The sequence below is a fragment of the Kineococcus endophyticus genome, from assembly GCF_040796495.1.
GTDB classification, from domain to species: domain Bacteria; phylum Actinomycetota; class Actinomycetes; order Actinomycetales; family Kineococcaceae; genus Kineococcus; species Kineococcus endophyticus.
Window position 1 is genome coordinate 115343 of record NZ_JBFNQN010000001.1, and the last position, 56946, is coordinate 172288.

A 56946-nucleotide genomic window follows, 5' to 3' on the forward strand; every position below is an offset into this window, starting at 1 on the left:
GGTCATGAACCCGCGGACCCACTGCCCGCCCGTGACGTCCGGGTCGGGGTCGGGGGTGTCGTGGCCCTGACCCCGGGTGTCGACGACGAGGTGCGCGAAACCGGCCGCCGCCCACGTCGTCCGGTCGACGGGCAGACCCCGGCCACCGGAGTAGCCGATGAACTCCACGACGACGGGCAACGGCCCGGGCAGGTGGGCGGGGCGCAGCAGCCACGCGGCGATGCGGTCGCCGTTCCAGCCGGCGAAGCGCACGTCGTGGACGTGCAGGGCGGGCAGGCCGGGGCCGGTGTACGGCGTCAGCTCGACCGCGAGGTCGTGGCGGCGGGCCTGGGCCAGGCTCCCCGCCCAGAAGGCGTCGAGGCCGGCGGGTTCGGCGAGGTCGGAGTCGTCCCCGCGGTAGGTGCGGAGCGCGTCCAGCGGCAGGTCGGTCAGCGGCACGTGCCGACGCTACTGCCCTGCCCGGCGCCCGGCCCGGTGCGCCTCACGCGGTGGCGTGGACGCCGCCCGGCAGGCCGTTCACGCGGAACTGCTCGATGGTGTCGCGCAGCGCGGCGAGGATGTAGTCCGGCACGCGCATCCCCTGGTCGCGCGCCCACAGCAGCTCGCGCTCGACGAGGCCGATCTGCGCGCCGAAGTCCTCGACCTTGTCGGCCAGGCCCAGCGTCGTCAGGACACCGCCGAACTGCGCGCGGTGCTGCGGCGTGTGGGCGCCGACGGGGCTGAAGGAGGCGCGGCGCAGCACCTTGGCCAGCCGCAGCTGCCACGGCGTCAGGACGTTCTGCTGGAACATCTCGGTCGCCGAGAGCCGGTAGAAGGCGAAGTGCCCCGGCTCCTGGCGGCGGATCGGCTGGACGATGGTGCGGGAGACGGCCTCCTCGCCCATGTCGTCGAGCCCGTCGACGAGCAGGTTGTAGGCCACGACCGCGGCCTTCTCCGTCGCGGCGCCCGTCAGGTAGTACAGGAGGCGCGCGACCTCCTGCACCGGCTTGAAGTGGGCCAGCGACCCGAGGATGCGGATCTTGGGGCTGACGTGGTCGGTGTTCGGGTCCGCCGGCGACAGGTCGATGTCCTGCTGGAGCCGGTCGAGGATCAGCCCGTGCTGGATCTCCTGCGGCTGCCAGACGTCGGCGTAGAAGAGGCGGTCCGTCTCGGAGACGTCCGGCAGCAGCGTCAGCAGCTCCAGGACGTTGCGGTCCACCTCGAGCTCGACGCGGGCGAGGTAGTCGATGACGTGCCCGAAGCGCTCCCGCACGCCGCGCGGGTCGTTGACCGTGCGGTCGACGGAGTCCAGCGGGATGGGCGGGTACTTCTCGCCCAGGCGGAGGACGTGGTCGCGGATGTCCTCGGGGGTGATGATCTTTCGCGACACGTGCACTCCTGCTTCGAGGTCGAACCGGACGAGAGCCCTGGGACAGTGTGCACCGAGGTGCACGTCGGTGTGAGGGCAACCTCAGTTCGCAACCGATCGGTGATCGGATGGGTTCCCGGAGTCCGTGTGGCGCGGATCACCTTCCCACGCCGGTCCTCGCCGGGTCTCCGCCGGTCGCGCGGCGTCAGGCCCGACGGCGCCGCGGGGCGGTGAGGAGCTGGAAGAGGCCGTAGGCGGCGACGCCGAGGGCCACGAGGAGCAGCAGGACCGTGCCGAAGGGCTGGGCCGCGATCTCGTGGAACGCGGCGTCCAGGCCCCGGGACTTGCCCGTGTCTCCCGTGGAGGAGATCGCCACCAGCACGCCGATGACGGCGAACGCGACCCCGCGCGCGACCGCGCCGGCCACCCCGAGGCGGCGCAGCCCCGGGGAGAGGGACCCCTCGACCTTGTCCTCGAAGTCGTGCTTGATCCCCTTGACCGCCGTCACCACCCCCACGGCCACGACGGCCAACCCCGCCACCACCAGCAGCACCGGTCCACCCGGCGCCTCCAGGACGCGCTGCGTGAGCGTCTGCTGCTGGTTGCCCGACGACGACCCGCCGCCCGTGGCGAACCGCAGGCACGACACGGCCAGCGCCGCCGCCGCGACGGCCTTGACCGCCGCGCTCACCCGGTGCGACGTCTTCTCGCCCGTCCCGACGACGACGGCCTGCCACAGCAGCAGCAGGACGAAGCCGACCGCCAGCACGACGAGCAGGACCTTGCCGAAGGGCTTGGACGCGATCTGTCCGAGGGCCCCGCTGGAGTCCGCCGACCCCGACGACCCGCCGAGCGCGACCTGCGCCGCGAGCCACGCGATGAGCAGGTAGACGAGGCCCTCGGCGGCGACCCCCGCGCGCCCCAGCGTCTTCAGACCGTGCTCGTGCTGCTGCGCGAACGCCTCACCGCGCCGCGCGTGCTCCTTGACCTGGGACTGCGCTGAACCGGACATGGGAGCAGGGAAGCGCTGACGCCCCCACCCCGCAACCGCAGCCGCCCCACCCACCCCCTCCCGCGTGGAAAACACACTTTCCGCCCCTGGAAGGCGCGTTCCGAGGGCGGAAAGTGTGTTTTCCACGCGGGACGCCAGGTGGTGGGGGGCGCGGGTGGGGGTGGGGCGCGTCGTAGCATCGGCGGACCTGACCGCAGCCGGAGCAGAGCAGGAGGCGTGGGCATGGCCCGCCACCCCGTGCGCGCGGCCGGGGACCGGACCCCGACCGTCTACGACGTGGCCGACCGCGCGAGCGTGTCGATCGCGACCGTCTCGCGGGTCCTGCGCACCCCCGACGCCGTCCGCGAAGCCACCCGCGAACGCGTCCTCGACGCCGTGCGCGACCTCGGCTACGTGCCGTCGGGCAACGCGCGGGCGCTCGCGGGCCGCAAGACGGGCGTCATCGGGCTGTGCTTCCCCGGCCACGACGCGCTCGAGGAGGAGGACCGCCCCGCACCCGAGCTCACCGACGGGGTCCGGGTCGTCGACGACCGCCGCCGGGGGGCCGCCCCGCAGAGCCCCAACCTCTACTTCGACGAGGTGCTGCGCGGCGCCGAGGTGGAGGCCTGGCGGCGGGGGTTCGCGCTCATGGTCGCGGCCGGCCGGGGACCTGCCCGCGACGTCATCGTCAACGACATCGCCGGACGCGTCGACGGTCTGGCCGTGCTGGCGCGCACCGTCTCCGACGACCTGCTGGTCCACGTCGCCCGCCGCCTGCCCGTCGTCCTGCTCGCCGACGCGGCCCGGACCGGCGCCGAACCGCCTGACGGCCTCGACCACGTGAGCGTCGACAACGCCGCCGGCATGCAGGCCCTCGTCACCCACGTCGTGGAGCGGCTCGGCGTGCGGGACCTCGTCTACGTCGCCGGACCGGCGGACTCGCCGGACGACGCCGAGCGCCAGCGCGGGCTGTTCGCCGCGCTCGACGCGGCCGGCCTGGACCGCGCGGTCGTCGAGCACGTCCGGGGCGACTTCCGCCGCGACACCGGGGACGCGGCCGTCGCGGACCTGCTGGGCCGGCGGGTCCCGCGGGCGCTCGTCTGCGCCAACGACCAGTCCGCGCTCGGTGCGCTGGACGCCCTGCGGCGCAGGGGTCTGCGGGTCCCGGACGACGTCTACGTGACGGGCTTCGACGGTCTGGACGTGGGGCGGTTCACCGAGCCGCCGCTGACCACGGTCGCCCAGCCCATGGCCGAGCTCGGCCGCGCCGCCGTCCGGGCCGTCGTCGACCGCCTGGCCGACCCCGGCGCCCCGTTGCTGTCGTCCCGGCTGCCGGTGCAGGTGCTGCTCCGGGAGAGCTGCCCTCCGGTTGACACCTCGATGTAAGCGCATACGCTGGCCTCCACGACGAACGTGGAGGTCGAGCGATGACGCTTCGGCAGGGACCGGCGCTGGGCCGCCGGGGGGTGCTCGCGGGGCTCGGCGCAGGAGCCGCCCTCGTGGGGACCGGACTGAGCGGTTGCAGCGTGCAGGTGCGCAGCCAACCCGATCCGACGATCGGGAAGGACACGATGCTCATCAACGCGGACAAGGGGAACCCCCTCTTCAACCGCGTCTTCAACCCGTTCCTGGTGAACAACCGGACGGCGTCGAAGTGGATCTACGAACCGCTGATCCTGGTCAACCCCCTGGACGGTGAGCAGATCCCGTGGCTCGCGCAGTCGTGGGAGCTGCCCGACGCGAAGACCATCGTCTTCACGTTGCGCGAGGCGGACTGGAGCGACGGGGAACCCTTCACCGCCGACGACGTCGTCTTCACCCTGGAGCTGTTGAAGAAGGTGCCGGCCCTGGACGCCAAGGGGGTCTGGCAGCACGTGGAGTCCGTGGAGGCCGACGGCGACCGCGTCGTGTGCCGTCTGCAGAGCGAGGACGTCCCGGCCCTGCAGATCATCGGGGTCACGTACGTGGTCCCGCGGCACACGTGGTCGACGGTCGCCGACCCGGGGACGTTCCAGGACGAGCACCCCGTCGGCACGGGCCCCTTCGTGCTCGGGAACTACAGCTCCCTGCAGTACTCGATGGACAAGAACCCCCGGTACTGGCAGGCCGACAGCGTCGAGATCCAGCACCTCGTGCTGCCCGCGACGAACAGCCAGCTCGACACCGTCACCCGCGGGTACGACTGGAGCTACTCCTTCATCTCCGACGTCGAGGGCACGTGGGGGGCGGCCAGTCCGCACAACCGCTGGTGGTTCCCGCCGGGCGGCATCATCGCCCTGCTGCCCAACCACACCGTCGCCCCGTTCGGCGACGTCGACGTGCGCCGCGGGTTGTCGCTCGCCCTGGACCGCACGCGGATCGCGGAGGTGGCCAGCGAGGGCTACATGCAGCCCGCCGGGCAGACGGGTCTCATGCTGCCGAACCAGCAGGACTGGCTGAACCCCGACATCCCCGACCAGGGCATGGTCGTGCAGGACACGGCCGCGGCGCTGGAGTCGTTCTCCCGCGCGGGGTACACCCAGCGCGACGGCAAGCTCGTGGACGGCGACGGGAAGCAGTTCGCGTTCGCCCTCACCTCCGCCAACGGGTACACCGACTGGACGCGGGCCGCTCAGGAGGTCGTCGAGCAGCTCGGCGCCCTCGGCATCGACGTGAAGCTGCAGCTGCCGCAGCCGGCCGGCTACCAGTCGGCCATCGCGGGCGGGGAGTTCCAGGTCGCCCTCGGCGGCATGGGCGGCGGGGACGTGTTCCGCGCCTTCAACGACCTGATGTCGAGCGAGTTCGTCGTCGAGGCCGGGAAGTCGACCCAGGCGAACTACGAGCGGTTCTCCGACCCCGAGGTGGACGCGCTCCTGACGGAGTTCAAGTCCAGCACCGACCCGGCCCGCCAGCTCGCCGCGGCCCGGGCGCTGCAGCAGCAGGTCTACGACAAGCTCCCCGTCATCGGCATGTACTACGGCGGGCTCTGGGGCCTGTACAACGACGCCAAGTTCGTCGGCTGGCCCACCGCGGAGGACCCCTACATGGCTCCGCAGAACTACGACTCGGCGCCGCTGGGGATCTTCACGCGGCTCAAGCTCGCCGGAGGTGCCTCGTGACCGTCGTCAACAGTGCGGCAGACCCCACCGTGGCGGGCCCGCCCGCCGTGCGGACCGGCCGGGGATCGTTCCCCGGCCGCTACCTGCTCGGCCGTCTCGGGTTGTTCGTCCTGACCCTCTGGGCCGCCGTCACCGTCAACTTCGTCCTGCCGCGCCTCATGCCGGGCACGCCCGCCGACGCGGCCATCGCCAAGCTGTCCCAGAACGGCCCCGTGAGCGACGCGACGCGCGCCGCCATCGAGGCCCAGCTCGGGGTCCCGGGCGGGAACCTGCTCTCGCAGTACGGGTCCTACCTCGAGCAGGTCGTCACCCTCGACTTCGGCGTCTCGTACACGTTCTACCCGCAGACCGTCTCCTCGATGGTGTCGCAGGCGCTGCCGTACACGCTGCTCCTGGTGGGGCTCGTGACGGTCCTCGCGTTCGTCCTCGGAACCCTCGTCGGCGTCCTGTCGGCGTGGAAGCGCGGCACCTGGCTGGACGCGCTGCCGACCCTGTCGGGCAGCTTCCTGTCGACGTTCCCGTACTTCTGGACGGCGCTGCTGCTGCTGTTCTTCCTCGGGTACGTCCTGCACTGGTTCCCGACGACGGGCGCCTACTCGGCGACCACGACACCGGGGTTCAGCCTGGAGTTCCTCGGTGACGCCCTCGCCCACGCCGCGCTGCCGGCCATCACGATCCTGCTGACGTCGCTCGGCGGGTGGATCCTCGGCATGCGCAACGCGATGATCAACACCCTCGGCGACGACTACGTGACCTTCGCCGAGGCCAACGGCCTGCGCGGGCGCACGGTCGCCCTGCGCTACGCGGCCCGCAACGCGATCCTGCCGAACCTCACCGGGTTCGGGCTGTCCCTCGGCGGGGTCGTCGGCGGGTCCGTCCTCGTCGAGCAGGTGTTCGGGTACCCCGGCATCGGCTACCTGCTCTTCAACGCCGTCATCGGCCAGGACTACCCGCTGATGCAGGCGCTCTTCCTCATGATCACGGTCAGCGTGCTCGTCGCGAACTTCCTCGTCGACGTGCTCTACGGCCTCCTCGACCCGCGGACCCGGAGGTGAGCGGCACCATGAGCACCAGAACCTCGTCCGAGCTCGACGTCCAGCACGCCCCCAGCGCCCTGCGCAGCGCCGGCCGCGTCCTCGCGACGCTGTGGGACAACGGCAAGGCCCGCGTCGGCCTCGTCCTGCTCGCGTTCTTCCTCCTGCTCGCCCTCGTCGGGCCGCTGCTTTCCCCGTACGACGCGAAGGAGAACACCTTCCCCCGCAGTCAGGACGTCAGCGGCGCGCACTGGCTGGGGACCACCGCGGCCGGGGAGGACGTGCTCTCCCAGCTCGTCCACGGCGCCCGCATCAGCGTGCTCGTCGGGTTCACCGCCGGGCTGCTCGCCACGGTCGTCGCCGTCCTCATCGGGTTGTCCTGGGGGTACACCCGCGGCTGGGTCGCCGAGGTCATCGGGTTCGTCGTGAACCTCTTCCTCGTCATCCCCGGTCTGCCGTTCATGATCGTCATCGCGGCGTACCTGCAGAACGGCGGCATCGCCGTCATCATCGCGGTCATCGTCATCACCGGCTGGGCCTGGGGCGCCCGCGTCCTGCGCTCCCAGACGCAGTCGCTGCGCTCGCGCGACTTCGTCGAGGCGGCCCGGTTCTCCGGCGACAGCGCCCCGCGCATCGTGTTCCGGGAGATCCTGCCGAACATGACCTCGCTCATCGTCGGCAGCTTCTTCGGCGCGGCGACGGCGGCGATCCTCGCCGAGGCGGGCCTGGAGTTCCTCGGCCTCGGCGACACGTCCATCGTCAGCTGGGGCACGATGATCTACTGGGCGCAGAACTCCAGCGCCCTGCTCACGGGGCAGTGGGCGCTGCTGTTCGCGCCCGGTCTGTGCATCGCGCTGCTGGCCCTGTCCCTCACCCTCGTCAACTTCGGCGTCGACGCCGTGAGCAACCCGCGACTGCGCGAGGGGTCGCGCACCCGGAAGGCGGACCGATGAGCACCCAGGCCACGAGCACCGGGACCCCGAGCGTCGTGGGGGAGGACCTGCTGCAGGTCCGCGACCTGTCCGTCGTCTACGAGTCGCACGGCCAGCGCGCCGTGCAGGCCGTCGACCACGTCTCCTTCGGCCTGCGCCGCGGGGAGTTCGTCGGCCTGGTGGGGGAGTCGGGGTCCGGCAAGTCCACCCTCGGCTACGCGATCACGCGGCTGCAGAAGCCCCCGGCCCGCACCAACGGGGGTCGGATCCTCTTCGGCGGCCACGACATCCGCGACCTCGACGACGAGGGGTTGCGCCGGCAGCGCCAGGGCGGGTTCGCCATGGTCCTGCAGTCGGGCATGAACGCCCTGAACCCCGTTCGCCGGATCCGCGACCACTTCGCCGACATCTACCGCGCCCACGGCCACGTGCCGAAGCAGCGCTGGGCGGAGCGGTCGGCCGAGCTGCTGGCCAAGGTGGAGCTCGAACCGAAGGTCCTCGCGCGCTACCCCGGGGAGCTGTCCGGCGGGATGCGCCAGCGCGTGTCCATCGCGCTGGCCCTGTCCTTGGACCCGCAGCTCGTGGTCTTCGACGAACCCACGACGGCCCTCGACGTCCTCGTCCAGCACGCCGTCATGGACACCATCGTCGACCTGCAGCGCACCGAGGGGTTCACGGCCGTCCTCATCAGCCACGACCTCGGCATCGTCCTGGAGGCGACGCAGCGCGTGCTCGTGATGCACGAGGGCCGCATCGTCGAGGACGCCCCGTCGCAGCAGGTCCTGCGCTCCCCGCAGGACGAGTACACGCGGATGCTGCTGAGCCACTACGCCGACCCGCGGGGCGAGACGGTCTCGCTGCCCGGGTTCCCCGACCGCTCGCTGCGCCCCCGCCCCACCCCGCCCGCGGGGGGTGCGGCCGTCGTGGTCGAGGGCGTCTCCAAGACGTACCCGGCGCCGCGGCGCGGGGAACCGGAGGTGCACGCCGTCTCCGACGTCTCCTTCACCCTCGAACCCGGTGCCTCCCTGGCCCTCGTGGGCGCCAGCGGTTCGGGGAAGTCGACCATCGCCAAGATGGTGACCGGGGTGGAGCCACCGACCGCCGGGTCCGTGCGGTTCGGCGACCTCGACGTCGGCCGGCTGAAGCGGCGGCAGGTGGTGACGTTGCACCGCAGCGTGCAGATGGTGTTCCAGGACCCCTACGCGGCCCTGAACCCCTTGCACACCGTCGAGTACGCCCTCACCCGGCCCGTCCTGAACCACACGGGCCGCACGGGTGCGGACGCGCGCCGCCGCGTCCACGAACTGCTCGAGACGGTCGGTCTCACCCCGACGGGGCAGTTCGCCCAGAAGCTGCCGCACCAGCTGTCCGGGGGCCAGCGCCAGCGCGTGGTCATCGCCCGCGCCCTGGCCTGCGAACCCCAGGTGATCGTCGCCGACGAACCCGTCTCCATGCTCGACGTGACGTTGCGCGCGGGTGTCCTGGCGCTGCTGGAGGACCTGCGCGAACGCCTCGGGGTGTCGCTGCTCTACATCACCCACGACCTGCTGAGCGCCCGGCTCATCACCGACGACCTGCTCGTCCTGCACTCCGGTCGCGTCGTGGAACGCGGTCCGACGGCGCAGGTGCTGCAGCACCCCACCCACCCCTACACGGTGTCCCTGCTGGACGCCGTCCCGAACCCGGCCCGAGCCCGCCTGGAGTCCTGAGATGCGCACCTTCCCCGACGGTTTCCTCTGGGGCGCGGCCACCGCCGCGCACCAGGTCGAGGGCGGCAACGTCGCCAGCAACTGGTGGGTCCACGAGCACGACCCGGCCCTGGCCGCGGCCTGGGGCATCGTGGAACCCTCCGGCGACGCCGCCGACAGCTACCACCGCTACCGCGAGGACATCAGGGTCCTCGCCGACCTCGGGCTGACCTCCTACCGGTTCAGCCTCGAGTGGGCCCGCGTCGAACCCGAGCGGGGGTTCGTCTCGCGGGCCGCGGTCGACCACTACCGGCGCATGGTCGACACCTGCCGTGAGTTCGGCGTCGAACCGGTGGTCACGCTGATGCACTTCACGGTGCCGCGCTGGTTCGAGCGCGACGGGTTCTGGCGGGCCGACGACGCCCCCGACCTGTTCGGCCGGTACGTCGAGGCGGCGCTGCCCGTCGTCCGCGACGTCGAGTGGATCTGCACGGTCAACGAACCGAACATCGCCGCCATGCTCGCCGGCGGCGAGGACGCCTCGAACCTCGTCGCGCACGGCCTGCCGAACCCGGACCTGCACGTCGCCGACCAGCTGCTCGCCTCCCACGAACGGGCGCGCGACGTGCTGTCGCAGCTGCCGCAGGCGAAGACGGGGTGGACGGTCGCGACCCAGGCGTTCAAGAGCACGGGGGAACCCGGCGCGGACGACACGACCGCGGAGTACGGCCACCCGCGCGACGACTGGTACCTCGAGGCCGCCAAGGGCAACGACTTCGTCGGTGTCCAGGCCTACACCCGCACCTTCGTGGGTCCCGACGGCCCCCTGCCGGTGCGCGAGGACGTCGAGACCACGCTCACGGGCTGGGAGTTCTACCCGCAGGCCGCGGCCGACGGGTTGCGCGCGGCGTGGGAGTTGACCGGCGGCGTCCCGTTGGTGGTGACCGAGAACGGCATCGCCACGGCGGACGACACCCGGCGGATCGCCTACACGCAGGCGTCCCTGGAGGGGATCCACGACTGCCTCGTCGAGGGGATCGACGTGCGCGGGTACCTGCACTGGAGCCTGCTCGACAACTACGAGTGGGCCTCGGGGTACCGCCCGACGTTCGGCCTCGTCGCGTGGGACCGGGAGACGTTCGAGCGGACCCCGAAGCCCAGCGCCCACTGGTACGGCGGCGTCGCACGGGCCAACGCGCTGCCCTGACGCCTACACCCGCACGGGAACGCCGTGGCCGAACCGGAACAGCGGGTCCTGCGTGCTGAAGGGTGCGTCCGACGGTGAGTCGACGACGGCGGCCATCGACCGCGGCAGGTCGAACGCCAGCCGGCCCTGCGCCGGAACGGCCCCGGTGAGCGCGTCGAGCAGCGCCTCGGTGGACGCGCCGAAGTCCACGACGAGGGTGAGCCCGGCCTCGGCCAGGGGCGTCAGCACCGCCGGTCGGTCGAGGTGGACGACGGCGACCGTCGGCACGCGGGCTGCGAGGTCCCGCACCGCGTCGAGGACGGGGGTCGGGAACTCCAGCGAACCGGCGTGGAAGAACGACTCGAACCCGGGACCGCGCCGCTCGTAGGGCGCCTCGAGGCGCAGCAGGGCGACGTCGGCGCGGCCCGGGTCGTCCACGACCTCGACCCCCGCGCGGGGCTCCGGCGGGACCGGGAGGGGGCGCAGCAGGGGTCCTGCGTCGTCCTCGGTGACCACCGCGGCGGCGAACAGGCGCAGGGGGGTCGACGTCCCGGGACGCAGGGGGAGCGGGAAGGCGTCCGCGGTGAGCACCGTGACCGACCGGGACTGCGTGCGGCGCCCCGCAGCCACCAGGTCGGCGGCGCCGACGACGGCCTCGGCGGCGTCCTCGTCCACGTGACGGGCGTCGTCGAAGAGCCCGAGCACGAACTTCTCCCGCAGCAGCCGGGCCACGGAGACGTCGACGCGGTCCTCGCCGACGCGACCGCTGCGGACGAGGTCCACCACCAGTTCCGGGCAGGCCTCGCCGCCCAGCTGGTCGGCGCCGGCGGCCAGGATCCGTTCCACGCGCTCGCTGCGCGTCAGGTGCTCCACGCCCCAGGCGCGCGCCGGGAAGGGCTGCCCGAACACCTCGGCGTCGGTGACCAGACCCCAGTCGGTGCAGACGATCCCGTCGAAGCCGAGTTCCTCTCGCAGCAGGCCGGTGACGACCTGGCGGTTGAACCCGAAACCGACTTCCTCGACGGGCTCGCCGTCGCGGACGAGGCCGACGGGCATCCCGTAGTAGGGCATCACCTGGCGGGTCCCGGCGGCGAGCAGGTCGTGGAAGGGGCGCACGTGGGTCTCGAAGTGCCCACCCGGGTAGACCTGTTCCCGGCCGTGGGGGAAGTGGGGGTCCTCGCCGTCCCGTTGCGGTCCGCCGCCGGGGAAGTGCTTGGTCATCGTCGAGACCGAGTCCCGGCCGAAGGTGCCGTCGAGGCCCTGCTCCCGCGCGACGTCGCCGGTGCCCTGCAACCCGCGCACGTACGCCGCGCCGAGCCGGCCGACGAGGTCGGCGTCCTCCCCGAAGGTCGCGCCGCCGCGGGCCCAGCGGGCCTCGGTGAGCACGTCGACCTGCGGGTGCAGGGCGGTGCGGATGCCCACGGCGAGGTACTCGCGGCGGACGGCGTCGGCGTGCTCCTCGACCAGCCGTTCGTCGCGCAGGGCCGCGAGCCCGAGCGTCTCGGGCCACTGGGAGAACGGCCCGGACAGCAGGGCGGTGCCGGGGTTGTCGGTGAAGGAGTGCCGCGGGTCGCTGGACACCGTCACGGGGATGCCGAGGCGCGTGCCGGCCGCGAGGTCCTGCAGGCGGTTGTGCCACCGGGCGAACTCGCGCGCCGTCCGGGGCGCGGCCAGCACGTTGACGTGGGTCAGGTGCCGGCGCGTCACCAGGTCGCGGGCGGTGGCGGCCCCCATGCGCGACGGCTCCTCGGCCAGCGTTCCCTCGGGTCCCACCTCGACCATCGTGTGGAAGAGCTGACCTGCCTTCTCCTCCAGCGTCATGCGGCCCAGCAGGTCCGCGACGCGTTCGGCGACCGGCAGCCGGGGGTCGCGGTAGGGCGCTGCGCGCCCCTCGTCCTGCACGTCGTCGGTGCTCACCGGGACTCCTTCGTCCGGGACCGCCGCACCGGGTGGTGCAGACTCCCCGGTTCTACCAGGCGGCCTACCGGAACCGGCGCAGCCGCAGCGAGTTCGTGACGACGAACACGGACGAGAACGCCATGGCCGCCGACGCGACGACGGGGTTCAGCAGCCCGGCGGCGGCCAGGGGGAGCGCGGCGACGTTGTAGGCGAACGCCCAGAAGAGGTTGCCGCGGATCGTGGACAGCGTCCGTCGGGACAGCCGCACGGCGTCCACGGCCGCCAGCAGGTCGGCGCGGACGAGGGTCAGGTCACCGGCCTCGACGGCCACGTCCGTCCCGGTGCCCAGGGCGATGCCGAGGTCGGCCACGGCCAGCGCGGCGGCGTCGTTGACACCGTCCCCGACGACCGCGACGACCCTGCCCTGCGCCTGCAGGGCGCGGACGTGGGCGAGCTTGTCCTCCGGACGCGCCCCGGCCACGACGTCGTCGATCCCCACGGCGTCCGCGACGGTGCGCGCGGTGCGCTCGTGGTCGCCCGTGAGCAGGACCGGGTGCAGACCGAGGGAACGGAACCCGGCGACCGCCTCCCGGCTCGTGGGGCGCACGGCGTCGGCCACGGCGAGCACGCCCGCCGGCTCCCCGTCCTCGACGACCACGAGGACCGTCCGGCCCGCGGACTCGTGCTCCTCGAGCGCGTCCCGCAGGGCAGGCGGCAGGTCGGCGTGGGCCCAGTCCGGCCGTCCCACGCGCAGCGCGACGCCCCCGACGGTCCCGGCGATGCCGGCGCCAGCGGTCGCCACGACGTCGGTCGCGGTAGCCAGCGGACCGGCCTCGCGGGCGGCGACGGCGACGGCCCGGCCCACGGGGTGCTCGGAGGCGTCCTCCAGGGACCCGGTGCGCCGCAGCAGGTCCGCGGCGTCCAGACCCTGGGTGGGGACGACGGCGGCGAGGGTCATCCGCCCCGTCGTCACCGTGCCGGTCTTGTCGAGGACGACGGTGTCGACGCGGCGGGTGGCCTCCAGCGCCTCCGGTCCCTTGACGAGGATGCCGACCTGCGCGCCGCGGCCCGTGCCGACGAGCAGCGCGGTCGGGGTCGCCAGGCCCAGGGCGCACGGGCAGGCGATGACGAGGACGGCGACCGCGGTGGTCAGCGCGTGCCCCGCACTCGCGCCGGACAGCCACCAGCCGAGGAAGGTGGCGAGGGCCACGACGAGCACGACGGGGACGAAGACGCCCGAGACGCGGTCGGCGAGGCGTTGCGCCGCAGCCTTCCCCGACTGCGCCTCCTCGACAGCGCGGCCGATGCGGGCCAGGGCCGTGTCGGCCCCCACCCGGGTGGCGCGCACGACGAGCCGCCCACCGGCGTTGACCGTGCCGCCGACGACGTCGTCGCCCGCGGTGACCTCGACGGGGACGGACTCGCCCGTGACGACGGACGCGTCGACCGCGGAACGGCCGTCGACGACCGTGCCGTCGGTGGCGACGGTCTCGCCGGGGCGGACGACGAACTCGTCCCCGGGACGCAGGTCGCCGACGGCGACGCGGTGCTCGACGCCGTCCCGCAGGACGCCGACGTCCTTCGCGCCCACGGCGAGCAGTGCCCGCAGTGCGGCACCGGACCGCCGCCGGGCCCGGGCCTCCAGGTAGCGGCCGGCCAGGACGAACACGGTGACGACGGCCGCGACCTCGAGGTAGAGCTCGTCGCCGGCCGATCCCCAGAGCCGGAACTCCATGTGCATGCCGGGCATCCCGGCGTCGCCGAGGAACAGCGAAGCGCACGACGTCAGCCAGGCCGCCGCGACGCCGATGCTCACGAGCGTGTCCATCGTGGCGGCGCCGTGCCGGGCGTTGACCACCGCGGCCCGGTGGAACGGCCACGCGCCCCACACCGCGACGGGGGAGGCGAGGGCGAAAGCCAGCCACTGCCAGTTCGTGAACTGCAGCGCGGGAACCATCGACAGCGCCAGGACCGGAAGGCCCAGGGCGGCCGTGACCGCGAGTCGGCGTCCGAGTTCCGCGGTGACCGGATCAGTTTCGGCTGCAACGGGTTCGGGATCGGGGAGCGCGGCGGTGTAGCCGGTCTTCTCCACGACGGCGATGGCGTCCGCGACGTCGGTGCCGGACGGCAGCCGGACGGTGGCCTTCTCGGTCGCGTAGTTCACGCTGGCCTCGACGCCCGGCATGCGGTTGAGCTTCTTCTCGATGCGGTGCGCGCAGGACGCGCACGTCATCCCGCCGATCGTGAGTTCGACGGGGGTGAACGCTTCCAACGGGACGGCCATCAGCGCACCAGCTCGTACCCCGCCTCGTCGACGGCGGCCGCGACGGCCGACTCCTCGAGGGGGGAGGTGGCGGTGACCGTGACGGTGGAGGTGCCGTCCGGGACGAGGTCGACGTGGACGGACTCGACGCCGGGCAGCGCCGACACCTCCTCCGTCACCGCGCCGACGCAGTGCGCGCACGTCATCCCGGACACACCGAACCGGTTCTCGCTCATCAGGACCTCACCAACCGCGCGATCGCCGCGCTCGCTTCCTTGATCTTCTCGTCGGCCACCGCGCCGCCCTCGGCCGCCGCGTGCGCGACGCAGTGCCCGAGGTGGTCGTCCAGCAGCGACAGGGCCACGGCCTGCAGGGCCTTGGTCGCGGCGGAGACCTGGGTGAGGACGTCGATGCAGTACGCGTCCTCCTCGACCATGCGCTGCAGTCCGCGCACCTGTCCCTCGACGCGGCGCAGCCGCTTGAGGACCTCGTCCTTCTCCCTGGCGTAGCCCGGCCCGTGCTCCATGCCTCCTTGGTACCCCCTCGGGGTACCGGATGCAACCCCTACCCCCTACGGGTACCCGGGCAGTCCCCGTCAGGGGTGACACTGGAGCCGTGCCGAGCACCCTGCCCGACGGCGAGACCGTCCCGACCGACGGCGCCCTGCCGCCGCAGGCCCTCGCCGGGGCCGCCGACCGCACGTTCGGCGTCTACCTGCACGTCCCGTTCTGCGCCGTCCGCTGCGGCTACTGCGACTTCAACACCTACACGGCCACCGAGCTCGGCGGCGGGGCCTCCCAGGCCGCCTACGCGCAGACCGCGACCGCCGAGGTGCGCCTCGCCGCGCGGGTGCTGGGGGACGCCGTCCGCCCGGCCGAGACGGTCTTCTTCGGCGGCGGCACCCCGACGCTGCTGCCGGCCGACGACCTCGCGACGATGCTCGCCGCCGTCCGCGACGAGTTCGGCCTCGCGCCCGGCGCGGAGGTCACGACGGAGGCGAACCCCGACTCGGTGACCCCCGAGGGGCTCGCGACGCTGCGCGAGGCCGGGTTCACCCGCGTCTCCTTCGGCATGCAGTCCGCGGTGCCGCACGTCCTGGCCGTCCTGGAACGCACCCACGACCCCGCCCGGGTCCCGCTCGCGGTGCGGTGGGCGCGCGAGGCCGGGCTCGACGTCAGCCTCGACCTCATCTACGGCACCCCGGGGGAATCGGTCGACGACCTGCGTCGCAGCCTCGACGCCGCCCTGGCCTGTTCGCCGGACCACGTCTCTGCCTACGCGCTCATCGTCGAACAGGGCACGAAGCTGGCCGCGCAGATGCGCCGCGGTGAGGTGCCCGAACCCTCCGACGACGACGAGGCCGACAAGTACGAGGTCGTCGACGACACGCTCGCCGCGGCCGGGTACGGCTGGTACGAGGTGAGCAACTGGGCCCGCGGGCCGGAGTTCGCGTGCCGGCACAACCTCGCCTACTGGCGCGGCGGCGACTGGTGGGGGATCGGACCGGGTGCGCACAGCCACGTCGGCGGCGTGCGGTGGTGGAACGTCAAGCACCCCAGCGCCTACGCCGGACGGCTGGACGCCGGGACGTCACCCGCGCACGCCCGCGAACGCCTCTCGGACGACGACCGCCGCGTCGAGGACGTGCTCCTGCGCTCCCGGCTCGCGGAGGGTTTCGACCCCGCGTGGTGGGGGGTGCGGCCGCAGACCGCGCAACTGCTGCTCGACGGGCTCCTCGAACCCGCCGCCGGGGGGCGGGTCGCGCTGACCCGCCGTGGGCGTCTGCTCGCCGACGCGGTGGTGCGGCGGTTGCTGGACTGACCGCGGCCCGGCTCCGGGTGGCCCGGGTCACCCGCCCACGGGAGGGACCCCCGCTGGGAGACCGTGGTCCCGCAGTTCCAACAGGACGGGGTCGATCCGCGCCCCCTGCATCCCCACTGACCTGACGCTGAGTGACGTGACGAGGCCGGCGCCCTGGTCGATCTCGACGACCGCCTCGACGGTGCCGGCGGAGGAACCGCTGGACAGGCCGCGGTGCAACCGGTCCAGCGTCAGTCGCACCCGCTCGCGCCGGTGCGGGGGAGCGTCGTCCACGAGCGTCGACAGGTCGAGGTCCACCCGGTACCGGCCGGGGGCGTCGTCCGGTTCCGCGCCCGTCGCCGCCGCGAGCCAGTGGAAGGTGGCGGCGACGCTGCCCAGGAGGGCGTCGACCTCCATCGGCAGGCCGGGGGTGTCGGCGCGTGAGCCGGCCCAGCGCCCCTGGTCGTCCTGGGAGGGGGGCCCGTCGAGGAGGACCATCGTCAGCGTGCCGTCCTCCGGGACGAGGAGGGCGTGCGCCGTCATCTCCTCCGGGGGAGCGTCCTGGCCGGGCAGCGCGATGAGACCGTCGAGCACGAGGACGCCGTCGTCGGCGGGAGGTGGGGGTGCTGCCGTGGTGACCGTGGTCATCGTGGCGGCGCCCGTCGTCAGGTCCGTGTGCCCGTGGGCCGTCGTGTGGACGGGGCCCTGCACGGGGGTGCGCCAGGAGTAGCGCGCGGTCGCGGTCGCAAGGGTGCGGGCGTGCGCGTCCAGGACGACGCGCAACGGGTCGGCGGGCTCGGGGGGCGTCGTGTCGAGGGGCACCCGTCGACGCTAACCGCCGGGTGGCCGGAGTCCTGTGGGGGAGCTGTGCAGGTTGCCCCCGACCGGAGGCTCAGCCCACGCCGGTAGCGTGCGGTCATGGACCTCGGGCTCAGCGTCGGCTACCTCACCGGTCCCGTCGGACCCGCCGCCGCGCGAGCGCTGGAGCTCACGCACGCGGCCGAGGACGCGGGGTTCGCCTCCGTCTGGGTCGCCGAGGCGTACGGCACGGACGCGGTCAGCGTGCTGGGCTGGCTGGCGGGGCAGACGACCCGCATCGGCCTCGGCTCCGCCGTCCTGCAGGTCCCCGCGCGCGCCGCGGCGTCGACGGCGATGACGGCCGCCACGCTGGACGGCTTGTCGGGCGGGCGCTTCCGCCTAGGCCTCGGGGTGTCCGGACCGCAGGTGGCCGAGGGCTGGTACGGCCAGCCGTTCGCGAAACCCCTGGCGCGCACGCGCGACTACGTCGCCCTCGTCCGGCGGTTGCTGGCCCGGGAGGACTCCACGTTCGCGGGGGAGCACCTCACGCTGCCGCTGCCGGGGGGTCCGGGGATCCCGCTCAAGCTCATGCAGCCGCCGCCGCGAGCGGACCTGCCGATCCACCTCGCCGCCGTGGGCCCGCGCAACGTGGAACTCGCCGGGGAGATCGCCGACGGCTGGCTGCCCTCGTTCCTCGTCCCGGAGAACGCGGCGGAGTCCACCGAGCGGCTCGCCGCGGGTTTCGCCCGCCGCGCGACGCCGCCGGAACGGTTCGAGGTGACGGCGTCGGTGCCGTTCGTCCTGACCGACGCGACGGGGGAGGACCGCGCCCGCGCGGAACTCCCGGCGCGCAAGCTCATCGCGCTCTACGTCGGGGGGATGGGGTCGAAGGAGTCGAACTTCTACGCCGACCTCGGCCGTCGCCTGGGGTTCGGCGAGGCCGTCGACGCCGTGCAGGACCTGTACCTCGCGGGTCGCAAGGACGAAGCGGTGCAACGGGTCCCGTCGGGACTCCTCGAGGCGACGAGCCTCGTGGGTTCCGTCGAGGCCGTGCGCCGGCGGCTGGACGACTACGAACGCGCCGGCGTCACGACCGTCGCGCTGGTCCCGCTCGGCGCGGACGCCGAGGGGGACCTGCGCGCGGTGGCGTGAACCTCAGCGCACCAGCCGGAAGACCAGCGGGTAGCGGTACACGCGGCCCTGGTTGGCGGCCACGGCCGCGAGGATCGTGAACACGAGGAAGACGACGGCCGGGATCCACGCCACGGCGAAGAAGAGGGCGCCGATGCCGAAGGTCACGAGGGCGAAGACGCCCAGGACGAGTCCGAGGACGAGTTCGTAGACGATGAGCGAGATCGTCATGTTCAGCGCCTCGGCGCTGTGCCCGCGCACGAACCCGCTGCGGTCCTTCAGGACCAGGAAGATGACGAGCGGGCCGAGGAACGGCAGGCCGATGAAGCTGGCCGCGATCGCGGACAGGTGCCCGAACATCCCCCACATCCGCTCGTCGGACGGCGACAGGGGCGCGGGCGAGTAGGGCGGCTGCTGGGGGTACGGCGGCTGGCTCACGGTTCCGATCCTCCCGGTTCGCTCAGCGGTCCGCCAGGTCTGCGGTGACGAAGTCCACGAGTTCCTCCACCCGGCCCAGCAGCGCGGGCTCGAGGTCGGCGTAGCTGCGGACGGTCCCGAGGATGCGCTTCCACCCGTGCGCGACGTCGGCCTGCGACGCGTGCGGCCAGCCGAGCTCGGCGAGGACGCCGTGCTTCCAGTCCTGCCCCTTCGGGATCGTCGGCCACCGCGTCCAGCCCAGCCGCTGCGGCCGGACCGACTGCCACACGTCGATGAAGGGGTGCCCCAGGACGAGGACGTGCGGGCTGGTGGCGACCTTGGCGACGATGCGCGACTCCTTCGACCCCGGGACGAGGTGGTCGACGAGGACGCCGATGCGGCGGCCGGGGCGGGGGCCGAACGCGCGGATCGCGGCGTCGAGATCGTCCACGCCGTCGAGCATCTCCACGACGACGCCCTCGACGCGCAGGTCGTCGCCCCAGACCTTCTCGACGAGCTCGGCGTCGTGCCGCCCCTCGACGAGGATGCGCGAGGCGCGGGCGGTGCGTGCCGTGGCACCGGTCACGGCGACCGAGCCGCTGGCCGTCCGGGTGGGGCGGGCCGGGCCGGCGCTCACGGGGGCGACGAGGCGGACCGGCTGCCCGTCGACCCAGAACCCCGGGCCGAGCGGGAAGGTGCGGGTGCGGCCCCTGGCGTCCTCCAGGACGACGACGTGGACGCCGCCGCTCTTCTCCACCCGCACGACGGCGCCGACCCAGCCCGTGTCGACGTCCTCGACGACGAGCCCGCGGACGGCCGGCTCGTCGCGGTGGACGGGCTTGGGGCGGGTGCGGGCGTGCGGGTCGGCGGACAGCACGTCGGCGCCGTACCGGTCGGGGGGCAGCTGGCTCACCCGCGGCACGCTAACGAGCGACCCGCACCGGACGGTGGAGGCGCGGCCGGGGCACACGTCCTAGACTTGGCACTCGCGCGCGAAGAGTGCCAACAGGGTGGATGCCGACACCGGACCGGGAGGGGTGGATGAGCGACGACCGCAGGCTCGCGGTGCTGCGGGCCATCGTGGAGGACTACGTCTCCACCCACGAGCCCGTCGGGTCGAAGGCCCTGGTGGAGCGGCACCAGCTCGGCGTGTCCCCGGCGACCATCCGCAACGACATGGCCGTGCTCGAGGACGAGGGCTACATCACCCAGCCGCACACCAGCGCGGGCCGCATCCCGACGGACAAGGGGTACCGCCTCTTCGTCGACCGCCTCGCCAACGTCAAGCCCATGACGCCGGCGGAGAAGCGCGCCATCGAGACCTTCCTGCACGGCGCGGACGACCTCGACGACGTCGTGGACCGGACCGTGCGCCTGCTGGCACAGCTGACGCGGCAGGCCGCCGTCGTGCAGTACCCGTCGCTCTCGCGCGCCAGCGTGCGGCACGTCGAGCTCGTGGGGGTGGGCGGGCGCAGCGCCCTGCTCGTCCTCATCACCGACTCCGGCCGCGTCGAGCAGCGCGTCCTGGACGTCCGCTCGGCCGTCGACGTCGAGACGCTCGGGGTGTCGCTGGCGGCGCTGCGCACGCGGGTCAACGCCTCCGTCGCCGGCAAGCGGTTGCGTGAGGCGCGCGAGGCGCTCACCGACCTCGTCCAGCAGACGCCGCAGGCCGACATCGCCATCGCGGCGGAGGTCGCGGCCTCCCTGGGGGACTGCCTCACCGCCTCCCTGGAGGAGCGCGTCGTCATCGCCGGGACGTCGAACCTCGTCAAGTCCGGGGCCGACCTGTCGATGCCGCTGGGCAGCGTCCTGGAGGCCCTGGAGGAGCACGTCGTGCTGCTGCGCCTGGTGCAGGAGCTGGCCGAGGAGCACCCGTCCGAACGCGGCGGCCTGAGCGTCCGGATCGGCGCCGAGAACCTGCACCTCGGTCTCGACGGGACGTCCGTCGTGACCACCGGCTACGGCGGCGAGGCGGTCCTGGCCCGCCTCGGCGTCCTCGGCCCCACCCGCATGGACTACCCGACGACGATGGCCGCGGTCCGAGCGGTGTCACGCTACGTCTCGCGGATCCTCGCGTCGTGACCCGGTAGTGAGACGACTCGTGACCAGCACCCGGAAGAGAACCGACAGGAGAACCCCGACCTCGTGAGCGACTACTACGACGTCCTGGGCGTCTCCCGCGACGCCTCCACGGAGGACATCAAGCGCGCGTACCGCAAGCTCGCGCGCAAGCTGCACCCCGACGTCAACCCCGACGCGGGGGAGCAGTTCAAGGAGGTCTCGCAGGCCTACGAGACGCTGTCGAACCCCGACAAGCGCTCGGCCTACGACCGGGGCGGTGCCATGCCCGGCGGTGCGGGCGGCGGCTTCGGGGCCGGGTTCGGCTTCTCGGACATCATGGACGCGTTCTTCGGCCAGGGCGGCGGGGGCGGCCGGGGCCCCGGTCCGGCCAGCCGGACCCAGCGCGGTCAGGACGCCCTGATCCGCGTCGACGTCGACCTGGCCGAGGCCGCCTTCGGCGGCGAACGCTCGATCCAGGTCGACACCGCGATCCTCTGCCCGACCTGCAAGGGCTCCTGCTGCCAGCCGGGCACCAGCCCGGCCACGTGCGACATCTGCCACGGGCAGGGGTCGGTCCAGCGCGTCGTCCGCTCGCTGCTCGGGCAGGTCATGACCCAGCAGCCGTGCCCGACGTGCCGCGGCTTCGGCACCGTGCTGCCCTCGCCGTGCCTGGAGTGCTCGGGGGAGGGCCGCATCCGCGCCCGCCGCCCTCTGACGATCCGCATCCCCGCGGGCGTGGACACCGGGACCCGCATCCAGCTCGCCTCCCAGGGCGAGGTGGGGACGGCCGGCGGCCCGCCCGGGGACCTCTACGTCGAGATCCACGAGCGTCCGCACCCGGTGTACTCCCGGTCCGGGGACGACCTGCTCTGCACCCTCGAGGTGCCGATGACGGCCGCCGCGCTCGGCGCGAGCATCCCGCTGGAGACGCTCGACGGCACCGAGGAGATCGACGTGCGCCCCGGCGCGCAGGCCGGCGACGTCGTGACCCTGAAGCAGAAGGGTGCCGAGCACCTGCGCGCGCAGGGCCGCGGTGACCTGCTCGTGAAGCTCGAGGTCCTGACGCCCCGCGACCTCGACGAGGAGCAGGAGGAGCTCCTGCGCCGCCTCGCCGAGCTGCGCGGGGAGGTCCGGCCGGCCGGGAAGCTGTCCGAGAGCCACCAGGGCGTCTTCTCGAAGCTGCGCGACCGGTTCTCCGGCCGCTGAGCGCCCGCCCCGCCTGACGGCACGGGGTCACCCCGTGCCTCCCGACGTCCGCCCGCCCCACGGCGAGTGGGGGAGCGCCCTTCAGGAGACGGTGACCGTCTTGGTGTCCCCGGCGGTCGGGCCCGCCTCGCCACCGGACTCGTCCGGCGCGAAGACCGTGACGGTGTAGGTGCCCGCCGGCACCTGCGCGGTGAAGGAGAACGGGGCGAAGGTCCCGTTCGCCCCCGCCTGCACGGCGTCGCGGGCGACCTCGGTGCCGGCGCTGTTGGTGATCGTGTACATCAGGGTGCCCTCGAAGGCCGACCCGACGCCCTTGACCGCGACGGAGCCCGACGCACCGGTCACCGACGTGATCCAGGCCGGCGCCTGGACGTCGGCCTGCGGGGCGCGGGACAGCGTCTCGGCGACGGCGGTGCCGAACAGCGACGGGCGGGCCTTGCCGTCGACGCGGACCTCGACCGGGTCGTCCGAGCCCGCGGCGGCCGTCACGGTGTAGACGAGCTGCTGCACGGCGAGCTGCGCGCCCCCCGCCCCGGCGCTGCCGCTCGCGGCCGACGCGGACAGGTCGACGACGAGGCGTCCGCCGCTGGAGGTCACGGTCGCGCTCGGGTCCGCCGACCACGGGCTGGAGTAGTCCGGGTCGGACGGCTTCCCGGCGAGCATGGCGCGCAGCGCGTTCGTGGGGTCGTCCTTCGCGGTCCCGGCCTCGACGTACTCGCGGAACAGCTTCGACGGCTGGCCGCCCACCCAGTACACGGGAACCGTCCCGGCGCCCGAGGGCAGCGTGCCCGTGGCGGCCGTGCCCGTCGCGGTGCCCGTGCCCGTCCCGCTCGCCGTCGCCGGCGCGCTGGAGCCCGCCGCCGTGGAGGGGGCCGCGCTCGTCGGCGAGGACGCGGTCGACGGCGCCGCCGAGGAGCCGGACGGCGTCGCCGAGGTGCTCGCAGCGACCGTGCTGACGTTCCCGCTGCTGCGCTGCGTGACGGCGTAGGCGCCACCGCCCACGACGACGACGGCGGCGACCCCGGCGACCGCGGCCCAGGCGCGGGAACGGCGGCGGGCGGCTCGGCTGGTCATGCGGATCTCCTCGAGTCGATCGGTCGGTCGTGCGTCGGCCGCGCGGGCGGCCAGGACGTCGCGCAGCTGCCGCGCGGTGGGGCTGAGGTCGTCGTCGCCGTCGGGGTCCGGCAGCGGACCCGACGGGGTCACGTCGTCCACCGCGGCTCCTTCCGATCAGTGGTCATCGCTGGTCCTCCCGGCTCATGGCCTCGCGCAACGCGGCCAGCCCGCGGTGCGCGTGCGTCTTGACGGCCCCCCGGCTGATGCCGAGGACGTCGGCGATGTCCTGCTCGGACATCTCGCCCTGGTAGCGCAGCACCAGGACCTCCCGCTGCCGCGTCGGCAGCCCGTCCAGGGCGCTCAGCACCGAGCGGTGCTCCGAGGCCCGCACCGCGTGCTCCTCCGGACCGTCCGGCGCGGGGTCCGGCAGGGGCCGGCGCCGGTCGGCCACGACCCGGTGCTTCAGCACGTCCCGGGCCCCGTTGACGACGCTCGTGCGCAGGTACGCGACGGCGGACCCCTTGTCCGCCAGCCGGTCCCAGCGCCGGTGCAGGGTGACGAAGGCGTCGGCGACGACCTCCTCGGCGCTCGCCGACTCGCCCATGAGCGAGGTCGCGAGCGCGACGAACCGCCGCCAGTGCGCCGCGTACAGCGCCCCGACGGCCTCGTCGGCCGACCACGAGCGCGGGTCGTCAGCGACCACCACGCGCTCCTTCATCACCATCACACCGTGTAGACGAGTCACGCAGGGTCACGGTTGACATCCAACCCGAAGTTCTTCGCCGCACCTCGCAGGCTCGGGGTCCGGATCGTTGGCACCCAACTCCCGATCATCGAAAGCCAGGGGCCGACGATCGGGACCCCGCGGCCGCGCGAGTAGCGTGCGAGGCATGGCCGAGGTCTCCCGCGTGCAGCGCGCCCCCGACGACCTGTTCCTCAAGATCGTGGCGGGGGAGGTCCCCGCGACGATCGTCCACTCCGACGACCTCGTCGTCGCCTTCGAGGACGTCAACCCCCAGGCGCCCGTCCACGTCCTGGTCGTGCCGCGCGAGCGGTACGAGAACGTCGCCGAGCTCGCGGCGGCCTCGCCGCAGGCCCTCGCGCGGCTCGTCGAGGTCGCCCAGCGCATCGCCGACGAGCGGTGCGGCGGGGAGTACCGCCTCGTCTTCAACACGGGCACCGCGGTGGGCCAGTCGGTCTTCCACGTGCACGGCCACGTGCTCGGCGGCCGGGACTTCACCTGGCCCCCCGGCTGATCACACGGTTGGATGGTGCGCCATGTGCGGCTTGTGCGGTGAGGTCAGGTTCGACGGCAAGGCGGCCGACGTCGCGGCGGTGCAGCGGATGTCGCAGACGCTGGCGCCCCGCGGGCCGGACGGCGAGGGCGTCTGGGCCCAGGGCCGCGTCGCCTTCGGGCACCGCCGCCTGTCGATCATCGACCTCTCGGCGTGCGGCGCCCAGCCCATGCAGGACCCCGAGCTCGGCCTGACGGCCGTCTTCAACGGCTGCATCTACAACTACCCGCAGCTGCGCGAGGAGCTGACGGGCCACGGCTACCGGTTCACCTCGACGTCGGACACCGAGGTCATCGTCAAGGGCTACCACCGCTGGGGCACCGACGTCGTCGACCACCTCATCGGGATGTTCGCCGTCGTCGTGCACGAGCGGGACACCGGCCGGGTCGTCCTCATGCGCGACCGCCTCGGCATCAAACCGCTGTACCTGGCCGAGACGCCGGGCCGGCTGCGGTTCGCTTCGAGCCTGCCCGCGCTGCTGGCGGCCGGCGACGTCGACACGACCGTCGACCCCGTCGCGCTGCACCACTACCTGACCTGGCACGCCGTCGTGCCCGCCCCGCACACCGTCCTGCAGGGCGTGCGCAAGCTCCCGCCCGCGACCGTCCGCGTCGTCGAGCCCGACGGCACGTCCCGCGAGCACCGCTACTGGGCACCGGACCACGTGCGCCGCGAGGAGTTCGCCGGGTTCTCCGAGCGGGACTGGGAGGACGCCGTCCTCGCCGCGCTGCGGACGGCCGTGGAACGGCGCACCGTCGCCGACGTCCCCGTCGGCGTGCTGCTGTCGGGGGGCCTGGACTCCAGCCTCATCACCGCCCTGCTCGCCGAGCAGGGGCAGAAGGACCTCGCGACGTACTCCATCGGGTTCGAGTCCGTCGGCGGCCGTGAGGGTGACGAGTTCGCCTACTCCGATGTCATCGCCCAGCGGTTCGGCACCAACCACCACCGCATCCGGGTCAGCGGCGACGAACTCGTCGGCGCGCTCTCGCACGCCGTCGGGGCGATGGCCGAACCCATGGTCAGCCACGACGTCGTGGCGTTCGACCTGCTCTCCCAGCAGGTCTCGCAGACCATCAAGGTCGTGCAGTCGGGCCAGGGTGCCGACGAGGTGTTCGGCGGGTACCACTGGTACCCGCCCCTGTCGGGGCTCACCCCGGAACAGGGCGTCGACGCCTACGCCCGCGCGTTCTTCGACCGCGACCACGCGCAGATGGCGCAGGTGCTGAACCCGCAGTGGATGACGGGGACGGACGTCTCGCGCGAGTTCGTCGCCCGCCACTTCGCCCGCCCGGGGGCCGACACGGCCGTCGACGCGGCGCTGCGCCTGGACACCGAGGTGATGCTCGTCGACGACCCGGTCAAGCGCGTCGACAACACGACGATGGCCTGGGGGCTGGAGGCGCGCGTCCCGTTCCTGGACCACGAGCTCGTCGAACTCGCCGCGGCGGTCCCGCCGGAGCTGCAGCTCGCGAACGGCGGCAAGGGGATCCTCAAGCAGGTCGGGTACCGGGTCATCCCGCGCGAGGTCATCGACCGGCCCAAGGGCTACTTCCCCGTGCCGGCCATCACCCACCTCGAGGGCAAGGTCCTGGGGCTCGTGAAGGACGCGCTGTCCAGCCAGGCCGCCCGCGACCGGGCCCTGTTCCGCCCCGAGTACGTCGAGGGCCTGCTGCGCGACCCCAACGGCGAACTCACCCCGCTGCGCGGCAACAAGCTGTGGCAACTCGGCCTGCTCGAGATGTGGTTGCAGCAGCACGGGATCGGCTGACGCGGGACGGGGGAGACGCACGTGTCGAACACCAAGCGCCGCACCACCGTCGCCGGCCTGCGCCAGCGCGGCCTCGACGTCCCGACCATCTCCAGCCGCACCTGGCAGCGACCCCCGCAGTGGTTCACCGAGGACATGACGCGCGACGTCGTCCTCGACATGGGCTGGGGCCGGCTCGTGTTCGGGCAGACCTTCTCCGACCAGCGCGACGTCGTGGACGCCCTGCGCGCCGAGGAGACCGGCGAGCGGGACATCGCCATGTACGTGCGCGAGCCGCAGGTGCTCGTCGGCCTGGCCCCGCACGAGTTGTTCATGGACCCCTCGATCACGTTCCGGCTGCCCCTGGCCCGGTACCGGGCACCCAAGGACCGCAATCCCGACGTGTTCGTCCGGATGGTCCGCGAGCGCGCCGAGCTCGACGAGGTGAACCGCATCTACGCGGCCTGCGGGATGGTCGTCTCCGACGTGGACGTCATGTGGGCGAACCACCGGACGCGGACGTTCACCTACCTCGTGGCCGAGGACACCCGGACGGGCGCGGTCGTGGGAACCGTCACCGGCGTCGACCACGTCCTCGCCTTCGGCGACCCCGACCAGGGGGCGAGCCTGTGGTGCCTGGCGAGCGACCCGCAGGTCGCCCCGCGGGGCACGGGGGAGGCCCTCGTGCGGGTCCTGGCCGAGCGCTACGTCGCCCGCGGCCGGGCGATCCTCGACCTGTCGGTCATGCACGACAACGCCGGCGCCATCACCCTGTACCGCCGGTTGGGTTTCCGGCCCGCCGCGCCCGTGGTCGTCAAGCGCAAGAACCCCATCAACCGGCCGTTGTTCTCCCCCCAGCCCGAGGGGCTCGGCGACCTCAACCCCTACGCCCGCATCATCGCCGACGAGGCGCTGCGCCGCGGGGTGCGGGTCGAGGTCACCGACGCGCCGAGCGGGGAGATGCGGTTGACGTACGCGGGCAGGTCGCTGCTGACGCGCGAATCCCTCTCCGAACTCACGAGCGCCGTCGCGATGTCCCGCTGCGACGACAAGCGCGTCACCCGCCGCCTGCTCGCGGGCCGCGGTGTCCGCGTCCCGCGGGCTGTCGAGCTGGCCCAGGACCCGTTGCGGGACAGCGCGGGCCTGGCCGCGTGCGAACGGCTGGTCGACGAGACCGGGCCCGTCGTCGTGAAACCCGCGCGCGGGGAGCAGGGCAAGGGCATCACCGTCGGCGTGCGCGGTGGGGACGAACTCCGCGAGGCCGTCGCGGAGGCGGCGGCGCACTGCCCGGACGTCCTCGTCGAGGAACTCGTCGCCGGGCAGGACCTGCGGATCGTCGTCATCGACCACGAGGTCGTCGCCGCGGCCGTGCGCCGGCCCGCCGCCGTCATCGGCACGGGCACCGACGACATCCGCACCCTCGTCGGCGCGCAGAGCCGCCGGCGCCAGGCCGCGACGGGCGGGGAGTCCAGCATCCCGCTCGACGCCACCACGGAGGCCGTGGTCCGGGACGCCGGCTACGCGCTGGACGACGTCCTGCCGCGCGGGCAACGCCTGGAGGTGCGCCGCACGGCGAACCTGCACACCGGCGGCACGATCGACGACGTCACCGACGACCTGCACCCGGACCTCCTCGACGCGGCCGTCGCCGCGAGCCGGGCCATCGGGATCCCCGTCACGGGCCTGGACTTCCTCGTCCCGGACGTCTCCGGACCCGACCACGTCGTCATCGAGGCCAACGAGCGCCCTGGGCTGGCGAACCACTCGCCGCGCCCGACCGCCCAGCGGTTCCTCGACCTGCTGTTCCCCGAGACCCGCCGCCAGCCCGGCACCCCGGACCAGGGGTAGCGCGGTGCCCGAGGCACACGCCCTGCACCGGCACGCCCGCGACCAGCGCGAGGCGCTCGCCGGACAGGTGCTGTCGGTCACGAGCCCGCAGGGGAGGTTCGACGCCGCCCCCTTCGACGGCCACCTCCTGCAGGACGTCCAGGCGTGGGGCAAGCACCTGCTCTACGCCTTCGACGACGCCCCCGACGTGCACGTGCACCTGGGGCTCAAGGGGTTCTTCCTGCGCACCGACGACCTCACACTGCCCGCCCGCGGCGGGACGCGGATGCGGCTGGCGGGGGAGCGGGACGCGTTCTCCCTCATCGCGCCGAGCCGCTGCGAGGGGCTGGACGCCGCCGCCCGCGACGAGCTCATCGCGGGCCTCGGACCGGATCCCCTGAGAGTGGGGGAGGCGGGGCGGGAGGAGGCCGCCGAACGTCTCGCGGCCTCGCGCGCCGCCGTGGGCGCCGCCCTGCTCGACCAGTCGCTGTGGGCCGGGATCGGCAACGCCTGGCGCGCGGAACTGCTCTTCCTCGCCGGCATCGACCCCACGCGTCGCGTCACGGTCGAGGAGGCCGCGCTGCTGTGGGACCTCGCCGTCGTGCACCTGCGCCTCGGGCTCGAGGCCGGGCAGGTCGTCTCCGACGCCTCGGCCCCGGACGAGCGGTGGGTCTACAAGCGCCCGACGTGCCGACGCTGCGGGTCGCCCGTGAAGAGCTGGACGCTCGCCGGCCGGGTCGCCTGGGTGTGTCCCGTCGACCAGCGGTAGAGCAGCGTCACCCCGCAGCCTCAGTCCGGCAGCCGGTCCCGCAGGTCCGCGAGCTCGCGCTCGGCGTGCCCGACGCGCTCGCGGGCCGTGTGGGCCGTCCGCTCGGCCGTCCGCACCGAGTCCCGGGCGCTCTGGAGCTGCTCGGTGACGGCGTCGAGCCGGGCCTGGAGGTCCTCCCGGCGGCGGTCGAGGTCCTCCTGCCGCCGCTGCGCCGACGCGAGGTCCGCGTCGGCCGCCGACGCCTCGTCGCGGGCGTCGTCGAGCGCGTCGCCGGCCTCCTCCACGGCCGCCCGCAGCTCGGCCAGCTCGCGCTCGCGCCGTTCGACCTCGGCCCGTTCCCGCTCGGCCTCGCGCGCCGCCTTCTCCTCCCGACGGGCGCGCAGCTCGTCGCGCGGGGCGGCCTTCCCCGCCGTCGCCTTCTTCGTCGCCGTCTTCGTCGCCCCCTTCGCGGGGCTCCGGGGGGCCGTGGCCGGGACCGACCGCGGGGCCGCGTCGCCGGCCGTCGCGCCCTCCACGTCGACGTCGTCGAACCCCGTCGACTCCAGCGTCCGGACCAGCGTCGCCGTCCTGACGGCGTCCGCCGCCGCGGGATCGCTCATGGCGGCGCGCAGGGTCGCGACGACCTTCTCGCCCACGTCGAGGGACAGCCGGACCCCCGCCTCCTGCGTGAGCCGTCCCGCCTGCACCCGCATCGCGTCCAGGACCTTGTGCTGCTGCACGCTCAGCTCGCGCAGCTCCGGACCGGCGAGCGAGGCCGTCGCCTCCCGCATCGAGGCACCGAGCTGGAGGAGCTGCTCGACGTCCTCGCCGCGCTCGCGGACGAGCAGGTTCACCGCCCACGCCGGCACCGGCGGCTTCTTCAGGCCGGCGATGCGGGCGGCGAGGTCCCGGTCGCCCTCCGCCTTCGCCTGCCGTGCGTAGGCGTCCCGGGTCGCGGTGAACTCCGCCGGTGGCGAGCCGTAGAGGTCGTCGAGCACGTCCGCGAGGTCCACCGGGGCATCTTCTCCCGACTCCTGAGAGCATCGCCCGTGATGAGCAGCCAGACCCGCACCAGCGCCCCCAGTCCGTCGGTCGTCGACGCCCCGATCGACGTCGAGTACCTCACGAGCACCCTCATGGAGATGCTCCGGATCCCCAGCCCCTCGGGCCGCACCGACGCGGTCATGCAGGCCGTCGGGGACCACATCGCCGCCTTGGGGCTGCCGTTCGACCTGACGCGCCGGGGGATCCTGCGCGCGACCCTGCACGGGCGGACCGAGAAGGTCCGGCGGGCCGTCATTGTGCACGCCGACACCATCGGGCTCATGGTCAAGCAGGTGAAGGCGTCCGGTCGGCTCGAGGTCGTGCCCGTCGGCAGCCACAGCGCCCGCTTCTCCGAGGGCGCGCACGTCACGGTCTTCACCGACGACCACGACCGCGTGTACACGGGCACGGTGCTGCCGCTGAAGAGCAGCGGTCACACCTTCGGCGACGAGATCGACACCCAGGGCGTCGGCTGGCCGTACGTCGAGGTCCGCATCGACGAACCGGTGTCCTCCGCCGACGACGTGCGGGCGCTCGGCATCGAGGTCGGCGACTTCGTGGCCCTGGACGCGGCCCCGCAGCTGACCCGCGGCGGCTACGTGAAGTCGCGCCACCTCGACGACAAGGCGGGGCTCGCGGCCTGCCTCGCGGCGCTCAAGGCCCTCAAGGACGCCGACCTGCCCCTGGCCGTGAGCGCGCAGTTCCTCGTGACGATCGGGGAGGAGGTCGGGTTCGGCGCGACCCACGGCCTGGCCCCGGACGTGGCCGAGCTCGTCGCGGTGGACAACGCCGTCGTCGCCGAGGGCCAGAACTCCCGCGAGGAGCTGGCCAGCGTCGCGATGCTCGACATGACCGGCCCCTTCGACTACCACCTGTCCCGTCGCCTGCACGGCCTGGCCCGCGACCACGACATCCCCGCCGTCCGCGACGTCTACCGGCACTACCGCTCCGACGCCGCCCCCGCGCTGGAGGCCGGCATCGAGGCCCGGCACGCGCTCCTGGGGTTCGGGCTGGACTCCAGCCACGGCCACGAACGCGCCCACGTCGACGGTCTCGTCGCCCTCGCGCGGCTGCTCGTCGTCTACCTGCAGAGCGGGCTGACGTTCGACGACTGGGACCAGTCCGAGTCCGGCCCCCTGGCCGACTTCCCCAGCCTCAGCGTGCAGCCCGCCGACCCCGAACCCGTGGACCGGACGGTCGTCAGCGATTGACCCCCCGACCTCGCGCGAGCGATGAGTTCCGCCGCCCGCGCCGGTCACCTCCTCGTCAGCACCCGACCAGGACGAGACGAGGAGGGGGTCCCGTGACCCTGCCCGAGATCACGACCCGCACCGAGTGGCTCCGTGCCCGCACCGAGCTGCTGGCGCGTGAGAAGGAGGCGACCCGCGCCCGGGACGCCCTGAACGCCGACCGTCGCCGGCTGCCGATGGTGGAGGTCACCGAGCCGTACCGGTTCACCGGACCGGACGGCGAGGTGGGCCTGGCGGACCTGTTCGCCGGCCGGGAGCAGCTCGTCGTCCAGCACGTCATGTTCGGCCCCGACTGGGAGGCGCCCTGCCCGTCGTGCTCGGCCGCGCTCGCCGAGCTCAGCGAGGGGCTGCTCGGGCACCTGCACGCGCGGCGCACGAGCTTCGTCGCCGTCTCGCGCGCCCCCTACGAGCGGATCGCCGAGGTCGCCGCCGACCGCGGGTACCGGTTCGACTGGGTGAGTTCCCTCGGCAGCACGTTCAACCACGACTTCCACGTCACGCTCGACACCTCGGTCGCCCCGGTGCTGTGGAACTACCGGGACGCCGGGGAACTGCGCGCAGCGGGGCAGGAGTGGGTGGTCGAGCAGGCCGAGGCCGGGCCGTCGGAGCAGCCCGGCTACAGCTGCTTCCTGGCCGACTCCGGGCGGGTGTTCCACACCTACTCGACGTTCGCCCGCGGCACCGAGCAGCTCGGCGGCGCCTACGCGTTCCTCGACATGACGGCCCTGGGCCGGCAGGAGGAGTGGGAGGAACCGGCGGGGCGCGTCGAGCACGCGCGGGGGGCGGTTCCGGACTTCGCCGCGGAGGGATAGCTTGGGCGCCCCCGGGCGAAGGAGCTCCCATGCACGTCCCCACGAAGCTGCTCGACGACCCCGCCGACGCCGTCACCGACGCGCTGCGCGGGCTGGCGGCGGTCCACCCCGAACTGACCGTCGACCTCGAGCACCACGTCGTCTCCCGCAACCACGACCACTCCGGGGACCACCGGCCCGGCAAGGTCGGGCTCGTCTCCGGCGGCGGGTCGGGGCACGAACCCCTGCACGCGGGTTTCGTGGGACTCGGGATGCTCGACGCCGCGGCGTGCGGGGCCGTCTTCACCTCACCCGTGCCCGACCAGGTGCTGGCCGCGACGACGGCCGCCTCGAGCGGCGGCGGGGTCGTGCACGTCGTGAAGAACTACACGGGCGACGTCCTGAACTTCCAGATGGCGGCCGAGCTCGCCGACGACGAGGACATCGCCGTCGAGACGGTCCTGGTCGACGACGACGTCGCCGTCACCGACAGCCTCTACACCGCCGGCCGTCGGGGCACCGGGGGGACGCTGTTCGTCGAGAAGGTGCTGGGCGCCGCGGCCGAGGAGGGCATGGCGCTGGCCGAGCTCGCGGCCCTGGGCCGGGACGTCGTCAGCCGCAGCCGCAGCTTCGGCGTCGCGCTCAGCCCCTGCACGACACCGGGTTCGGACCGTCCGGGGTTCGACCTGGAGCCGGGGGAGATGGAACTCGGCATCGGGATCCACGGCGAACCGGGCCGGCGCCGGGTACCCGTCCCGGCGACGGGGGTGGCGCGCGAGGTGGCGCGCACGTCGGTCGCCGCGATCGCCGACGACATGCCGCTGGACGGCGAGGAACTGCTGCTCCTGGTCAACGGGATGGGCGGGACCCCGTTGCTGGAGCTGCAGGTGCTCGCGGGCGACGTCGTCACGGAGCTCACCGCACGCGGCGCCCGCATCGGCCGCGCCCTCGTCGGCAACCACGTGACGAGCCTGGAGATGGCCGGGAGCATGGTGAGCGTGTGCCGCGCGACCCCGCAGCTGCTGCAGCTGTGGGACGCCCCCGTCCGTACGCCCGCGCTGCGGTGGGGCGCGTGAGCCCCGCGCTCACCGCCGCCGGGGTCCGGGACTGGTTGCAGCGCTTCGCGACCGCCGTCGACACCCACGCCTCGGACCTCACCGACCTCGACCGGCCCATCGGGGACTCCGACCACGGCGTCAACCTGCAGCGCGGGATGCACGCCGTCCTCGCCGCGCTCGACGCCGCCGAGCCGGCGACGCCGGGGGCCGCTCTGGTCAAGGCGGGGTCCACGCTGGTCAGCACCGTGGGCGGCGCCAGCGGCCCGCTCTTGGGGACCCTGCTGCGCCGCACGGGCAAGGCGCTGGGGGACGCGGAGTCCGCGGACGGGCCGGCGTTCGCGGCGGCGCTGCGGGCCGGGCTCGACGCCGTGGTCGCGCTCGGCGGTGCGCACGTCGGCGACGCGACCCTCGTGGACGCCCTGGCCCCGGCCGTCGAGGCGCTGGAGGCGGGCGGGTCCGCGCAGGAGGCCGCCGACGCGGCGGCGCGTGGGGCCGCGTCCACCGACGAGCTCGTGGCCCGCAAGGGGCGGGCGAGCTACCTCGGCGAGCGGGGCATCGGGCAGCGGGACCCGGGCGCCGCCTCGATCGCGCTGCTGATCGCCGCCCTCACGGAGGATGCGTCGTGAGCGTGCGGGTCGTGCTCCTGTCGCACAGCGCGGACGTGGCGCGCGGGGTCGCGGACCTCGCGGGCCAGATGGCGTCCACGGCCACCGTGGTGCCGGTGGGCGGGACGGCGGACGGGCGCCTCGGGACCGACGCCGACGCGCTCGAGGCGGCCGTCGGGGCGGGGCTGGACGCGGGCGAGGAGGTCGCGGTGCTCGTGGACCTCGGCAGCGCCGTGCTCACCGCGCGGACCGTGCTGGCCGACCTGCCCGACGTGGCGGCCGTCGCCCTCGTCGACGCCCCGTTCGTCGAGGGGGCCGTCGCTGCCGTCGTGACGGCGTCGACGGGTGCTGGTCTGGCCGAGGTCGTCGCGCAGGCCGAGCTCGCGCGGGACCTGCGCAAGGGCTGAGACGGCCCCGCGTTCTGGGAGGATCGGCCCGTGCGCTGGCTCGTCGTGGACAACCACGACTCCTACACCCACAACCTGGTGCAGCTGCTGGCCGTGGCCTCGGGCACCGACCCGGTCGTGGTGAGCGACGACGACGTGGCACCGGGGGAGCTGGACCTGCAGGGTTTCGCCGGCGTCGTCGTCTCGCCGGGGCCGGGGCACCCCGCGAACCCCCGCGACTTCGCCCTGTCCGCGGACGTGCTGGCGCGGGCGCAGGTGCCCGTCCTCGGGGTCTGCCTGGGGATGCAGGGGATCGCGCTCGCGGCCGGTGCCGTCGTGGACGCCGCCCCGCAGCCGCGGCACGGTTTCGTCGACCGCGTCCGGCACACGGGCGGGTCGGTCCTGGCCGGACTGCCGCAAGGGTTCGACGCCACCCGGTACCACTCGTTCCGGGTGGCCGAACCCCTGCCAGACGTCCTGGAACCCCTGGCGTGGGCGCAGGACGGCGTGCTCATGGCGTTGCGGCACCGGGACAGGCCCCAGGTCGGGGTGCAGTTCCACCCGGAGTCGGTGGCCAGCCCCTCGGGTGCGCTGATCGTGGAGAACTTCGTCCGCTGGTGCCGACGGTTCGGTCACCCGCGGCGGTACACGTTGCACAGCCGCCGGGTGCAGGGCGTCGTGGACGCGGAGGCGGTCGTGGCGGGGGTGCTCGGCGGCGAGGACGCGTTCTGGCTGGACTCGGCGAGCCGCGGCGCGGGGTCGGGCCGGTTCTCGTTCCTCGGCCCGCTGACGGGCCCGGTCGAGGCGTCGATCGCGGCGGTGTCCGCGCGGTTGGCCGGTGTCGGGGTCGACGGGGCGCAGGACGTGCCCTTCGAGTTCGCGGGCGGCCACGTCGGCTGGGCCGGGTACGAGGCGAAGGACGAGTGCGGTTTCCCGGTCCCGCACGACGGGTCGCGGGACCCGGGAACCCCCGCGAACCGGTGGGTGTTCGTCGACCGGTTCTTGGCGCTCGACCACGACGAGGACGCGACGTGGGTGTGCGCGCTGTCGGAGGGGGCCGGGGACGAGGACCGGGAACCGTCGTGGATCGCGGAGACGATCGCCGCGCTCGACGGTCTCGCGCCCCTCGGTGAGCCCGCGCCCGCTCCGGACCTGCCGGTCGTCCTCGACACCGCCCCGGAGCGCTACCGCGACGACGTCGTCCGCGCGCAGGAGCAGTTGCGCGCCGGGGAGAGCTACGAGGTCTGCCTCACCACCCGGGCGCGGGTCCCCGTCGGACCGGGCCCGGACGCGGGGTTCGCGGCGTACCGGCGGTTGCGGCGGACGAACCCCGCCCCGTACGCGGCGTACCTGCGCACCGGCGGGGTCGAGGTCGTCGGCAGTTCCCCCGAGCGGTTCCTGCGGGTGGGGCAGGACGGGTCCGTCGAGACCCGGCCCATCAAGGGGACGGCTCCGGTCGACACCGATCCCGCTGCGCTGCAGACCGACCCGAAGACGCGCGCGGAGAACCTCATGGTCGTCGACCTGCTGCGCAACGACCTCGGTCGGGTCTGCGTCCCGGGGTCCGTCACCGTCCCGCACCTCATGGCGACGGAGACGCTGGCGACCGTGCACCAGCTGGTGACGACCGTCCGGGGACGCTTGCGCCCCGACGTCTCCGCCGTCGACTGCCTGCGCGCGTGCTTCCCGCCGGGGTCGATGACGGGGGCGCCGAAGCTGCGGACGACCGAGATCGTCGACGCCCTCGAGCAGCGCCCGCGGGGGGTCTACTCGGGAACGCTCGGCTGGTTCTCCCTCACGGGGGCGGCCGACCTCTCCGTCGTCATCCGCACCGCGGTAAGGGTCGGCGAGGAGTGGCACGTCGGGGCCGGTGGCGCCGTGGTCCTCGACTCCGACCCCGACGCGGAGGTCGCGGAGGTTCTCCTGAAGTTGCGGGCACCCTTGGCGGCGCTCACGACGCGGGTCGTGGGCTGACCCCGTCCGGCCGGCGCAGGGTGCGGGGGTCGCGGGTGGCCAGGAACTCCCGGAACGTCCGCGGCGGACGGCCCGTCGTCCGCTCGACGTCGGTGGTCGTGCGGTCCTCCGAGCCCGCCGCGATGGCCGTGTCCATCGCCGCGAGCACGCCCGCGAAGGCGGCCGGCATCCCCGTGGCCGCCCAGCGCCGGGCGAGCCCGGCCTCGTCGACGCGGCGGTGGACGATCGTGCGGCCGGTGAACCGGGAGAGTTCCGCGGCCACCTCGTCGAAGGACAGGGGTTCCGGGCCGGTCAGCACGAGGGCCGCCTCGGGCGGGGTCGGGCTCGTGAGGACGCTCACCGCGACCGCCGCGATGTCGTCGGGGTCGATGAACGGCACCCGGCCGTCGGCGGTGGCCGTGACGACCTCGTCGTCCCGGCGCACCGAGTCGGCGTGCGCGTGGTCGTCGGTGACGTTGCTCGCGAACCACGTCGGCCGCAGCACCGTGCCCTCCGGGAGGTGGTCGCGCAGCCGGGCGGCCACCAGTCCCGGACCCGCTGCGGCGTCGGGGATCGACGAGGCGCTCAGCAGCGTGGCGCGCCGGACCCCGGCCGCCGCGGCGCGCTCGAGGAACGGCAGGACGACGTGCTCGGGGGTGGCGTCGCCGGGCGGGGCCATGACGTGCACCGCGTCGACGCCGCGCAGGGCGAGGTCGTGGGTGGCGGGGTCGTTCCAGTCGAAGGGCACGTCGCCGCCGCGACCGCGGCTCGCGCGGCGCGCGGTGACGCCGCGCCGCTCGAGCCCGGCGGCGATCCGCCGCCCGACCGTCCCGCTGGCGCCGAGGACGAGGGTGCTCACGCGCGGCTCCCCACGCCGACCGGGACGTCGGCGAACGCGACGGGGTTCCAGTAGTCCCGGTAGTTCCGGATGCGTCCCTGCTCGATCGTCAGGACGGCGACGTAGCGGGCCGTGTAGGGCTCGCGCGTGGCGACGACCGTCCCGCTCGCGGAGAACTCCGCGACGAGGTCGGTCGGGTCGACACCCTGGTGCAGCACCACGTCGTGGATGCGCTGCACGTCGAGGAGGTCGGGGTAGCCGGCCATGTACCCGACCACGGCGTCCCGGCCCTCGAGCCGCTGCGGACGGTCGGCGGGGGCGAAGGGGAACTCCATGACGGCGTCGTCGGCGAAGAGGTCGGTGAAGGCGTCGGTGTCGTGGGCGAGCAGGGCCTCGAAGGCGGCGTGGACGACGTCGCCCGGGGTTCGGTCCTCAGTCATCGGGTCCTCCCGGGTAGAGTGCGGACCATCGGTCCGTTTCCTCCAACGTAGCGGACTGTCGGTCCGCTTTCAATCCGGGAGGTGCGTCGGTGCGCGTCGACAAGGCCCGCAACCGCGAGACCGTCCTCGCGGCGGCGGCGCGGCTCTTCGCCGCCGCGGGGGATCCCGACGAGGTGTCGATGGACGCCGTGGCCGTGGCGGCGGGGGTCGGCAAGGGGACGGTGTTCCGCGGTTTCGGCGACCGCCGCGCCCTCGTGCGCGAACTGTGGGACGAGACCCTCGCCCGCTTCGACGCCGAGAACCCGCCCGCGGGATCGACGTCCCGCGAGCGGGTGCTCGACCTCCTCCTGCGCACCTGGCGGTTCAAGCGAGAGCACCGCGTCCTCGGGCTCGCGCTGGAACGGGCGGGGGAGGGCAGTCCCTACGCGACCGCCGGGTACGACCGGTGGCACACCACCCTCGTCGAGCTGCTCGCCGAGGTCCCCGGTGACCGGGAGTTCCTCGCCCACGCCCTGCTCGCCGCGGTCCGCAGCGACCTCGTCGAGCACCTGCGCTCGCTGCCGGACGAGGACGTGCAGGCGGGCCTGCGCCGCCTCGTCGACGGCGTCGTCAGGCCGGGGTGAGGGCCCGGCTCCACAGCGACTTCCCGGCGATGTCCCGCAGGGTCACCGTCAACGCCCGGGAGTCGGGATCGATCTCGACCTCGCCGAAGAACTGCGAACCCTCCAGCGGGGAGGTGTTCGCCCGCGGGGGCACGGCCTGGAAGACGACCTGCGGGCCGAACGTCGCGTCGAGGGCGTTCGGGCCGAAGGACCCCGCGTGCAGCGGTCCGGACACGAACTCCCAGAACGGGTCGAACTCGGTGAACGCCGCGCGCTCGGGGTGGTAGTGGTGCGCCGCGGTGTAGTGCACGTCGGCCGTCAGCCAGACGTGGTTGCGCACACCGCGGTGCTTGAGCTCACGCAGGATCCAGGCGATCTGCTGCTCGCGCCCGCGCGGAACGCCTGGATCGCCCTGCGCCACGGCCTCGATCCCGTTCGAGGCCGCGTCGGGGACGACGAGGCCGATCGGCATGTCGGCCTGCACGACCTTCCAGTGCGCGGTCGAGGCGGCCATGGCCTCGACGAGCCAGCGCGCCTGCTCCGTCCCGAGGATCCCGCCGTCGGGCCGGATCCCGCCGCCGGCCCACCCCCACGGGTTGGGGTCGCGGTCGGAGCGCATGTCGAGCACGAACACGTCGAGCAGGGGACCGAAGGCGAACTTCCCGTAGACGTCGCCCGTCCGGCGGTGCGAGACCGGGACGAACTCGCGCCAGGCCTGCTCCCCGCGCGCCCACAGGACGTCGATGCGCTTCTCCTGGTACGCGGGGTCCTCGAGGACCTCGTGCGGGTACCAGTTGTTGTGGACCTCGTGGTCGTCCCACTGGTTCACCTGCGGCACACGGGAGAAGAACGCGCGGTAGGCGTCGTCCTCGAGGTTGTACTTGAACGCGCCGCGGAAGTCGTCGAGCGTCTGCGCGACGTGCGACTTCGCCTCCGTCACGACGTTGCGGTAGATGCGGCCGTCCGGCAGCGTCACGTCCCCGGTGATGGGCCCGTCGGCGTAGATCGTGTCGCCGGAGTGCAGGAAGAAGTCCGCGTCCCGCGCGGCCATCGCCCGGTAGATCGGGAAACCGCCGAGGTCGGGGTTGCGCCCCCAGCCCTGGCCGGCCTGGTCCCCGCTCCAGAGGAACCGGATGCGGCGGTGGTCCCCGGGGCCCGGCGCGGTGCGGAGGAAACCCTCCTGCGACGCGCCGTCGGGGCGGTGGGCGTCGGGGGCGCCGAGGACGACGCGGTAGGGGACGTCCGCTCCCGACGGGAGCCCCGTGACGTCGAGCCGGCCGGTGAAGTCGCCGGCCGACGTCAGCAGGGGACCGCGGTACGTGCGGCAGTCGCGGCCGAACCTCCCGGTCGGGGAGACCTGGACGAACATCCGGGCCGGCCGGTCCGAGCGGGTCCAGATCGTCGCCGTGTCCGCGGTGACGTCCCCGGACTGCACGCCGTGGGTCAGTCGCGGGGCGCCGCTGCGCACCAGCGTGGGGGCCAGCAGGCCGGTACCGCCGGCGGCGAGGAGGGAGCGTCGGGAGAACGGAGGGGTGAGGGGGTTCGGCACCCGCGGAACGGTCCTCGGTGCAGGTGACGTCCGGGTTCCCTCCCGAGGAACTCCCGGTGAAGGGCTCAGGGTTCCAGTGCGGTGCGGGCCAGGACCGTGGTGAGGGACTCGTCGACGGGCAGGGGGGAGCCGTCGAGCGAACGGACGGGGGCGGCGCCCCGCAGGCTCGACAACAACCAGGCGCCGTCGGACCGCTGCAGGTCCTCAGGACGGCAGGACGTCTCGTGGACGTCGAACTGCGCGGCCACGGCGGCCAGGGTCGTGCCGGGGAGCACGTTCCGCCCTGCCTGCGGCGGGGTCCACCAGCGTCCGTCGGCGCGCCACAGCAGGTTCGCCGTCGGGGCCTCCAGGACCTCGCCGGTGGCGTCGAGGAACAGCGCGTCGTCGGCTCCGCGGCGTCGCGCCTCGCGCAGGGCGGCGGAGTTCACGGCGTACGACGACGTCTTGGCCGCGGCCAACAACCACGGCGCGTCGGGGGTCGTGCTCGTGCCACGGGCGAGGCTCACGACGTGGACGCCGTCCCGGCCCTCGCGGACGCTCTGCGGTACCGGGCGGAGAGTGGCGGTGCACGTGCCTGCCGACGCCGTGAGCCGGAGGACCGCCTCGGCGCCGGCGGGGACGTCGTCGGTGATCCCCGCGACGAGGTGTTCCCACGCGGTGCGGTCCAGGGTGAGGGCGAACGCGGCCGCTGACCGCTCGAACCGGTCCAGGTGCTCCCGCAGTCGCACGATGCGCGGCGGGGGGCCCCCGTGGACGAGGAGGGTTTCGAAGAACCCGTCCCCGCGCAGTCCTGGGTCGTCGCTGGGGATGACGGGGGAGTCCCACGGAACCTCCCCGGTCCCCAGGACGGCTGTCCGGTTCCGCAGCGGCTGCACCGGTGCATCGTGGCGGGAGGGGGGCCTGGGGACAACCCGTTCTCGATGTCGGAGGCGGCTGGTACGACTGGGACGGGGCAGGCTGGGTCTACGAGACCCGTTGCAGCACAACGTGTCCAGCCTTGCCTGCGCCGCGGCCCTGGCGTACTCTCACGCCATGACACCGACGGCTGCACCCCTGGAGCAGATGACTCCCGCGCAGCTCATCGACGTCGTCACCGACACCGAACGCCAGGTCCGCGCCCTGCTGGCCCGCCAGGTCCAGGCCACCGCCCGCTACGCCCAGCTCATGACCGGACGCGCCGGCGGGGACAGCGCCACCACCCGCGAGATCGCCCTGGCCCGGCAGGTGTCCCCCTCCACCGGCACCGCACTCGTCGCGGCCGCGGCCGTGCTGGTCCAGGACATGCCCATCACCTTGGCCGCGCTGGCCGAGGGGTTCATCACCGAACGCGCCGCCCGTGACGTCGTCAGCGCCACGTCCCACGTCGGCGCCGCCGACCGCGCCCTCATCGATGCGCGGATGCGGCGGGAGTACCGCCGACCCGGCGTCGGGCACCGCTACCTGGCCGGCGCCGCCCGCGCCCTGGCCGACGCCGCCGACCCGGCCGCTGCGGTCGAGAGGAACCGTCGAGCCGAGGGCACTCGCCGATGCACCGTCCGCCCCGGCGCCGACCACATGACGTTCTTCACCGCCGTGGGCACCTCGGCCGCCAACCTCACCCTGCTCACCACCTTGCGCCACGCGGCCACCGAGCAGTTGCGCGCTGACCCGAGTGACCAGCGGACCGAGGACCAGGCGATGTACGACGTCCTGTTCGCCCGCGTCACCGGCACCGAGATCGTCACCGGCAGCATCACCGGGCAGGTCCCGGTCACCGTGGAGCTGGTCATGGACGAGGCGGCACTGCTGCGGGAGGGGACCACCTCGGCGCGGGTCTGGTGCGAGGGCATCGACGGCGGCCCGATCCCCGCGCAGCAGGCGCGGGAGATGGTTCTGGACGCCGCCGAGAGGGAGCGGACCTGGGTCCGGCGGTTGTACTGCAGGCCAGGGACCGACGAGCTGGTCGCGATGGACGCGAAGTCCCGGCTGTTCCCACCGGCCCTGGCCCGCTTCCTGAGACGACGCGATCAGCGGTGTGCGACCCCGTGGTGCGAGGCGCCGATCCGGCACGTCGACCACGTCACCCCCTGGTCCCGTGGGGGAACCACCAGCATCGCGAACGGGCAGGGGTTGTGCCGCTCGTGCAACTACACCAAGGACCTGCCTGGGTTCAGCACCACCAGCGACGACCGGGGCAGGACGACACTCACCACGAGAACTGGGCACCGGTACCGGAGAGAACCACCCCCGGTCCTGGGGCATCCCACCCTGCCCTCGGGTCCACCCCCGACCGCACGACGGCGTGGGGCGGTCCACGACGGGTACGTCCCCGTCGGAGGTGTCCATGGGTGAGGTGCTGGTCGGGATCTCGGGGTGGGCGTACCCGCACTGGCGGGGCGACTTCTACCCCCACGGTCTGCCGCACCGGGCCGAGCTGGCGTACGCCGCGGAACGGTTCGGGACGGTCGAGGTCAACGGGTCCTTCTACTCGCTGCAGCGACCGAGTTCCTACCGGTCGTGGCGTGAGACGGCGGAGGCCGCCGCCGACCCCGCCGCGGAGTTCACCGTCAAGGGTGGCCGCTTCATCACGCACCTCAAGCGACTGCGTGGGGTCGAGACCGGACTGGCGAACTTCTTCGCCTCGGGGCTGCTGGAGCTGCGCGACCGACTCGGTACGGTGCTGTGGCAGCTGCCCGAGACGGCCGTGTTCGACGCCGACCTCCTCGACGGGTTCCTGCGGCAGCTTCCCCGGACGGTGGGGGAGGCCGCCGCGCTGGCCCGTCGGCACGACGGCAAGCTCACGCAGGACCGGGCGGTGACGCGGGCGCCGAAGGGGCTCGCGGGCCGGCGGCTCCGGCACACGCTCGAGCCGCGGCACCCCTCGTTCGGCACGCCAGAGGCGTTGGCCGTCCTGCGGGCGCACGGCGTGGGTCTGGTGGTCGCGGACTCCGCCGGTCGCTGGCCCCGCTTCGAGGCCGTCACGTCCGACCTCGTCCACGTACGACTCCACGGGGACACCGAGCTGTACGCGAGCCGGTACTCCGGCGCCGCCCTCGACGCCTGGGCCGAGCGCGTGCTGGCGTGGTCGGAGGTGGCCGACGTGCGCGTCCACTTCGACAACGACGCCCGCGGCCACGCCCCGCACGACGCCCTGCGCCTGCAGGAGCGGGTGCGCCGGCGGTGAACGCGCGAGCCCCCACGCGCACCGCTCGTTAGGATCGACCCGACAGCGCGGACCCACCGCACCCTCTCAGCACGGAGGCGAACGGCCCCTCGGGGCGATCATGGCCAGCACCGACACCACTCCCGAACCCCCGGCGCAGTCGCGGCACGTGATCGTCGTGCCGCCCGAGGTGCCGATGGTGGGCCTCCTCGGCGCTCGTGACGAGCTGCTCCGCGTCCTCGAGCGCGCCTTCACGCGCACCGACGTGCTCGTGCGCGGGAACGAGATCACCGTCACGGGTGCCCCGGGCGAGGTCGCCCTCCTCGAGCGGCTCGTGGACCAGATGACCGCCGTCCTGCGCAGCGGTCAGCCGCTCTCGCCCGACGCCGTCGAGCGCTCCGTCGCCATGCTGCGCGCCCAGGCCGCCGGCACGGCCGACGACCGCCCGGCCGACGTGCTGACGATGAACATCCTGTCCAGCCGCGGCCGGACGATCCGTCCCAAGACGGTCAACCAGAAGCACTACGTCGACGCCATCGACTCCCACACGGTGGTCTTCGGCATCGGCCCGGCGGGCACGGGCAAGACGTACCTGGCCATGGCCAAGGCGGTGCAGGCCCTGCAGGCCAAGCAGGTCAACCGCATCGTCCTGACGCGGCCGGCCGTCGAGGCGGGGGAGCGGCTCGGCTTCCTGCCCGGCACGCTCACCGACAAGATCGACCCGTACCTGCGGCCGCTGTACGACGCCCTGCACGACATGCTCGACCCCGACTCGATCCCGCGGCTCATGGCGGCCGGGACGATCGAGGTCGCGCCGCTGGCCTACATGCGCGGCCGCACCCTCAACGACGCCTTCATCATCCTCGACGAGGCCCAGAACACCTCGCCCGAGCAGATGAAGATGTTCCTGACCCGCCTCGGGTTCGGCTCCAAGATCGTGGTGACGGGCGACGTCACGCAGGTCGACCTGCCCTCGGGCACCGAGTCCGGCCTGCGTGTCGTGCGGGACATCCTCGAGGGCATCGAGGACGTCCACTTCTCGCGCCTGACCTCCAGCGACGTCGTCCGGCACCGGCTGGTCGGCGAGATCGTCGACGCCTACGGACGCTGGGAGGAGGCCCGCCCGCGGGTCACCGCCCCGCACAGCGCCCGGAAGCGGTGAGCGCGTGAGCATCGAGGTCGTCGACGAGAGCTCCTTCGCAGCCGGTCGCGGGGTGGACACCGTCGAGGTGTCGCACCTGGCCCGCTACGTGCTCGACGAGATGCGGGTCCACCCGCTCGCCGAGCTGTCCGTCCTCATGGTCGACGTCGACGCCATGTCCCGGCTGCACGTGCAGTGGATGGACGAGGAGGGCCCGACCGACGTCATGTCCTTCCCCATGGACCAGCTGCGGCCGGGCCGCGAGGGCGGGACGAGCGAGCCGGGGCTGCTCGGCGACATCGTCGTGTGCCCGGAGGTCGCCGCCGCCCAGGCCAAGGCGTCGGGGCACGCGACCGCCGACGAGGTCCTCCTCCTGGTGACGCACGGGATCCTGCACCTGCTCGGCTACGACCACGCCGAACCGGACGAGGAACGCGAGATGTTCACGCTGCAGCGCCGGCTCGTGCTGGGCTTCCTGGCCCGCATCGGTCGTCCGGGCGACCCGACCCCCACGGTCGGGCACCGCGCGCTGCCCTCGGGCGACTGACGTGGGAGCCCCCGCCGGGCCGCTGCTCGTGCTGGCCCTGGTCCTCGTCGTGGCCGCCGGGCTCATCGCCGCCGCCGAGTCCGCCATCGCGGGCACCTCGCGGCGCCGGGCCCGCGACCTCGTCGAGGACGGTCGGCGCGGCGCTCCCGCGCTGGCGCGGGTGCTCGAGACCGCCTCACCCGTCATCGCGGTCTGCACCCTCCTGCGCGTCGTCTTCGAGACCCTCGCGGCGGTGTGCGTCACGGTGGTCGTGGCGAGCTGGGTCGACTCCTGGTTCCTCGTCCTGCTCCTGGCCGGCCTCGGGATGTCCGCCCTCGACTTCGTCCTCGTCGGTGTCGGCCCCCGCACCCTGGGCCGCCTGCACGCCGAGACGGTCGGCCTGCTCGCGGCTCCCGTCCTCGCCCCGCTCACGACGGTCCTCGGGCCGGTGGCGCGGGCCCTGGTCGCCGTCGGCAACGCCGTCACCCCCGGCCGGGGCCTGCGCCACGGCCCGTTCGGTTCCGAGGCCGAGCTGCGGGAGATCGTCGAGCTGGCGGGGGAGACGTCGGTCATCGAGGCCGGCGAGCACCGCATGATCCACTCGGTCTTCGAGCTGGGCGACACCCTGGCCCGCGAGGTCATGGTGCCGCGCACCGACGTCGTCACCACCCGGCGCGGCACCGGTCTGCACGAGGCGGAGGCCCTGTTCCTGCGCTCGGGGTTCTCGCGGATGCCGGTCGTGGGCGACGACGCCGACGAGGTGCTGGGCGTCGTCTACCTCAAGGACATCGCCCGCCGGTTCCACGTCGACCCGACGGGGGCCCGCGCGGTCCGCGTCGAGGAGGTCGCCCGCCCGGCGGTCTTCGTCCCCGACAGCCTGCCGGTCGACGACCTCATGCGGCAGATGCAGCGCGACAACGTCCACGTGGCGGTCGTCGTCGACGAGTACGGCGGCACCGCCGGTCTCGTGACGATCGAGGACATCATCGAGGAGATCGTGGGCGAGATCTCCGACGAGTACGACCGCGGCCGCCCCGAGGTGGAGTCGTTGCCGGACGGGGGTTTCCGCGTCTCCTCCCGCCTGCACGTGGAGGACCTCGGGGAACTGTTCGAGCGCGAGATCGAGGACGACGACGTCGACACCGTCGGCGGTCTGCTCGCCAAGACGCTCGGCGAGGTCCTCGTCCCCGGCGCCGTCGCCGAGGTGCACGGCCTGCGGCTGGAGGCCGACGGACGCGAGGGCCGGCGCAACCAGGTGCGGACGGTGCTCGTCCACCGCCTTCCCGAACCCGATCCAGAACTGGTCGACGACCGCGCCGGAGGGCGAGAACATGACTGAGCAGAACACCCCGCACCGTTCGGGTTTCGCGTGCTTCGTCGGCCGGCCCAACGCGGGCAAGTCGACGCTGACGAACGCGCTCGTGGGCCAGAAGGTCGCGATCACGAGCTCGCGGCCGCAGACGACCCGCCACACCGTCCGCGGGATCGTCCACCGCCCCGATGCCCAGCTCGTCCTGGTCGACACCCCCGGGCTGCACCGCCCGCGGACGCTGCTCGGCCAGCGGCTCAACGACCTCGTCCACGAGACGCTCGCCGAGGTCGACGTGGTCGCCCTGACGATCCCGGCCGACGAGAAGATCGGCCCCGGCGACCGGTTCATCGCCGACGCCCTCGCCGCCGTGCCCCGCTCGACGAAGGTCGCGCTCGTCACCAAGACGGACAAGGCGTCCAAGCAGCAGGTGGCCGAGCAGCTGCTGGCCGTGTCCGCGATGGGCGACGAGGTGCTCGGAGGGTTCTCCGACGTCGTGCCCGCCTCCGCCCTCACCGGCGAGCAGGTCGACACCGTCGCCGACGTCCTGCTCTCGCACCTGCCCGAGGGACCCCGGCTCTACCCCGACGGTGAACTCACCGACGAACCCGAGACGGTCATGGTCGCCGAGCTCGTCCGCGAGGCGGCGCTCGAGGGCGTCCGCGACGAACTGCCGCACTCCCTGGCCGTCGTCGTGGAGGAGATGGCCGAGGGCGACAACGGCGTCCTCACCGTGTTCGTCTGGCTCTACGTCGAGCGCGACTCGCAGAAGGGCATCGTCATCGGCAAGGGCGGTTCCCGGCTCAAGGACGTCGGGACGCGCGCCCGCCGCCAGATCGAGGCCCTGCTCGGCACCCGCGTCCACCTCGACCTGCGCGTCAAGGTCGCCAAGGACTGGCAGCGCGACCCCAAGCAGCTGCAGCGCCTCGGGTTCTGACCGGCTGACCCGGCCCGCCGTCCGTGCGTTCCTGGTTCGCCTTCACCGCCCGCGACACGCGGGACCTGCTGCTGTCGCTGCTGCCCACGGCGTTCGCGCTGTGGATCAGCGTGCACCTGGTGGCCGGCGTCCAGGTCTCCTCGCCGTTCTGGCTGCTGGCCTCCGCGGCCGTCCTCGCGGTCGGCGACCTGCTCGTGCGCCCGCTGCTCGGTCCGCTCGTCACCGTCCTCGGCCCGCTCGTCACCGTCGTCCTCGGCGTCACGGTCCAGCTGCTCCTGCTGCACACCGCACTGACGGCGGTCCCCGGCCTGGACCTGAACTCCTTCAACGCCCTGTGGCAGGTGTACTTCTGGACCGGGCTCGTGGGCGTCGTGGTCCGCTGGCTCGTGGGGTCCAACGACAGCCGCTGGGTGGTGCGCGGTCTGTTGCGGCACCGCACCCGCCGCCCTGGGGACGGGCGCCCGCCGGGGTTGCTCGTCGTACAGGTCGACGGCCTGTCGATGCCGTTGCTGCAGTTCGGCTTGCACTCCGGGACGCTGACGACGATCGCGCGCTGGCTGCGTCAGGGCAGCCACCTGGCCGAGGGGTGGCGCGCGCAGCTGCCGTCGACGACCCCCGCGAGCCAGGCCGGCCTGCTGCACGGCAGCACCGAGGAGATCCCGGCCTTCCGCTGGTGGGACCCCGAGCTGCGCCGCGTCCTGGTCGCCAACCGCCCCGCCGACGCCGCCGTCATCGAGCGCCGGGTGCGGGAGGCGGCGCACGCGGCCGGCCGCACGGGCCTGCTGGCCGGCGACGGGGCGAGCATCGGCAACCTGTTCTCCGGTGAGGCCGCCCACGCCCACCTCGTCGTCTCGACCTCGCGGACCGGGGGGTCGGGGCGGCCCTACCTGCGCTACGTCGCCCGCCCGTTCCTGTTGCTGCGCAGCCTCATCCTCACCCTCGGCGAGATCGTCAAGGAGCTCTACCAGGGGTGGCAGCAGCGGGTGCGCCGCATCGAACCGCGCATCCCGCGGCGCGGCTGGTACGTCCTGCTGCGGGCCCTGACGAACGCCCTGCTGCGCGACCTCAACGTCTCCCTCGTCGCCCAGGCGCTCGTGGACGGCCGTCCCGTCGTCTTCGTCGACTTCCTCGACTACGACGAGGTCGCCCACCACGCCGGGGTGGCGCGCGCGGAGTCCCTGGACGCCCTGGCCGGCATCGACCGCGTCCTGCAGACCCTCGCCGACGTCGCCGACGTCGCGCCGCGCGAGTACCGGGTCGTCGTCGTCTCCGACCACGGGCAGGCCCAGGGGCCCACGTTCGCCCAGGTCAGCGGCCGGCGTCTGCAGGACCTCGTCACCGACCTGCTCGACGGGCCCGGGCCGGGGCACGAGGGCGCGCCGGGGGACACCCACCCCGTCGTGACCACCGCGGCCGGGGAGGAGATGCGGGGCCGCGTCGACGTCCTCGTCCGCGAGTTCGGGACCTCGGCGCGCTCCGAACGCGTCAGCGCCCGGCACGAGGACGAACCCGCGCCCGTCCACGACGCGGTGGTCGTCGCCACCTCGGGCTGCACCGCCCTGCTGTCCGTGCCCGAGGCCCCGTCCGGTCGCCTCGACCTCGACGCGCTCCAGGCGCGCTGGCCCGCGCTGATCCCGGGACTGCTCGCGACGCCGGGCATCGGCTTCGTCGCCGGCCACCGGGGCGCGGAGGTGGTCGTGCGCGGCCCGGCGGGTGAGCGGCACCTGGTCTCCGGCGAGGTCACCGGCACCGACCCGCTCGCGGTCCTGGGCCCGCGGGCGGCCGTGGACCTGCTGCGCGTCATGCGCTTCCGCACGGCGCCGGCCCTCTTCGTGCATTCGAGCGTCGACGCGGTGACCGGCGAGGTCCACGCGTTCGAGGAGCAGGTCGGCTCGCACGGGGGCCTGGGCGGGTGGCAGACCGAGGCCGTCCTCGTGCACCCGTCGGACTGGAAGGTCGACGAGGACCTGCGCGACCGCACGGTCCCGGGCGAGGCGCCGCTCGTGGGCGCCGCCACCGTGCACGACCAGCTCGTGCGCTGGATGCAGCAGGTCGGGCTCCGGCCGTGACGAGGATGAAGCACCAGGGGAGGAGGCGTCGGTGGCTGTCGACGTGACGTGGCTGGGGCACTCGACGGTGACGGTCGACGTGCGGACCCCACGAGGGGCGCTGCGGGTGGTCACAGACCCGGTGCTGCGCCGGGGCCTGGCGCACCTGCGACGCCGGCCGCGCACCCCGTCAGCGGCGGCGTCGGCGGGGTGCGACCTCGCGCTGGTCTCCCACCTGCACCACGACCACCTCGACCTGCCGTCGCTGCGGCGGCTGCGCCCGGCCGTCCTCGTCACCCCGCCCGGGTCCTCGGACTGGGTGCGCTGGCGGCTGGGCCGGTCCGCCATCCAGGTCGTCGAGGTCGGGATCGGGCAGACCCGGGAGGTGCGCGTGCGCGACCAGCCGGTCGCCGTCACCGCGCTCCCGGCCCACCACGCCGGTCACCGCACGGGCAGCGGGGTCAGCCGCGCCCCCGTCGACGCCGTCGCCGTCGAGCACCTCGTCCGCGTGCCCGACGCGTTCCCCGTGCGCGAGCCGGACGACCTGCTGCTGTGGGCCATCGGTGACACCGGCGAGTTCGAGGGTTCCGACGCGGTCCTCGGCGCGGGCGGGCGCGCGCCCGACCTCGCGCTCGTGCCTGTGGGGGGCTGGGGGCACACCCTGGGCCCCCACCACCTCGACCCGCGGCAGGCGGCCGAGCTCGTGGCCCGGACCCGGCCCGCGCACAGCCTGCCCGTGCACTGGGGGACCCTGCACCCGGTCGCCCTGGGGCGGACGATGGGGGACCGGTTCACCGCGCCCGGTCCCGCCTTCGTCGCCCACGCCCGCCGTCTCGGCGTCCCGGGCGCCGTGGACGTCGGCGTCGGCGGTCGGCTGCGCCTCGACGACGCCGGGGTGCTCCTGCCGTAGGGTGCCGGTGTGGAACGTTCCCTGCCGCAGGTGCCCGGTGTCGTCGTCTTCGACGTGGGCGGGGTCCTGTCCGCGCAGGAGGGCGGGGTCCCCGAGGTCGCCGCGGCGTTGGGCGTGTCCGCGGACGTCCTCGGCCCGGCCTACTGGCGGTACCGCGACGGGTACGACCGCGGCGACGACGCGCGCACGTACTGGACGGCTGTCCTCACCGACCTCGGGCTGACGGCCTCCGACGTGGAGGCGCGGATCGAGGCGGTCGACGCCGTCGACGCGGCGCGCTGGGGAGCCCCGACGGCGGCCTCGGCCGAGCTCCTGGCCGCCGTCTGCGCCAGCGGCACCCGCACCGGGATCCTGTCCAACGCCCCGCAGTCCCTGGCCGGCGTCGTGCGCGCGGCCGCGTGGAGCCGCCCGCTGGAGCACCTCGTCTTCAGCTGCGACCTGCGGGCCGCCAAACCGGAACCCGCCGCCTACGCCGCCGTCGAGGAGGCCTTCGGCGTCCCGGGGTCGGAGGTCGTGTTCCTCGACGACCGCCCGGTGAACGTCGAGGCGGCCCGGGAGCGGGGCTGGCGCGCCCACCTGTGGACCGGCGCCGACGACGCCTGGGGGGCGCTGCGCGCGGAGGCGGGGCGGGGGTGAGCGCTGCCGTCCCGACCATCCTCGACGTCGCCGCCCGCGCGGGGGTCTCGAAGTCGGTCGTCTCGCGCGTCCTCACCGGCGCCCCCGGCGTCGCCAGCGCCACCCGCGAACGCGTCCAGGCCGCCGCCACCGAGCTCGGCTACGTCGCCAACGCCATGGCGCAGGGCATGGTCGCCCGCCGCACCCACACCCTCGGCGCCTTCGTCCGCGACGCCGCGACGCCCTTCTACGGCCACCTGCTGACGGCCCTGCAGGAACGGGCGTCCGCCGTCGGGTACCGCGTCGTGACGGCCACGGGCTCGGGGACCTTCCCCGTGAGCGAGGAGCGGCGGGCGCTGGAGACCCTCGTCTCGCTGCGCGTCGAGGGCCTGGTCGTGTGCAGTGGCGCCCTGCCCGTCGAGGACGTCCTTCCCCTCGCCGCCCGGGTGCCCACGGTCGTGGCGGGCCGGCCCGAGCGCAGCCCGGCGCTGTCGAGCGTCTACTGCGACGAGCACGGGGGTGGCCGGGCCCTCGCCGAGCACGTCCACGCCCTCGGGCACCGGCGGGTCGTGGTCCTCACGCTGGAGCCGACCACCTCGCTGACGTTGTCCCCCCGCAGCCACGCCATGGCCGCCCGGCTGCGCGAGCTCGGCGTGCACGTGACGCAGCTGCGCGCCGAGGACCACCGCGACGCCCGGCTCGACGGGGTCGGCGAGGTCGTCGAGTCGGCCCTGGCCGAGCGCGCCACCTGCCTCATGACCGCCAGCGACCGCTACGCCGTCGCGGCGCTCGAAGCGCTGCGGGCGAGGGGGTTGAGCGCGCCGGAGGACCTGTCCGTCACCGGGTACGACGGCATCGGCGACCTCGCCGGCCCACTGCTCGGGCTGACCTCCTGGCGCCAGCCGCTCGACGTCGTGGGGGCGCTCGCGGTCGAGGAGGTCACCGCGGCCATCGACGCGCGGGCCGCCGACGCCGAGGTTGTGACGCGGCACCGCGCCGTCGACGGCTCGCTCCTCGTGGGACGGACCGCCGGCCGACCCTGACGGCCGGGCTTCACCTGACGTTCACCTCGGGAACGTTCCCTTGGAGGGTCCGAGAGTGGGAACGTTCCCTCCATGACAGGGAACGTTCCCCACCTGCGGGCGAGGACACGAGCCGGGGCTGCACCCCTCCTCGTCCTGCCCGGCCTGACGCTCCTGCTGGTCTTCTCGTACTGGCCCCTCGTGCGCACCGGCTGGCTGAGCCTGCACGGCAGCGACCTGCTCGGCCGCCCCACCCGCTGGGTGGGGCTCGCCAACCTGGAACGGGTGCTCACCGACCCGGCCCTGCTCCGCGTCGTCGCCACCACCGTGGTCGTCACGGCGGGCAGCGTCGTGCTCGCGACCGGGATCGCCCTGGTCGCCGGGCTGCTGCTGCGGACCACCGGACGGCTCGTCCGGACCGTCGGGGGCGTGGCCCTGTCGTTGCCGTTCGCCTACTCCGCGGCCGCGGCCTCGGCGACGTTCTCCGGGTTGTTCACCCCGAGCGTCGGCGTCCTGGACCGGGCCGCCGCCGCCCTCGGAGTCCCGAGCCCCGGGTGGCTGACGGACCCGGTGTGGGCGGTGGTCAGCATCGTCCTCGCCACGGCCTGGTACGAGGCGGGGTTCGCCGTCCTCGTCGTCCTCGCCGCGCTCAGCCGGCTCGACCCCTCGGTCCTGGAGGCCGCCGCGCTCGACGGCGCCGGCGACCTGCGCACGTCCGTCTCGATCGTCGTGCCCGCCCTGCGGCCGAGCCTGCTGTTCCTCGTCGTGACCCAGACCGTCACCGGACTGCAGATCTTCACCCAGGTGCAGGTCCTCACCCGCGGCGGCCCGGCAGGAGCCACGACCACGATCGTCCAGGAACTCTACGAGCGGGCGTTCGGGGCCGGTGTGCCCCAGTACGGCGTCGCGTCCGCGCTCGCCCTCGTCCTGCTGGTGCTCGTGCTCGTCGTCAGCGCGGCGCAGTTCCGGCTGGGACGCGAACGGTGAGGGCGCTGCGCGTCCCGGTGCTGGCGCTCCTGGTCCTGCTCGTCGCGTTCCCCGTCTACGTCACCCTCACCACCGCGTTCCTGTCGCCGGCCGCGGTGGCCGCGGGACGGTTGTGGCCGGACCCGCGCGAGTTCACCCTCGACAACGTCCACGCTGCGCTGCAGTCCATCCCGCTGCTGCGCCAGTACGGGGTGAGCGCGGCCGTCACGGTCCTGCAGGCCGGCAGCCAGGTCCTGCTCGCCGCGCTGGCCGCCTACGCGCTCGTCTTCCCGTCGTGGCGGGGACGCGGGCTCGCCCTCGCGCTGTTCCTGGCCACGCTCGCGGTGCCGGGGGAGTCGACGGTCATCCCGAACTACGAGACCGTCACGTCCCTCGGGCTGCGCGACACCGTCCTCGCCGTGGCGCTGCCCTTCCTGTGCGCCGCGTACCCGGTGTTCCTGCTGCGGCAGGCGTTCGCCGACCTGCCCCGCGAGGTGTGGGAGGCGGCGACGCTCGACGGCGCCGGTCACCTGCGCACCCTGGTCCGCATCGTCCTGCCGATGGCGCGCGGTCACGTCGCGACGGCCGCGCTCTGGTCGGCCCTGGCGGCCTGGAACGGCTACTTCTGGCCGCTGCTCATCACCGACAGCCCGGACGCCCGCACCGTGCAGGTCGGGTTGTCGCAACTCGTCGTCGCCGAGGGCAGCACCCCCGGCGTCGTGTACGCCGGGACCCTCGTCGTCCTCCTGCCCACGCTGCTGCTCGTCCTGTGCGGGCAGCGCTTCCTCGTGCGCGGTCTCGCCGCGCGCCAGTCCTGACCCAGAACCGCTGCCCCAGACCCCCTGAAGAGAGGAAACCCCGTGCGACACCCCACCCGCCGCGCGGTCACGGCCGCGCTGCTGGCCGCCCCCGCGCTCGCGGCCTGCTCCTCCGGCTCCTCGGACGCCTCCGGCGCCGGCCCGTCCCGCTCGGCCCCCGGACCGGACGCACTGGCCTCGGCCGGGCCGCAGTCCGTCGTCCTCTGGCACGGGCTCGGGGGAGCGGCCGGTGCGGCGCTCACCGCCGTGCTGGACGCCTGGAACGCCGCCCCCGGAACTCCCGGGGTCACCGTCCAGGCCGTCTACCAGGGGAACTACGACGACGTCCTGGCCAAGTACACCGCCGCACTGCGCGACGGCAGCACCCCCCACGTCCTGCTGAGCAGCGACATCACCACGGGTTTCGTCAAGGACGCGGGGCAGACCGTCAGCGCGAGCGCGCTGGCCACGGCGAACCCCGGGGACCTCGACCTCGGCGCGCTGCGCCCGGCGGCGAAGAACTACTACACGGTGGGCGGGGACCTGCTCTCCGTGCCGTTCAACACCTCGCTGCCGCTGCTGTACGCGAACGACGCGCTGCTGTCCCGCGCGGGGGTCGACCCCGCCTCGCTCACGACGGTGGCCGGCCTCGACGCCGCGGCCCGTGCCGTCGCCGCGAAGGTCCCCGGCGTCAAGGGGTTCTGCCACCCGACGGCCGACGGGTGGTGGTTCGAGCAGGTGACCGCGGCCGCCGGCGACCTCTACGTCACCCCCGACAACGGCCGCAGCGGGACGGGGGCCACGGCCCTCAGTCTCGGCGGTTCCGCCCAGCGCGAGGCGCTGGAACTCCTCACAAAGCTCCACGTCGACGGCACCGCCCTCGTCGTGGGAACGAACGGCGACGCCGCGATCCAGGCCTTCGCCTCCGGTCAGGTGGCGCTCATGTTCAACTCCTCGGGCGCCATCGGCTCCCTCGCCAAGACCGGCGCCACCGGCTGGTCGACCCACCCGCTCCCGCTGTCCGGACCCGCCGGGACCTCCGGCCCCCTCATCGGCGGGGCCTCGCTGTGGGTCGACGGCAAGCACGAGCCCGCAGCGCAGGTGGCCGCGTGGAAGGTCGTGAGCCACCTGGCGTCGGCGGCCGTGCAGGAACGGTTCTCCCAGGCGTCCGGCTACGCGCCCGTCAACGTCGGGGTCGACGACAGCCCGACGCAGCGGGAGTTCCTCGCGAAGAACCCGGCGTGGGCCGTGGCGGTCGAGCAGTTCGACTCCGCCGCCACGTCACCCGCCACGGCGGGCGCCCTCACCGGCGCCCTGCCGGGCATCCGGTCCGTCGTCGTTCCGGCGATGGACAAGGCCTACGGCGGCGACGAGACCCTCGACGCCGCCCTCGACGAGGCGGCGCAGGCCGCCGGGACCGTCATCAGCGACTACCGGGAGCAGGCAGGACTGTGAGCCAGGAGAGCACGAGCAGGACGACGGCAGGACCGGAACGACCCCGGGAGCTGGGGGACCCGTTCCGCTACGGCGTCTACCTGCGCCCCGACCCCGCGACGTGCCTCGCGGTCACGACCGTCACGACGCAGGTGCGCGCGCAGTACGGGTTCGTCTCGGCGGGTGCGTTCCCGCCGCACGCCACGCTCGTCGGCAGCCAGCACGTCGGCCGCGACGAGGCCGCGCTGGAGGAGGCTCTCGACGAGGCGCTGCGGGACCGGCCGGGGTTCACGGTCCACAACGCCGGGGTGCGGCCGCTGGGGATCGGGTACGTCTACGACGTCCACCACCGGGAGAACGGTTCGGTGAACACCGATCTGCTCGACCTCGCGAGCGCCGTCGACGCGGCGGTCGCGCCGCTGCGGGTTCCGATGGCGAACCCCAAGGAGAACGTCTTCGACCCCGCGGGGTTCTCCGCCCACCTGTCCCTGGTCTCGCACGACCTGTACGAACGCCCCGACCTCGCGGCGGAGGTCGGGGCGTACGTGGGGGACCTGCCGGTGCCGTTCAGCCGCGAGTTCCGCGGCGACACCGTCACGCTCTACCGGACGACCAGCGAGGACTGGACGGGCCGGTGGTGGCGCACCCTGCGGTGGGAGCACCTGCGCACGTGGCGCCTGGGGTGAGGGCGGGTCGGGGGGCTCAGAAGAACGTCGGCTGCCGCGGCACGTAGTGCTCCTCCAGCGCCGCGACCTCCTCGTCGGTCAGCTCGACGTCCAGGGCGGCGACGGCGTCGCGCAGGTGGTGCACCTTCGTCGCCCCGACGATGGGGGCGTCGACGACGGGGTTGCGCAGGACCCACGCGAGGGCGACCTGCGCCATCGGGACGCCCCGCTCGCCCGCGATCCGCTCGACCGCGTCGACGATGCCCTTGTCGCTGTCGAGCCGGACGGGGTTGCCCTTGGGGTCGGTCTGCGGCTCGTCCCCGGCGCGGGCCGTGTTCTGCTCGTTCCAGGGGCGGGCCATCTTCCCCGCCTGCAACGGTCCCCAGGGGATCGAGCCGACGCCCTGGTCGGTCAGCAGCGGGAACATCTCCCGTTCCTCCTCGCGCTGGCCGAGGCTGTACTGGTTCTGCATCGACACGAAGCGCGTCCACCCGCCGAGGTCGGCGGCGCTCTGCAGCTTCGCGAACTGCCAGGCCCACATGCTGGAGGCGCCGAGGTAGCGGACCTTGCCCGCCTTCACGACGTCGTGCAGGGCCTCCATCGTCTCCTCGACGGGCGTGTCCGGGTCGAAGCGGTGGATCTGGTAGAGGTCGATCCAGTCGGTGCCCAGGCGCCGCAAGGAGGCGTCGACCTGTTCCATGACCGCGCGCCGCGAGAGCCCGGACTCCCCGGGGCCGGGACCCATCTCCCCGAACAGCTTGGTCGCCAGGACGACGTCCTCGCGGCGGGTGTACTTCCTGATCGCCTCGCCCGTGACGCGCTCGGAACTGCCTCGGCCGTAGACGTTGGCGGTGTCCCAGAACGTGATGCCGAGTTCGACGGCCTCGCGGAAGACCGGTTCGGCCGCCTCGGCGTCCAGGGTCCAGGTCTGCTTCTCGTTGCCGTCGCCGAAGCTCATGCAGCCGAGGACGATCCGGCTCACGGTCAGACCGGTCGGGCCCAGGTGGGTGTGGTGCACGGTGTCTCCTCGAGGTCGGGGGCCCGCCGCCCCTGGGGTCGGGAGCGGCGGGCCGGGTGGAGCACGGTGGGTCAGGGGACGGTGTAGCCCGCGGCGCGGAACAGCTCGTACCACTCCGCGCGGGTCAGGGGCAGGTCCGAACCCTGGGCCGCCGCCCGCACCCGGTCGGGGTTCGTCGTGCCGAGCACGACCTGGATGTCCGCCGGGTGCCGGGTGATCCACGCGGTGGCGATCGCCAGCTTGGGGACGTCGTACTGGGCCGCGAGGCGGTCCAGCACGACGTTCAGCTCGGGGTACCGGTCGTCGTCGAGGAACACGCCGTCGAAGAACCCGGCCTGGAACGGCGACCACGCCTGGACGGTGATGTCGTGCAGGCGGCAGTAGTCGAGCGTCCCGGAGTCGCGGGAGATCGACTGGTCGAGCCCCTGCATGTTCGAGGCGACACCCTGCGCGATGAGCGGGGCGTGGGTGATGGACAGCTGCAGCTGGTTCGCCACGAGGGGCTGGCGGACGTGCTTGCGCAGCAGGTCCAGCTGGCCCGGCGTCTGGTTGGAGACCCCGAAGTGCCGGACCTTGCCCGCGGCGTGGAGCTCGTCGAACGCCTTGGCGACCTCCTCCGGCTCGACGAGCGCGTCGGGCCGGTGCAGGAGCAGGACGTCGATGTAGTCGGTGCCCAGGGCCTGCAGCGACCCCGCCACCGAGGCGACGATGTGCTCGTAGGAGAAGTCGAAGTACGGGCCGTCCGGGACGATGCCGGCCTTGGTCTGGATGACCGTCTGCTCGCGCTCGGAGGAGCTGAGCTGCACGGCCTGCGCGAACCGCTCCTCGCAGCGGTGCTTGGACCCGCCGTAGACGTCGGCGTGGTCGAGCATGGTGATGCCCACCTCGCGGCCGGTGGCCACGAGGGTGCGGATGTCCTCGTCGGACATCTCCGCGATGCGCATGAGGCCGAGGACGACGTTGGGCACCTGCAGGTCGGAGGTGCCGAGGGCGAAGGTCTTCACGCGGCGTCCCCGGAGGTGGCGGCGGACAGGCGGGCGATCTCGTCGGCGGACAGTTCCAGGCCCGCGGCGGCGAGGGAGTCGGTGATGCTCGCCGGGCGGGAGGACCCCGGGATGGGCAGCACGACGTCGGCGAGGGCGAGTTCCCACGCCAGGGTCACCTGCTGGGGGCTCACGCCGTGGGCCTGCGCGACCTCGGCGAACACCGCGTGCCGGCTGCCGAGCTCGGCGGCGTTGGAGATCCCGCCGAGCGGCGACCACGGCAGGAACGAGATGCCCTTCGCGGCGCAGTGCTCGAGCTCGCCCAGGCTGCTGCGGAACGCGGGGGAGAACTGGTTCTGCACCGAGACGAGCCGGCCCCCGAGGATGCGGTC

55 protein-coding genes (2 of these 55 only partly in view) are annotated in these 56946 nt (G+C 73.8%); 35 read left to right on the forward strand and 20 right to left on the reverse strand.

Annotation, left to right across the window (positions count from 1 at the left end; translation table 11 throughout):
• The 3 genes from AB1207_RS00515 to AB1207_RS00525 all read right to left on the reverse strand — a co-directional run.
• Positions 1 to 438, reverse strand: partial view of an acetylxylan esterase gene (locus tag AB1207_RS00515; protein WP_367635818.1) — the start only. It extends 558 nt beyond the left edge of the window; the window shows 438 of its 996 coding nt (coding positions 1–438); its start codon is at positions 436 to 438; the stop codon falls past the left edge of the window.
• 43 nt (positions 439 to 481) lie between these two features.
• Complete coding sequence (locus AB1207_RS00520; RefSeq protein WP_367635819.1) at positions 482 to 1369, reverse strand: SurA N-terminal domain-containing protein; 888 nt, start codon at positions 1367 to 1369, stop codon at positions 482 to 484.
• Positions 1370 to 1553: 184 nt separating this feature from the next.
• Complete coding sequence (locus tag AB1207_RS00525) at positions 1554 to 2360, reverse strand: DUF1206 domain-containing protein (RefSeq protein WP_367635820.1); 807 nt, start codon at positions 2358 to 2360, stop codon at positions 1554 to 1556.
• A gap of 222 nt (positions 2361 to 2582) precedes the next feature.
• Between AB1207_RS00525 and AB1207_RS00530 the strand changes: the two genes are divergently transcribed.
• The 6 genes from AB1207_RS00530 to AB1207_RS00555 are packed head-to-tail and all read left to right on the forward strand — an operon-like array spanning position 2583 to position 10298.
• A complete protein-coding gene (locus AB1207_RS00530; RefSeq protein WP_367635821.1) occupies positions 2583 to 3725 on the forward strand; it encodes a LacI family DNA-binding transcriptional regulator in 1143 nt (380 codons plus the stop codon).
• 41 nt (positions 3726 to 3766) lie between these two features.
• The gene (locus AB1207_RS00535) at positions 3767 to 5437 is read left to right on the forward strand and encodes an ABC transporter substrate-binding protein (protein WP_367635822.1); all 1671 of its coding nucleotides are present in this window, start codon (positions 3767 to 3769) and stop codon (positions 5435 to 5437) included.
• A gap of 47 nt (positions 5438 to 5484) precedes the next feature.
• A complete protein-coding gene (locus AB1207_RS00540) occupies positions 5485 to 6492 on the forward strand; it encodes an ABC transporter permease (protein ID WP_367636136.1) in 1008 nt (335 codons plus the stop codon).
• An 8-nt stretch (positions 6493 to 6500) separates the two neighbouring features.
• Positions 6501 to 7424, forward strand: a complete 924-nt coding sequence (locus tag AB1207_RS00545) for an ABC transporter permease (RefSeq protein WP_367635823.1) — start codon at positions 6501 to 6503, stop codon at positions 7422 to 7424.
• A complete protein-coding gene (locus AB1207_RS00550) occupies positions 7421 to 9112 on the forward strand; it encodes an ABC transporter ATP-binding protein (protein ID WP_367635824.1) in 1692 nt (563 codons plus the stop codon). The genes AB1207_RS00545 and AB1207_RS00550 overlap by 4 nt, the downstream gene beginning before the upstream one ends.
• Position 9113: 1 nt before the next feature.
• Positions 9114 to 10298: a glycoside hydrolase family 1 protein gene (locus AB1207_RS00555; RefSeq protein ID WP_367635825.1), complete on the forward strand. Its 1185-nt coding sequence runs from the start codon at positions 9114 to 9116 to the stop codon at positions 10296 to 10298.
• Positions 10299 to 10301: 3 nt separating this feature from the next.
• Here the strand turns inward: AB1207_RS00555 and AB1207_RS00560 are convergent, their stop codons facing one another.
• The 4 genes from AB1207_RS00560 to AB1207_RS00575 form a co-directional block, all read right to left on the reverse strand.
• Positions 10302 to 12194 carry a glycoside hydrolase family 3 protein gene (locus AB1207_RS00560; RefSeq protein ID WP_367635826.1) on the reverse strand — a complete coding sequence of 631 codons (1893 nt, stop codon included), beginning with the start codon at positions 12192 to 12194 and terminating at the stop codon, positions 10302 to 10304.
• 64 nt (positions 12195 to 12258) lie between these two features.
• Positions 12259 to 14460, reverse strand: coding sequence for a heavy metal translocating P-type ATPase (locus AB1207_RS00565; RefSeq protein WP_367635827.1), 2202 nt, complete (start codon positions 14458 to 14460; stop codon positions 12259 to 12261).
• Positions 14460 to 14675, reverse strand: coding sequence for a heavy-metal-associated domain-containing protein (locus tag AB1207_RS00570; protein ID WP_367635828.1), 216 nt, complete (start codon positions 14673 to 14675; stop codon positions 14460 to 14462). Before AB1207_RS00570 ends, AB1207_RS00565 begins: the two co-directional genes overlap by 1 nt.
• Positions 14675 to 14965 (reverse strand): metal-sensitive transcriptional regulator, encoded by a 291-nt coding sequence (locus AB1207_RS00575; protein ID WP_367635829.1) that lies wholly within the window; start codon positions 14963 to 14965, stop codon positions 14675 to 14677. Before AB1207_RS00575 ends, AB1207_RS00570 begins: the two co-directional genes overlap by 1 nt.
• 89 nt (positions 14966 to 15054) lie before the next feature.
• Here AB1207_RS00575 and hemW point away from each other — a divergent pair, with 89 nt between their 5' ends.
• A complete protein-coding gene (hemW, locus tag AB1207_RS00580) occupies positions 15055 to 16260 on the forward strand; it encodes a radical SAM family heme chaperone HemW (protein WP_367635830.1) in 1206 nt (401 codons plus the stop codon).
• A gap of 27 nt (positions 16261 to 16287) precedes the next feature.
• Here the strand turns inward: hemW and AB1207_RS00585 are convergent, their stop codons facing one another.
• Positions 16288 to 17061, reverse strand: coding sequence for a hypothetical protein (locus AB1207_RS00585; protein WP_367635831.1), 774 nt, complete (start codon positions 17059 to 17061; stop codon positions 16288 to 16290).
• Positions 17062 to 17157: 96 nt separating this feature from the next.
• Here AB1207_RS00585 and AB1207_RS00590 point away from each other — a divergent pair, with 96 nt between their 5' ends.
• Positions 17158 to 18189, forward strand: a complete 1032-nt coding sequence (locus tag AB1207_RS00590) for an LLM class F420-dependent oxidoreductase (protein ID WP_367635832.1) — start codon at positions 17158 to 17160, stop codon at positions 18187 to 18189.
• A gap of 3 nt (positions 18190 to 18192) precedes the next feature.
• Here the strand turns inward: AB1207_RS00590 and AB1207_RS00595 are convergent, their stop codons facing one another.
• Entirely contained in the window at positions 18193 to 18606 is a 414-nt protein-coding gene (locus AB1207_RS00595) for a DUF4870 domain-containing protein (RefSeq protein WP_367635833.1), read from the reverse strand.
• Between the two features lie 22 nt (positions 18607 to 18628).
• Positions 18629 to 19489, reverse strand: coding sequence for a DUF3097 domain-containing protein (locus AB1207_RS00600; protein ID WP_437178848.1), 861 nt, complete (start codon positions 19487 to 19489; stop codon positions 18629 to 18631).
• Positions 19490 to 19626: 137 nt separating this feature from the next.
• Here AB1207_RS00600 and hrcA point away from each other — a divergent pair, with 137 nt between their 5' ends.
• Together hrcA and dnaJ are read left to right on the forward strand one after the other, a co-directional pair.
• Positions 19627 to 20667 carry a heat-inducible transcriptional repressor HrcA gene (hrcA, locus tag AB1207_RS00605; RefSeq protein ID WP_367635835.1) on the forward strand — a complete coding sequence of 347 codons (1041 nt, stop codon included), beginning with the start codon at positions 19627 to 19629 and terminating at the stop codon, positions 20665 to 20667.
• 63 nt (positions 20668 to 20730) lie between these two features.
• Positions 20731 to 21852, forward strand: a complete 1122-nt coding sequence (dnaJ, locus tag AB1207_RS00610; RefSeq protein WP_367635836.1) for a molecular chaperone DnaJ — start codon at positions 20731 to 20733, stop codon at positions 21850 to 21852.
• Positions 21853 to 21933: 81 nt separating this feature from the next.
• On the opposite strand, the gene AB1207_RS00615 is transcribed toward dnaJ, so the two are convergent.
• Both AB1207_RS00615 and AB1207_RS00620 read right to left on the reverse strand, forming a co-directional pair.
• Positions 21934 to 23067, reverse strand: coding sequence for a Gmad2 immunoglobulin-like domain-containing protein (locus AB1207_RS00615; protein WP_367635837.1), 1134 nt, complete (start codon positions 23065 to 23067; stop codon positions 21934 to 21936).
• 22 nt (positions 23068 to 23089) lie between these two features.
• A complete protein-coding gene (locus AB1207_RS00620) occupies positions 23090 to 23611 on the reverse strand; it encodes an RNA polymerase sigma factor (RefSeq protein WP_367635838.1) in 522 nt (173 codons plus the stop codon).
• Between the two features lie 187 nt (positions 23612 to 23798).
• Here AB1207_RS00620 and AB1207_RS00625 point away from each other — a divergent pair, with 187 nt between their 5' ends.
• The 4 genes from AB1207_RS00625 (at position 23799) to AB1207_RS00640 (ending at position 28546) form a co-directional block, all read left to right on the forward strand.
• On the forward strand, positions 23799 to 24164 hold the full coding sequence (locus tag AB1207_RS00625; RefSeq protein ID WP_367635839.1) for a histidine triad nucleotide-binding protein: 366 nt from the start codon (positions 23799 to 23801) through the stop codon (positions 24162 to 24164).
• A gap of 22 nt (positions 24165 to 24186) precedes the next feature.
• A complete protein-coding gene (locus AB1207_RS00630) occupies positions 24187 to 25971 on the forward strand; it encodes an N-acetylglutaminylglutamine amidotransferase (protein ID WP_367635840.1) in 1785 nt (594 codons plus the stop codon).
• A gap of 87 nt (positions 25972 to 26058) precedes the next feature.
• Positions 26059 to 27798, forward strand: a complete 1740-nt coding sequence (gene ngg, locus AB1207_RS00635; protein WP_367636137.1) for an N-acetylglutaminylglutamine synthetase — start codon at positions 26059 to 26061, stop codon at positions 27796 to 27798.
• Positions 27799 to 27802: 4 nt separating this feature from the next.
• A complete protein-coding gene (locus tag AB1207_RS00640; RefSeq protein WP_367635841.1) occupies positions 27803 to 28546 on the forward strand; it encodes a DNA-formamidopyrimidine glycosylase family protein in 744 nt (247 codons plus the stop codon).
• A gap of 20 nt (positions 28547 to 28566) precedes the next feature.
• Here the strand turns inward: AB1207_RS00640 and AB1207_RS00645 are convergent, their stop codons facing one another.
• Positions 28567 to 29538 carry a hypothetical protein gene (locus AB1207_RS00645; RefSeq protein ID WP_367635842.1) on the reverse strand — a complete coding sequence of 324 codons (972 nt, stop codon included), beginning with the start codon at positions 29536 to 29538 and terminating at the stop codon, positions 28567 to 28569.
• A gap of 39 nt (positions 29539 to 29577) precedes the next feature.
• Between AB1207_RS00645 and AB1207_RS00650 the strand changes: the two genes are divergently transcribed.
• From AB1207_RS00650 to AB1207_RS00675, 6 genes are all read left to right on the forward strand, one after another.
• Positions 29578 to 30780, forward strand: coding sequence for an osmoprotectant NAGGN system M42 family peptidase (locus tag AB1207_RS00650; protein ID WP_367635843.1), 1203 nt, complete (start codon positions 29578 to 29580; stop codon positions 30778 to 30780).
• A gap of 92 nt (positions 30781 to 30872) precedes the next feature.
• Positions 30873 to 31631: a DUF899 domain-containing protein gene (locus tag AB1207_RS00655; RefSeq protein ID WP_367635844.1), complete on the forward strand. Its 759-nt coding sequence runs from the start codon at positions 30873 to 30875 to the stop codon at positions 31629 to 31631.
• Positions 31632 to 31660: 29 nt separating this feature from the next.
• On the forward strand, positions 31661 to 32686 hold the full coding sequence (gene dhaK / locus AB1207_RS00660) for a dihydroxyacetone kinase subunit DhaK (protein WP_367635845.1): 1026 nt from the start codon (positions 31661 to 31663) through the stop codon (positions 32684 to 32686).
• A complete protein-coding gene (dhaL, locus tag AB1207_RS00665; RefSeq protein ID WP_437178836.1) occupies positions 32674 to 33294 on the forward strand; it encodes a dihydroxyacetone kinase subunit DhaL in 621 nt (206 codons plus the stop codon). The genes dhaK and dhaL overlap by 13 nt, the downstream gene beginning before the upstream one ends.
• Positions 33291 to 33680: a dihydroxyacetone kinase phosphoryl donor subunit DhaM gene (dhaM, locus tag AB1207_RS00670; protein WP_367635847.1), complete on the forward strand. Its 390-nt coding sequence runs from the start codon at positions 33291 to 33293 to the stop codon at positions 33678 to 33680. The genes dhaL and dhaM overlap by 4 nt, the downstream gene beginning before the upstream one ends.
• 30 nt (positions 33681 to 33710) lie before the next feature.
• Entirely contained in the window at positions 33711 to 35633 is a 1923-nt protein-coding gene (locus tag AB1207_RS00675) for a chorismate-binding protein (protein WP_367635848.1), read from the forward strand.
• Here the strand turns inward: AB1207_RS00675 and AB1207_RS00680 are convergent.
• Together AB1207_RS00680 and AB1207_RS00685 are read right to left on the reverse strand one after the other, a co-directional pair.
• Entirely contained in the window at positions 35611 to 36471 is an 861-nt protein-coding gene (locus tag AB1207_RS00680) for a Rossmann-fold NAD(P)-binding domain-containing protein (RefSeq protein WP_367635849.1), read from the reverse strand. The genes AB1207_RS00675 and AB1207_RS00680 overlap by 23 nt on opposite strands.
• Entirely contained in the window at positions 36468 to 36890 is a 423-nt protein-coding gene (locus AB1207_RS00685) for a nuclear transport factor 2 family protein (RefSeq protein WP_367635850.1), read from the reverse strand. The genes AB1207_RS00680 and AB1207_RS00685 overlap by 4 nt, the downstream gene beginning before the upstream one ends.
• A gap of 89 nt (positions 36891 to 36979) precedes the next feature.
• On the opposite strand from AB1207_RS00685, the gene AB1207_RS00690 reads away from it, so the two are divergent.
• Positions 36980 to 37513: a TetR/AcrR family transcriptional regulator gene (locus AB1207_RS00690; RefSeq protein ID WP_367635851.1), complete on the forward strand. Its 534-nt coding sequence runs from the start codon at positions 36980 to 36982 to the stop codon at positions 37511 to 37513.
• On the opposite strand, the gene AB1207_RS00695 is transcribed toward AB1207_RS00690, so the two are convergent.
• Positions 37500 to 39041: an alkaline phosphatase D family protein gene (locus AB1207_RS00695; RefSeq protein WP_367635852.1), complete on the reverse strand. Its 1542-nt coding sequence runs from the start codon at positions 39039 to 39041 to the stop codon at positions 37500 to 37502. The genes AB1207_RS00690 and AB1207_RS00695 overlap by 14 nt on opposite strands.
• A 65-nt stretch (positions 39042 to 39106) precedes the next feature.
• The gene (locus AB1207_RS00700; protein WP_367635853.1) at positions 39107 to 39916 is read right to left on the reverse strand and encodes an aminotransferase class IV; all 810 of its coding nucleotides are present in this window, start codon (positions 39914 to 39916) and stop codon (positions 39107 to 39109) included.
• Between the two features lie 157 nt (positions 39917 to 40073).
• Here AB1207_RS00700 and AB1207_RS00705 point away from each other — a divergent pair, with 157 nt between their 5' ends.
• The 14 genes from AB1207_RS00705 (at position 40074) to AB1207_RS00770 (ending at position 54574) form a co-directional block, all read left to right on the forward strand.
• Positions 40074 to 41372: an HNH endonuclease gene (locus AB1207_RS00705; RefSeq protein WP_367635854.1), complete on the forward strand. Its 1299-nt coding sequence runs from the start codon at positions 40074 to 40076 to the stop codon at positions 41370 to 41372.
• On the forward strand, positions 41365 to 42204 hold the full coding sequence (locus tag AB1207_RS00710) for a DUF72 domain-containing protein (protein WP_367635855.1): 840 nt from the start codon (positions 41365 to 41367) through the stop codon (positions 42202 to 42204). Before AB1207_RS00705 ends, AB1207_RS00710 begins: the two co-directional genes overlap by 8 nt.
• Before the next feature lie 100 nt (positions 42205 to 42304).
• Positions 42305 to 43345, forward strand: coding sequence for a PhoH family protein (locus AB1207_RS00715; RefSeq protein WP_367635856.1), 1041 nt, complete (start codon positions 42305 to 42307; stop codon positions 43343 to 43345).
• Between the two features lie 4 nt (positions 43346 to 43349).
• Complete coding sequence (gene ybeY / locus AB1207_RS00720; RefSeq protein ID WP_367635857.1) at positions 43350 to 43871, forward strand: rRNA maturation RNase YbeY; 522 nt, start codon at positions 43350 to 43352, stop codon at positions 43869 to 43871.
• A 1-nt stretch (position 43872) separates the two neighbouring features.
• Positions 43873 to 45189 carry a hemolysin family protein gene (locus AB1207_RS00725; protein ID WP_367635858.1) on the forward strand — a complete coding sequence of 439 codons (1317 nt, stop codon included), beginning with the start codon at positions 43873 to 43875 and terminating at the stop codon, positions 45187 to 45189.
• Positions 45182 to 46096, forward strand: a complete 915-nt coding sequence (gene era, locus AB1207_RS00730) for a GTPase Era (RefSeq protein WP_367635859.1) — start codon at positions 45182 to 45184, stop codon at positions 46094 to 46096. Before AB1207_RS00725 ends, era begins: the two co-directional genes overlap by 8 nt.
• A gap of 23 nt (positions 46097 to 46119) precedes the next feature.
• Entirely contained in the window at positions 46120 to 48165 is a 2046-nt protein-coding gene (locus AB1207_RS00735) for an alkaline phosphatase family protein (RefSeq protein ID WP_367635860.1), read from the forward strand.
• A 31-nt stretch (positions 48166 to 48196) separates the two neighbouring features.
• A complete protein-coding gene (locus tag AB1207_RS00740; protein ID WP_367635861.1) occupies positions 48197 to 49054 on the forward strand; it encodes an MBL fold metallo-hydrolase in 858 nt (285 codons plus the stop codon).
• Positions 49055 to 49063: 9 nt separating this feature from the next.
• On the forward strand, positions 49064 to 49690 hold the full coding sequence (locus tag AB1207_RS00745) for an HAD-IA family hydrolase (RefSeq protein ID WP_367635862.1): 627 nt from the start codon (positions 49064 to 49066) through the stop codon (positions 49688 to 49690).
• Positions 49687 to 50712: a LacI family DNA-binding transcriptional regulator gene (locus tag AB1207_RS00750; RefSeq protein ID WP_367635863.1), complete on the forward strand. Its 1026-nt coding sequence runs from the start codon at positions 49687 to 49689 to the stop codon at positions 50710 to 50712. The genes AB1207_RS00745 and AB1207_RS00750 overlap by 4 nt, the downstream gene beginning before the upstream one ends.
• 72 nt (positions 50713 to 50784) lie before the next feature.
• A complete protein-coding gene (locus AB1207_RS00755) occupies positions 50785 to 51678 on the forward strand; it encodes a carbohydrate ABC transporter permease (RefSeq protein ID WP_367635864.1) in 894 nt (297 codons plus the stop codon).
• A complete protein-coding gene (locus AB1207_RS00760; RefSeq protein WP_367635865.1) occupies positions 51675 to 52475 on the forward strand; it encodes a carbohydrate ABC transporter permease in 801 nt (266 codons plus the stop codon). Before AB1207_RS00755 ends, AB1207_RS00760 begins: the two co-directional genes overlap by 4 nt.
• A gap of 42 nt (positions 52476 to 52517) precedes the next feature.
• Complete coding sequence (locus tag AB1207_RS00765) at positions 52518 to 53909, forward strand: extracellular solute-binding protein (protein ID WP_367635866.1); 1392 nt, start codon at positions 52518 to 52520, stop codon at positions 53907 to 53909.
• On the forward strand, positions 53906 to 54574 hold the full coding sequence (locus AB1207_RS00770; RefSeq protein ID WP_367635867.1) for a heme utilization protein: 669 nt from the start codon (positions 53906 to 53908) through the stop codon (positions 54572 to 54574). Before AB1207_RS00765 ends, AB1207_RS00770 begins: the two co-directional genes overlap by 4 nt.
• 16 nt (positions 54575 to 54590) lie before the next feature.
• On the opposite strand, the gene AB1207_RS00775 is transcribed toward AB1207_RS00770, so the two are convergent.
• The 3 genes from AB1207_RS00775 to AB1207_RS00785 all read right to left on the reverse strand — a co-directional run.
• Complete coding sequence (locus AB1207_RS00775; RefSeq protein ID WP_367635868.1) at positions 54591 to 55571, reverse strand: aldo/keto reductase; 981 nt, start codon at positions 55569 to 55571, stop codon at positions 54591 to 54593.
• 71 nt (positions 55572 to 55642) lie between these two features.
• On the reverse strand, positions 55643 to 56575 hold the full coding sequence (locus AB1207_RS00780) for an aldo/keto reductase (RefSeq protein WP_367635869.1): 933 nt from the start codon (positions 56573 to 56575) through the stop codon (positions 55643 to 55645).
• Positions 56572 to 56946, reverse strand: partial view of an aldo/keto reductase gene (locus AB1207_RS00785; protein WP_367635870.1) — the end only. 522 nt of this gene lie beyond the right edge of the window; the window shows 375 of its 897 coding nt (coding positions 523–897); its start codon lies beyond the right edge, outside the window — the gene reads right to left on this strand; the stop codon is at positions 56572 to 56574. Before AB1207_RS00785 ends, AB1207_RS00780 begins: the two co-directional genes overlap by 4 nt.

Excerpts from the sequence above, each read along its gene's own strand:
- AB1207_RS00625 (WP_367635839.1), top strand. The coding sequence starts at position 23,799 with ATGGCCGAGGTCTCCCGCGTGCAGCGCGCCCCCGACGACCTGTTCCTC.
- AB1207_RS00525 (WP_367635820.1), bottom strand. The coding sequence starts at position 2,360 with ATGTCCGGTTCAGCGCAGTCCCAGGTCAAGGAGCACGCGCGGCGCGGT.
- dhaK (WP_367635845.1), top strand. The coding sequence starts at position 31,661 with ATGCACGTCCCCACGAAGCTGCTCGACGACCCCGCCGACGCCGTCACC.
- AB1207_RS00570 (WP_367635828.1), bottom strand. The coding sequence starts at position 14,675 with ATGAGCGAGAACCGGTTCGGTGTGTCCGGGATGACGTGCGCGCACTGC.
- AB1207_RS00650 (WP_367635843.1), top strand. The coding sequence starts at position 29,578 with ATGAGCAGCCAGACCCGCACCAGCGCCCCCAGTCCGTCGGTCGTCGAC.
- AB1207_RS00550 (WP_367635824.1), top strand. The coding sequence starts at position 7,421 with ATGAGCACCCAGGCCACGAGCACCGGGACCCCGAGCGTCGTGGGGGAG.
- AB1207_RS00545 (WP_367635823.1), top strand. The coding sequence starts at position 6,501 with ATGAGCACCAGAACCTCGTCCGAGCTCGACGTCCAGCACGCCCCCAGC.
- AB1207_RS00530 (WP_367635821.1), top strand. The coding sequence starts at position 2,583 with ATGGCCCGCCACCCCGTGCGCGCGGCCGGGGACCGGACCCCGACCGTC.
- AB1207_RS00630 (WP_367635840.1), top strand. The coding sequence starts at position 24,187 with ATGTGCGGCTTGTGCGGTGAGGTCAGGTTCGACGGCAAGGCGGCCGAC.
- AB1207_RS00705 (WP_367635854.1), top strand. The coding sequence starts at position 40,074 with ATGACACCGACGGCTGCACCCCTGGAGCAGATGACTCCCGCGCAGCTC.
- AB1207_RS00685 (WP_367635850.1), bottom strand. The coding sequence starts at position 36,890 with ATGACTGAGGACCGAACCCCGGGCGACGTCGTCCACGCCGCCTTCGAG.
- AB1207_RS00755 (WP_367635864.1), top strand. The coding sequence starts at position 50,785 with ATGACAGGGAACGTTCCCCACCTGCGGGCGAGGACACGAGCCGGGGCT.
- AB1207_RS00565 (WP_367635827.1), bottom strand. The coding sequence starts at position 14,460 with ATGGCCGTCCCGTTGGAAGCGTTCACCCCCGTCGAACTCACGATCGGC.
- AB1207_RS00710 (WP_367635855.1), top strand. The coding sequence starts at position 41,365 with ATGGGTGAGGTGCTGGTCGGGATCTCGGGGTGGGCGTACCCGCACTGG.
- AB1207_RS00715 (WP_367635856.1), top strand. The coding sequence starts at position 42,305 with ATGGCCAGCACCGACACCACTCCCGAACCCCCGGCGCAGTCGCGGCAC.
- era (WP_367635859.1), top strand. The coding sequence starts at position 45,182 with ATGACTGAGCAGAACACCCCGCACCGTTCGGGTTTCGCGTGCTTCGTC.
- AB1207_RS00555 (WP_367635825.1), top strand. The coding sequence starts at position 9,114 with ATGCGCACCTTCCCCGACGGTTTCCTCTGGGGCGCGGCCACCGCCGCG.
- hrcA (WP_367635835.1), top strand. The coding sequence starts at position 19,627 with ATGAGCGACGACCGCAGGCTCGCGGTGCTGCGGGCCATCGTGGAGGAC.
- AB1207_RS00575 (WP_367635829.1), bottom strand. The coding sequence starts at position 14,965 with ATGGAGCACGGGCCGGGCTACGCCAGGGAGAAGGACGAGGTCCTCAAG.
- AB1207_RS00535 (WP_367635822.1), top strand. The coding sequence starts at position 3,767 with ATGACGCTTCGGCAGGGACCGGCGCTGGGCCGCCGGGGGGTGCTCGCG.
- AB1207_RS00590 (WP_367635832.1), top strand. The coding sequence starts at position 17,158 with ATGGACCTCGGGCTCAGCGTCGGCTACCTCACCGGTCCCGTCGGACCC.